The sequence below is a fragment of the Mesorhizobium sp. M0227 genome (assembly GCF_040321855.1).
Taxonomy (GTDB): Bacteria; Pseudomonadota; Alphaproteobacteria; order Rhizobiales; family Rhizobiaceae; genus Mesorhizobium.
Genome location: NZ_JAMYSJ010000034.1, coordinates 1 through 56456 on the forward strand (window position 1 = coordinate 1; position 56456 = coordinate 56456).

Annotated in this window: 53 protein-coding genes, 3 pseudogenes and 1 riboswitch (1 of these 57 running past the window's edge); of the genes and pseudogenes, 22 read left to right on the forward strand and 34 right to left on the reverse strand. The window is 60.3% G+C overall.

Annotated elements, in window-relative coordinates:
* Nucleotides 1-322: 322 nt before the first annotated feature.
* A complete protein-coding gene (locus NKJ00_RS28570) occupies nucleotides 323-655 on the reverse strand; it encodes a recombinase family protein (protein WP_352538832.1) in 333 nt (110 codons plus the stop codon).
* Between the two features lie 409 nt (nucleotides 656-1064).
* On the opposite strand from NKJ00_RS28570, the gene NKJ00_RS28575 reads away from it, so the two are divergent.
* Both NKJ00_RS28575 and NKJ00_RS28580 read left to right on the forward strand, forming a co-directional pair.
* Entirely contained in the window at nucleotides 1065-1367 is a 303-nt protein-coding gene (locus NKJ00_RS28575) for a hypothetical protein (protein ID WP_352538831.1), read from the forward strand.
* Nucleotides 1364-1840, forward strand: coding sequence for a type II toxin-antitoxin system VapC family toxin (locus NKJ00_RS28580; protein WP_352538830.1), 477 nt, complete (start codon nucleotides 1364-1366; stop codon nucleotides 1838-1840). Before NKJ00_RS28575 ends, NKJ00_RS28580 begins: the two co-directional genes overlap by 4 nt.
* Before the next feature lie 841 nt (nucleotides 1841-2681).
* Here NKJ00_RS28580 and NKJ00_RS28585 read toward each other — a convergent pair.
* On the reverse strand, nucleotides 2682-3176 hold the full coding sequence (locus NKJ00_RS28585; protein WP_352558848.1) for a MaoC family dehydratase: 495 nt from the start codon (nucleotides 3174-3176) through the stop codon (nucleotides 2682-2684).
* Nucleotides 3177-3226: 50 nt separating this feature from the next.
* On the opposite strand from NKJ00_RS28585, the gene NKJ00_RS28590 reads away from it, so the two are divergent.
* Nucleotides 3227-3436, forward strand: coding sequence for a hypothetical protein (locus tag NKJ00_RS28590; protein ID WP_352538827.1), 210 nt, complete (start codon nucleotides 3227-3229; stop codon nucleotides 3434-3436).
* Between the two features lie 218 nt (nucleotides 3437-3654).
* Here the strand turns inward: NKJ00_RS28590 and NKJ00_RS28595 are convergent, their stop codons facing one another.
* The 4 genes and pseudogenes from NKJ00_RS28595 to NKJ00_RS28610 all read right to left on the reverse strand — a co-directional run bounded on the left by NKJ00_RS28595 (nucleotide 3655) and on the right by NKJ00_RS28610 (nucleotide 6043).
* A complete protein-coding gene (locus NKJ00_RS28595) occupies nucleotides 3655-4116 on the reverse strand; it encodes a bifunctional hydroxymethylpyrimidine kinase/phosphomethylpyrimidine kinase (RefSeq protein ID WP_352632158.1) in 462 nt (153 codons plus the stop codon).
* Nucleotides 4117-4249: 133 nt separating this feature from the next.
* Nucleotides 4250-4528, reverse strand: a complete 279-nt coding sequence (locus tag NKJ00_RS28600) for a beta/alpha barrel domain-containing protein (RefSeq protein ID WP_352607525.1) — start codon at nucleotides 4526-4528, stop codon at nucleotides 4250-4252.
* 75 nt (nucleotides 4529-4603) lie between these two features.
* Nucleotides 4604-4867 (reverse strand): annotated as a pseudogene (locus tag NKJ00_RS28605) (thiazole synthase); the annotation flags it as partial.
* 18 nt (nucleotides 4868-4885) lie between these two features.
* Entirely contained in the window at nucleotides 4886-6043 is a 1158-nt protein-coding gene (locus NKJ00_RS28610; RefSeq protein ID WP_352632125.1) for a porin, read from the reverse strand.
* A 1002-nt stretch (nucleotides 6044-7045) separates the two neighbouring features.
* Here NKJ00_RS28610 and hemN point away from each other — a divergent pair.
* Nucleotides 7046-8407: an oxygen-independent coproporphyrinogen III oxidase gene (gene hemN, locus NKJ00_RS28615; protein ID WP_352632127.1), complete on the forward strand. Its 1362-nt coding sequence runs from the start codon at nucleotides 7046-7048 to the stop codon at nucleotides 8405-8407.
* 176 nt (nucleotides 8408-8583) lie between these two features.
* On the opposite strand, the gene NKJ00_RS28620 is transcribed toward hemN, so the two are convergent.
* The 4 genes from NKJ00_RS28620 to NKJ00_RS28635 form a co-directional block, all read right to left on the reverse strand.
* Nucleotides 8584-8775, reverse strand: a complete 192-nt coding sequence (locus tag NKJ00_RS28620) for a hypothetical protein (RefSeq protein WP_023727257.1) — start codon at nucleotides 8773-8775, stop codon at nucleotides 8584-8586.
* Nucleotides 8776-9003: 228 nt separating this feature from the next.
* Nucleotides 9004-10056: an NAD(P)/FAD-dependent oxidoreductase gene (locus NKJ00_RS28625; RefSeq protein ID WP_352538823.1), complete on the reverse strand. Its 1053-nt coding sequence runs from the start codon at nucleotides 10054-10056 to the stop codon at nucleotides 9004-9006.
* 256 nt (nucleotides 10057-10312) lie between these two features.
* Nucleotides 10313-11968 (reverse strand): MFS transporter, encoded by a 1656-nt coding sequence (locus NKJ00_RS28630; RefSeq protein WP_352558844.1) that lies wholly within the window; start codon nucleotides 11966-11968, stop codon nucleotides 10313-10315.
* Between the two features lie 210 nt (nucleotides 11969-12178).
* On the reverse strand, nucleotides 12179-12631 hold the full coding sequence (locus tag NKJ00_RS28635; RefSeq protein WP_352538821.1) for a hypothetical protein: 453 nt from the start codon (nucleotides 12629-12631) through the stop codon (nucleotides 12179-12181).
* A gap of 550 nt (nucleotides 12632-13181) precedes the next feature.
* On the opposite strand from NKJ00_RS28635, the gene NKJ00_RS28640 reads away from it, so the two are divergent.
* From NKJ00_RS28640 to NKJ00_RS28650, 3 genes are all read left to right on the forward strand, one after another.
* Nucleotides 13182-13469 carry a hypothetical protein gene (locus NKJ00_RS28640; protein WP_081726247.1) on the forward strand — a complete coding sequence of 96 codons (288 nt, stop codon included), beginning with the start codon at nucleotides 13182-13184 and terminating at the stop codon, nucleotides 13467-13469.
* 1056 nt (nucleotides 13470-14525) lie between these two features.
* Nucleotides 14526-14726: a ParB N-terminal domain-containing protein gene (locus NKJ00_RS28645; protein WP_352538820.1), complete on the forward strand. Its 201-nt coding sequence runs from the start codon at nucleotides 14526-14528 to the stop codon at nucleotides 14724-14726.
* A gap of 240 nt (nucleotides 14727-14966) precedes the next feature.
* On the forward strand, nucleotides 14967-15482 hold the full coding sequence (locus NKJ00_RS28650; protein WP_352538819.1) for an ImmA/IrrE family metallo-endopeptidase: 516 nt from the start codon (nucleotides 14967-14969) through the stop codon (nucleotides 15480-15482).
* Between the two features lie 139 nt (nucleotides 15483-15621).
* On the opposite strand, the gene tnpC is transcribed toward NKJ00_RS28650, so the two are convergent.
* The 7 genes from tnpC to NKJ00_RS28685 form a co-directional block, all read right to left on the reverse strand.
* On the reverse strand, nucleotides 15622-17154 hold the full coding sequence (tnpC, locus tag NKJ00_RS28655; RefSeq protein WP_352570186.1) for an IS66 family transposase: 1533 nt from the start codon (nucleotides 17152-17154) through the stop codon (nucleotides 15622-15624).
* A 69-nt stretch (nucleotides 17155-17223) separates the two neighbouring features.
* Entirely contained in the window at nucleotides 17224-17580 is a 357-nt protein-coding gene (gene tnpB, locus NKJ00_RS28660; RefSeq protein ID WP_023709031.1) for an IS66 family insertion sequence element accessory protein TnpB, read from the reverse strand.
* Complete coding sequence (gene tnpA, locus NKJ00_RS28665) at nucleotides 17577-17957, reverse strand: IS66-like element accessory protein TnpA (protein WP_352570184.1); 381 nt, start codon at nucleotides 17955-17957, stop codon at nucleotides 17577-17579. The genes tnpB and tnpA overlap by 4 nt, the downstream gene beginning before the upstream one ends.
* Before the next feature lie 257 nt (nucleotides 17958-18214).
* Nucleotides 18215-19171 (reverse strand): ImmA/IrrE family metallo-endopeptidase, encoded by a 957-nt coding sequence (locus tag NKJ00_RS28670; protein ID WP_352538818.1) that lies wholly within the window; start codon nucleotides 19169-19171, stop codon nucleotides 18215-18217.
* Nucleotides 19168-19698, reverse strand: coding sequence for a helix-turn-helix domain-containing protein (locus NKJ00_RS28675; RefSeq protein WP_023830723.1), 531 nt, complete (start codon nucleotides 19696-19698; stop codon nucleotides 19168-19170). Before NKJ00_RS28675 ends, NKJ00_RS28670 begins: the two co-directional genes overlap by 4 nt.
* Before the next feature lie 15 nt (nucleotides 19699-19713).
* The gene (locus NKJ00_RS28680) at nucleotides 19714-20361 is read right to left on the reverse strand and encodes a hypothetical protein (protein WP_023697175.1); all 648 of its coding nucleotides are present in this window, start codon (nucleotides 20359-20361) and stop codon (nucleotides 19714-19716) included.
* Nucleotides 20358-20564, reverse strand: a complete 207-nt coding sequence (locus NKJ00_RS28685) for a ribbon-helix-helix protein, CopG family (protein ID WP_010913797.1) — start codon at nucleotides 20562-20564, stop codon at nucleotides 20358-20360. The genes NKJ00_RS28680 and NKJ00_RS28685 overlap by 4 nt, the downstream gene beginning before the upstream one ends.
* Before the next feature lie 150 nt (nucleotides 20565-20714).
* Between NKJ00_RS28685 and NKJ00_RS28690 the strand changes: the two genes are divergently transcribed.
* The 3 genes from NKJ00_RS28690 to NKJ00_RS28700 are packed head-to-tail and all read left to right on the forward strand — an operon-like array spanning nucleotide 20715 to nucleotide 22932.
* On the forward strand, nucleotides 20715-21359 hold the full coding sequence (locus tag NKJ00_RS28690; protein ID WP_352632133.1) for a multiubiquitin domain-containing protein: 645 nt from the start codon (nucleotides 20715-20717) through the stop codon (nucleotides 21357-21359).
* Nucleotides 21344-22531, forward strand: coding sequence for a ThiF family adenylyltransferase (locus NKJ00_RS28695; protein WP_023697173.1), 1188 nt, complete (start codon nucleotides 21344-21346; stop codon nucleotides 22529-22531). Before NKJ00_RS28690 ends, NKJ00_RS28695 begins: the two co-directional genes overlap by 16 nt.
* Nucleotides 22531-22932: a ubiquitination-like system serine protease family protein gene (locus NKJ00_RS28700; RefSeq protein ID WP_032898265.1), complete on the forward strand. Its 402-nt coding sequence runs from the start codon at nucleotides 22531-22533 to the stop codon at nucleotides 22930-22932. The genes NKJ00_RS28695 and NKJ00_RS28700 overlap by 1 nt, the downstream gene beginning before the upstream one ends.
* A 650-nt stretch (nucleotides 22933-23582) precedes the next feature.
* On the opposite strand, the gene NKJ00_RS28705 is transcribed toward NKJ00_RS28700, so the two are convergent.
* Nucleotides 23583-24002 (reverse strand): hypothetical protein, encoded by a 420-nt coding sequence (locus tag NKJ00_RS28705; RefSeq protein WP_245272726.1) that lies wholly within the window; start codon nucleotides 24000-24002, stop codon nucleotides 23583-23585.
* A 203-nt stretch (nucleotides 24003-24205) separates the two neighbouring features.
* Here NKJ00_RS28705 and NKJ00_RS28710 point away from each other — a divergent pair, with 203 nt between their 5' ends.
* On the forward strand, nucleotides 24206-24379 hold the full coding sequence (locus tag NKJ00_RS28710) for a hypothetical protein (protein WP_023778378.1): 174 nt from the start codon (nucleotides 24206-24208) through the stop codon (nucleotides 24377-24379).
* Nucleotides 24380-24400: 21 nt separating this feature from the next.
* Here NKJ00_RS28710 and NKJ00_RS28715 read toward each other — a convergent pair whose 3' ends face one another.
* The 8 genes from NKJ00_RS28715 to hemA form a co-directional block, all read right to left on the reverse strand.
* Nucleotides 24401-25162 carry a hydroxymethylpyrimidine/phosphomethylpyrimidine kinase gene (locus NKJ00_RS28715; protein ID WP_352538849.1) on the reverse strand — a complete coding sequence of 254 codons (762 nt, stop codon included), beginning with the start codon at nucleotides 25160-25162 and terminating at the stop codon, nucleotides 24401-24403.
* On the reverse strand, nucleotides 25153-25758 hold the full coding sequence (locus NKJ00_RS28720; RefSeq protein ID WP_352632136.1) for a thiamine phosphate synthase: 606 nt from the start codon (nucleotides 25756-25758) through the stop codon (nucleotides 25153-25155). The genes NKJ00_RS28715 and NKJ00_RS28720 overlap by 10 nt, the downstream gene beginning before the upstream one ends.
* Complete coding sequence (locus NKJ00_RS28725; protein ID WP_352632138.1) at nucleotides 25755-26528, reverse strand: thiazole synthase; 774 nt, start codon at nucleotides 26526-26528, stop codon at nucleotides 25755-25757. The genes NKJ00_RS28720 and NKJ00_RS28725 overlap by 4 nt, the downstream gene beginning before the upstream one ends.
* Nucleotides 26529-26531: 3 nt before the next feature.
* Nucleotides 26532-26729, reverse strand: coding sequence for a sulfur carrier protein ThiS (thiS, locus tag NKJ00_RS28730; RefSeq protein ID WP_023768632.1), 198 nt, complete (start codon nucleotides 26727-26729; stop codon nucleotides 26532-26534).
* Nucleotides 26698-27699, reverse strand: coding sequence for a glycine oxidase ThiO (thiO, locus tag NKJ00_RS28735; RefSeq protein WP_023768631.1), 1002 nt, complete (start codon nucleotides 27697-27699; stop codon nucleotides 26698-26700). Before thiO ends, thiS begins: the two co-directional genes overlap by 32 nt.
* Nucleotides 27696-29531: a phosphomethylpyrimidine synthase ThiC gene (thiC, locus tag NKJ00_RS28740; protein ID WP_023768630.1), complete on the reverse strand. Its 1836-nt coding sequence runs from the start codon at nucleotides 29529-29531 to the stop codon at nucleotides 27696-27698. Before thiC ends, thiO begins: the two co-directional genes overlap by 4 nt.
* Nucleotides 29532-29634: 103 nt before the next feature.
* Nucleotides 29635-29751, reverse strand: a riboswitch (TPP riboswitch).
* A gap of 223 nt (nucleotides 29752-29974) precedes the next feature.
* Entirely contained in the window at nucleotides 29975-31279 is a 1305-nt protein-coding gene (locus NKJ00_RS28745; RefSeq protein ID WP_352632141.1) for an ATP-grasp domain-containing protein, read from the reverse strand.
* A gap of 569 nt (nucleotides 31280-31848) precedes the next feature.
* Nucleotides 31849-33060, reverse strand: coding sequence for a 5-aminolevulinate synthase (hemA, locus tag NKJ00_RS28750; RefSeq protein WP_352632143.1), 1212 nt, complete (start codon nucleotides 33058-33060; stop codon nucleotides 31849-31851).
* Between the two features lie 851 nt (nucleotides 33061-33911).
* On the opposite strand from hemA, the gene NKJ00_RS28755 reads away from it, so the two are divergent.
* Nucleotides 33912-34580 (forward strand): GntR family transcriptional regulator, encoded by a 669-nt coding sequence (locus NKJ00_RS28755; protein WP_352632145.1) that lies wholly within the window; start codon nucleotides 33912-33914, stop codon nucleotides 34578-34580.
* A gap of 11 nt (nucleotides 34581-34591) precedes the next feature.
* Here NKJ00_RS28755 and NKJ00_RS28760 read toward each other — a convergent pair whose 3' ends face one another.
* A complete protein-coding gene (locus NKJ00_RS28760; RefSeq protein WP_286461381.1) occupies nucleotides 34592-35344 on the reverse strand; it encodes an SDR family NAD(P)-dependent oxidoreductase in 753 nt (250 codons plus the stop codon).
* A 365-nt stretch (nucleotides 35345-35709) separates the two neighbouring features.
* On the opposite strand from NKJ00_RS28760, the pseudogene NKJ00_RS28765 reads away from it, so the two are divergent.
* The 7 genes and pseudogenes from NKJ00_RS28765 to NKJ00_RS28795 all read left to right on the forward strand — a co-directional run.
* Nucleotides 35710-36215, forward strand: a pseudogene (locus NKJ00_RS28765) (ISNCY family transposase); the annotation flags it as partial.
* Nucleotides 36216-36689: 474 nt separating this feature from the next.
* Entirely contained in the window at nucleotides 36690-37760 is a 1071-nt protein-coding gene (torT, locus tag NKJ00_RS28770) for a TMAO reductase system periplasmic protein TorT (RefSeq protein ID WP_023768625.1), read from the forward strand.
* A 92-nt stretch (nucleotides 37761-37852) separates the two neighbouring features.
* Complete coding sequence (locus tag NKJ00_RS28775; protein WP_023707090.1) at nucleotides 37853-39337, forward strand: sugar ABC transporter ATP-binding protein; 1485 nt, start codon at nucleotides 37853-37855, stop codon at nucleotides 39335-39337.
* Entirely contained in the window at nucleotides 39334-40308 is a 975-nt protein-coding gene (locus NKJ00_RS28780; protein WP_352632147.1) for an ABC transporter permease, read from the forward strand. The genes NKJ00_RS28775 and NKJ00_RS28780 overlap by 4 nt, the downstream gene beginning before the upstream one ends.
* Nucleotides 40301-41290, forward strand: coding sequence for an ABC transporter permease (locus NKJ00_RS28785; RefSeq protein WP_031204409.1), 990 nt, complete (start codon nucleotides 40301-40303; stop codon nucleotides 41288-41290). Before NKJ00_RS28780 ends, NKJ00_RS28785 begins: the two co-directional genes overlap by 8 nt.
* Nucleotides 41291-41306: 16 nt before the next feature.
* Complete coding sequence (locus NKJ00_RS28790; protein ID WP_352632149.1) at nucleotides 41307-43367, forward strand: hydantoinase/oxoprolinase family protein; 2061 nt, start codon at nucleotides 41307-41309, stop codon at nucleotides 43365-43367.
* Nucleotides 43368-43399: 32 nt separating this feature from the next.
* Nucleotides 43400-45193 (forward strand): hydantoinase B/oxoprolinase family protein, encoded by a 1794-nt coding sequence (locus NKJ00_RS28795; RefSeq protein ID WP_023737067.1) that lies wholly within the window; start codon nucleotides 43400-43402, stop codon nucleotides 45191-45193.
* Between the two features lie 44 nt (nucleotides 45194-45237).
* Here the strand turns inward: NKJ00_RS28795 and NKJ00_RS28800 are convergent, their stop codons facing one another.
* From NKJ00_RS28800 to NKJ00_RS28815, 4 genes are all read right to left on the reverse strand, one after another.
* Nucleotides 45238-45921: a GntR family transcriptional regulator gene (locus tag NKJ00_RS28800; RefSeq protein WP_023737066.1), complete on the reverse strand. Its 684-nt coding sequence runs from the start codon at nucleotides 45919-45921 to the stop codon at nucleotides 45238-45240.
* An 88-nt stretch (nucleotides 45922-46009) separates the two neighbouring features.
* Nucleotides 46010-47323, reverse strand: coding sequence for an aspartate aminotransferase family protein (locus NKJ00_RS28805; RefSeq protein WP_352632151.1), 1314 nt, complete (start codon nucleotides 47321-47323; stop codon nucleotides 46010-46012).
* A gap of 33 nt (nucleotides 47324-47356) precedes the next feature.
* Nucleotides 47357-48337, reverse strand: a complete 981-nt coding sequence (locus tag NKJ00_RS28810) for a transketolase family protein (protein ID WP_352538806.1) — start codon at nucleotides 48335-48337, stop codon at nucleotides 47357-47359.
* Entirely contained in the window at nucleotides 48334-49215 is an 882-nt protein-coding gene (locus NKJ00_RS28815) for a transketolase (RefSeq protein ID WP_023768618.1), read from the reverse strand. The genes NKJ00_RS28810 and NKJ00_RS28815 overlap by 4 nt, the downstream gene beginning before the upstream one ends.
* A gap of 98 nt (nucleotides 49216-49313) precedes the next feature.
* Here NKJ00_RS28815 and NKJ00_RS28820 point away from each other — a divergent pair, with 98 nt between their 5' ends.
* Nucleotides 49314-50693, forward strand: coding sequence for an aminotransferase (locus NKJ00_RS28820; protein ID WP_352606435.1), 1380 nt, complete (start codon nucleotides 49314-49316; stop codon nucleotides 50691-50693).
* 122 nt (nucleotides 50694-50815) lie between these two features.
* On the forward strand, nucleotides 50816-52309 hold the full coding sequence (locus tag NKJ00_RS28825) for an NAD-dependent succinate-semialdehyde dehydrogenase (RefSeq protein ID WP_023768617.1): 1494 nt from the start codon (nucleotides 50816-50818) through the stop codon (nucleotides 52307-52309).
* A gap of 77 nt (nucleotides 52310-52386) precedes the next feature.
* On the opposite strand, the gene NKJ00_RS28830 is transcribed toward NKJ00_RS28825, so the two are convergent.
* Together NKJ00_RS28830 and NKJ00_RS28835 are read right to left on the reverse strand one after the other, a co-directional pair.
* Nucleotides 52387-52806, reverse strand: a complete 420-nt coding sequence (locus NKJ00_RS28830; RefSeq protein WP_352632154.1) for a Fic family protein — start codon at nucleotides 52804-52806, stop codon at nucleotides 52387-52389.
* A 23-nt stretch (nucleotides 52807-52829) separates the two neighbouring features.
* On the reverse strand, nucleotides 52830-53528 hold the full coding sequence (locus NKJ00_RS28835; protein WP_352632156.1) for a Fic family protein: 699 nt from the start codon (nucleotides 53526-53528) through the stop codon (nucleotides 52830-52832).
* A gap of 1047 nt (nucleotides 53529-54575) precedes the next feature.
* Between NKJ00_RS28835 and NKJ00_RS28840 the strand changes: the two are divergent.
* Nucleotides 54576-55318, forward strand: a pseudogene (locus NKJ00_RS28840) (oxygen-independent coproporphyrinogen III oxidase); the annotation flags it as partial.
* Nucleotides 55319-56132: 814 nt separating this feature from the next.
* Here the strand turns inward: NKJ00_RS28840 and NKJ00_RS28845 are convergent.
* Nucleotides 56133-56456 carry the final stretch of a two-component system VirA-like sensor kinase gene (locus NKJ00_RS28845; RefSeq protein ID WP_031204404.1) on the reverse strand. 2211 nt of this gene lie beyond the right edge of the window, so the window shows 324 of its 2535 coding nt (coding positions 2212-2535); its start codon lies off the right edge, out of view — the gene reads right to left on this strand; it ends in the stop codon at nucleotides 56133-56135.

Below are 56456 nucleotides of genomic sequence, written 5' to 3' on the forward strand. Positions count from 1 at the left end.
TTAGGTCCGCATGCGCACAAAGGCCCAGGATTCGAAGGCGGTCAGGATGCGCTGCCATGCGTAGGCGACTAACCAGTGTCATCATGGCTCAGGACCAAGTCCTGCCGAATTTCTCATTTCGCGTTCTCCACAGAAGTTGCAGATTTCGAAGGATGTCCAACGAGCGGGCAAATCTCGGTGGCCGTGACGACCGTCGATATCCTGTGTCGAACAAACAAATGTGCGCTCTTCTTGCCTTTAGCCGAAATTGCAGGCAGGTCGGCGAGTCGAAGACAAGCGGGGCCACGGTTTGGAACCACTGACCTCAGACGTTGCAATAAGCCTACCATTCACAGCGAGCCGGAGTTGCTAAGAGTCTATGAATTTCCTTGAAGGATCTGTTGCAACGTTTGCCCAGCCGGGCCTGCTCCCGGTTTGCAGCGGTCATGGTCAGGCGATCCATCGCCTCTGCGAGCACGATCAGGAATTTGCCCTGCATCGCATCGCTGATCAGCTCCTGAAGGCCGGGACGCAACAGCGACGCGCCGCAGATCGCGCGGTGGGTATTGCTGTGGACGACTGTCCAGCCTTGCTTTTTCAGCACGCAAGCAGCAGAGCCGCAACTGATCCTCGATCGAGGCGTCTCGGTGATTGTCAGTTGAGTAGCGAGCGCCAAGCGCGACCTTCATGAGGCGGCCCCTTACTCCGGACGCGGTCTCGCGTTTGGCTATCCGTTTCGGCTTGAACGAAATCCCGTGCGGCCTGTGGCGCCAGCAGCCGGACCAGATTGACGAAGCGTCGATCGGGCTTCGGCGACGCAGGCACAGCCCTTCGCGGCCGCGCCTGCGACCACACGAAGCTATTCGGCTGTTGCACGTTTCGGTCGCGCTATGATCGCGTTCCTGTCCTGACGCGAAATACTCCGTTTCGCGACAATGATGCCAATCACAGTGCTTCGACAAGATGGAAATTGTTTTTGATCAATAACGCGCCTCGCGCAGGAGCCAGTGCTGGCCGATGACGGGGCACCTTGTGCTCCGAAGAAGCCAAGGCTATATATCCGGATAGAGAACCGGAGGCACGCGATGGGCAACACTGCACAGAAGAGAGCCATCGAGAATTATCGCTCTCGCCTGGCTGAGCGCGGCATCGCGCGGTTCGAGATCCAGGCGTTCGACGCAGACCGCGATCTACTGCGAACTCTTGCCCGAAAATTAACGGAGAGCGGGCCGGATGCCCGACAGCTTCGTCGGACCATACAGCAAGCCGTGGCGGGTGAGCCACCGAAAGCGGGCAGCATTCTCGCCTCGTTGCGTCGCTCGCCTCTGGTTGGCTCCAATCTCGACCTCAGCCGGCCGCGCGAAGAGGGGCGCAAGATCGACCTGTGACGCGCTACCTTCTTGATACCAATATCATCAGCAACGTCATAAAGCCGGAGCCTTCGGGCTCGTTGCTGGCCTGGATGGGCGCGCAGAAGGACGAAGACCTCTTCATTGCTTCGCTTACTGTCGCCGAAATTCGCAGAGGCATCCTAGAGAAGCCGAAGGGGAAAAAGCGCAGCAGCCTCGAAACTTGGTTCGAGGGCTCCGAAGGCCCGCAAGCGCTGTTCGCTGGCCGCGTGCTATCGTTCGACGAGAAAGCTGGCCTCGTGTGGGCGCGGCTGATGGCCAACGGCAAAGCCAGAGGCCGTTCGCGGAGCGCCCTAGACACAATCATTGCCGCTGTAGCCGAAGCCAACGAGTGTGTCGTAGTGACCGACAATGAAAAGGACTTCGAGGACGTTCAGATCATCAACCCGCTCCGTAGCTCTGGAAGCCAAGCGGGTGATGATAGCTCCAACAGTCCGGCCGATTCAATTTGAGGATTTCAACGGCACAAAGTCCGAACGTCTCGAGTTCCGCTTTAATGCCATCCCGGTTCATCTAGAGCAATTCCAGGAAAAGTGTGAAACGGTTTTCCGTCCGGAATTGCGTTGAAACAAAGAGTTAGAGCGGTTCACCGTTTCCGTGAAACGATGAACCGCTCTAGTCAGCTCGATCTACCAACAGCTCGCACGCACGAGCGGCGCGGACAAGGCGCGATCGCAGGGACTGCGCGATACGCGCGTCGAGCTCGTCCATCTTACACTCGCTCTCGTCTTCGAACGCCTCTCGCCAAACGCCACTGTAGTCGATCCCGCGTGCGGCTCGGGGGCCTTCTCATCGAGGCTTTCTCGGGACTGGTCTGGCGCGTTACCAATGGCAAGTTCGCCCGCCGGGAACTCGTCGGTCTGTACTCCCAGCTCTGGGCGTCCACATCAACTGCGGAGCTCTTGGCATCGCCGTGTTCTGCCTTTAGCTGGCAGCTCTCGAGCTCGACGAGCAGCCGATCAGCGACATCCGCGACCTCAAGTTCGACCCGGTTGACTCGATAACACCCTATTGGCAGATTCAGTCGGGGAGGATCTGCCCACTCCGATCACAAGCCGATCTTTCGACGCCGTGGTCGGGAATTCTCCATGGACCTTCATGAAGAAGGAATGCAGCGCCGAAAGCCGAAGCGCTTCCGATACATCGACGCCCCTTCCGAGACGGAGCCCCGATTAGGCATTCCTGCCACTCTATCTAGCCGACCCCCGTGGCCGCGTTGCCGATCGGTGCGCACTGGTCGCCTACATCGCCCCGGCACGTGAAGATCGTCTCCGCTGACGCTCGTTGAGCAATTCAGGCCGCCTCCGGCTGGGGTTTTATCAGCGTCAGCGTCAACCAGCGCGCGGTCAGCGCCGGCTTTTTCGAGCCCTCGATCTCAATCGTCACGCCCAGCGCCGTCTGCACCCAGCCCGACGGCCTGACCTTGACGTCGGCCAGTACGAAACGGGTGCGGATGCGCGATCCGGTTTTCACCGGCGCCAGGAAGCGCAGCGATTCGAAGCCATAGTTGACACCCATCTTGCAGTTTTCGAGCGGCCGCATGGTCTCGAAAGTCATCGCCGACAAAAGCGAAAGCGACAGGAAGCCATGTGCGATGGTGCCGCCGAACGGCGTCTCGCGCTTGGCGCGCTCCGGATCGCAGTGGATGAACTGGTGGTCATCGGTGGACTCGGCGAACTGGTCGATCATCCGCTGCGAGACCACCCGCCACGGCGACACGCCGACTTCCTTGCCGACGCTGGCCAGAAGTTCGTCGAGACTGATCGGTTCCACGCTAATGTCCTCCATTTCAACCGTCCGAAGCGCGAGCGGCTTCATTCCGTGAACAGTGTCACCCCATGCTGCACCGACTGCCGGCCATCCATCGGCAGGATGGCTTCGGTGAGATGACTGCCGTCACGGCTGCACGAATAGAACGTTCCGCCGGCAATCTCATTCGGCGCACCGATGCGGCCGATCCGAACATGGCCGCAGACGGGCTGGCTTCTACCTCGGTCACGGTGCGCGTCCTGCAGGCCACTGAAAACAGCTCGTCTTGCTACCGGTGATCATTCCGCCGGCGCCGCTATGCGGTATTGTCGCAGATTGATAAAATCAATTGTCTGGATAGGAACCATCCGTGTCTCGAATTTGGAGGAGTCCAGCAGACGGCGTGGCTTGTGGTCCTTGTTGAAGCGCGCCGACCTCATTGGCCGCTAGCTCTGAGCCGGCAAGAAGCGCCAGTTCAATGACATTGGGTGTCGACACGGCAAAGCGGCATCAGATGCTAATTTATTATGCGGAATAGCGCTTGCTTCAAGAAGCGCTCGGCCTGACGTGGAAGCAGCACTGGATCTGGATTGTCGGTATGCGCGGATATTCGCGCAGCACAGCGGCAACCGCAGCGACGATCGATCTCAGCCGTTGCGAGCATGCCGATGTTGGTGGCGGCCACTCTGTTAGGCTGAAGCGTAGCGCGCATCTGATCCGCCACCAGACCGGGTTGCGTAACTTGGATTTCCAAGGCGTCTTCATGGGTTTGCACCGTCAGCGCGCTGACAGCAAGGCAGGTGCGCACGCCAAGGCAGCGATCGTCTCGATCTCGCGGGCAATTCCAGCCCCACCGCGGGAATCTGACCCGGCAACGACGAGCAGATGCGGTTCTCGCCCCAGCGCCATTGCTCTGTCTTTCGATCCATTCTCGCGTGCGCGCTTCTGGGGCGTCGTTCAGCGCAAAGTCGGTGACCACGGCTGCGCTTTCCGCGCCAGCCTCGAAAAACGCCTTCGAGCCGGTCAGGTTGAGGCCGCCGATGGAGACCAATGGGATCGGCGCGACCTGGTGCTTCCACTCGCTGATCCGCTCGAGCCCTTGCGACGCCCATTCATCTTCTTGAGGCTAGTTGGATAGACTGGGCCGAGCGCCACATACTCCGGCTCGGCCACTGGCGCAGTTCGGTGTGATCGTGGATCGAAAGGCCGAGCTTCAATCCGGCGTATTTCATCGTCAGCATCGGCGGCAGCCAAATCCTTTTGACCAAGATGGACGAGTCGCAGCCTTCCTCGATTGCCGTGCGCCAATAGTCGTTGACGCTCACTTGGCAACCATGGACCGCGCAGGCGTCGTTCGCGCAGCGGATTTCCGTCAGTCCTTTCTCGTCCATATCCTTTATCCGGAGCTGCACCAGACTCACGCCGAGCGGCACCAGCCGGTCAATCCCGCCGGCACGTCCACGACTTCATGAGAAGACGGCCCTGCCGATCGTCGGTGGGTAGCGCGGTTCGAGCATTCCCGAGCTGAAAGCTTCACGACCGGCATCGACCGCTTTGCCGAACGCACGCGCCATGCCGACCGGATCGGCCGCCCTCGGGACCGCCGTGTTCAGGAGCACGGCGTCAAACCTGAGCTCCATGACGGTCGCCGCGTACGACGGCCGTCCGAGCCGTGGATCCACAATCAACGGAATGTAGGGGAAATGTCCGCGCATCAACTGGACCTCGGAGCTCAACGCTTCATCGCATTAGAATGAGCGTTCGAAACGCAGGATACCGCCGACACTGCTCTTCTTGTTGGCATTGGTCCAGTTCACTTCGGAAGCTTTCACCTTTCCGACGGCGGAGCCTCCGTAGCGGTCATAGTCGAGTTCAGCCGTAACTGTGAAATCTGGAAGAAGCGCGTAGGCGACGTTCCCAGCGACACCATAGTTCTTGAGCTGATCACCCGAGAGCTGAAGGTTCAACGAAGTTGTCTCGTTGAGCTCGTAAGCGGCGCCAGCCCAGAAAGCCCAGTTCCCGCCCCAAATCTTATAGAAGCCGCGACCATGAGCGTCGATCGCGTTCATGGGGTCGTCGTTGAGCTTGCCATTGGAACCGTAGCCGAACATTCCGAACAGCAACAGTTCGTTGGTGACATTGATGTCGACACGGACCTTGGCGGCCACCGATTCGTAGTTGCTATCATAACCAGCAACGCCGGTGATCGCTCCCCAGCCATGTGTGTATTTCAAGCCGCCGACTATGTGCGGAGCGTAGTTGTCGATTGTGCCGACCACGCCTGAGCCTTCTTCGAGCGAAACCACGGCCGAAAAGCCGTTCCCGGCGTCGAAGTAGTACTGGACCACATTGGTATCCAAAGCGCCGTACGGAACCGGCGTCTGGTTGAGTACGTCACCCGCGCCGCCAATAAACATGTCGAAGGCCGACCAGTCCTTACCAACTCGGAGGCCACCAAGCTGAATCCAGGCGAAAGTCAAGATGCTGTCTCCGTTGAAGGCATAGGACCGAGAACTGTCCGAAACCGAAGTGTGGCGGTTACCGAAATTCACGCGGGTTTCGGTGTAGGTCTTCAACGTGCCGAGTTCGGTCTCCTGGCCGGTCCAAGCTTTCAGTGTGAAGCGCGTGTTGTTTTGCCATGTACCCTGATCCTCACCAGTCCTCACATCTGAGGTTCTTGCGTGGTAAAACAATCCGACATCGCCCAAGCCCACGTAGTAGCTAAGATAGCCGCCGATGCGCAGGCAGGTCTCGGTGCCTGAAATATAGACGTAGCTGGAGCCGTAGACGTCGCAGATCTTGAGGTACTCAGTGGGATCAGGCTCGGGGACGATGATCACGGCGCGAGCGTCGGAAGCGGCGATCAGTGCCGCAGTTGAGCCGAGGACGAGGCTCCCAATGGTCATTGTTGATCTCCGTCTAAACAGTAAAAGGAATCGAGACCGATAAATGATTTTTGCTAAGCAAACGATTGATAGCGCATCAAGCTGAATTCTAGGAGTGTTGCTGCACCTGTCGTGCTAATACTCAGGAGAATTTAGAATGTGACTGAGACTTGTTGTCACATATATTAAGCAGTTATCACTCCCGGACGGTCATACAACATTTTTATACAATCACCCCTTTTCACCTCCGCGGTGGGCCTTACAAAGGGTACTACTGCAAATAACGTACCATCCTGACGACCCAGCTGCGGCTTGAAGCTCAAATGTGCGGGCGGACCTTGGTTCCCGCTTCCGTTCTTTTTGCCTTGCGGATCCACCCAAGCAGGAACGGCAAATCTTTCGGCTACGGCTCGTCTGTTCGCTTCGCGACAGTTTGGCTTAATGGCGACGGCATTGTTTGCTGTGAGCCCCGCCGTTGAGGCATCATGCGGCGGCCACCGCCCGGTACGACGCCGTCACTTTGGCGAGCTGATGGTCGATAACCACGCGCCGCAGCCTTGCACCACTGAATCAGTAGGCGCTAGCCTTGGCAGTGCGGCGGACCTGACGGTCGCGTCGAGCAGGTTCTCGTCCTGAAAGCGGCGCGCCACAGCTAATGCTTCTTGCCAGCAATTCACACAACGAGCTCATCGAGATGGCAGAGATCACTATGGGGCGGCGCTAGCTGGCGAGCAAAGTCTGGTCCCAACACCGTATTGTCTCGTCGGATGCGGCATCTGCGCTCAGAAGAATCTCCCACGCGCAGATGAAGGGAAGGTACGGTGGAACAAAACGGTGCGCGTGAGGGTTGCGGCGGGAACACCACGCTGACCGAGTGCGCTCAGACCATCGCTGTCCAGCCAAGACTGAACGGCGCCCATTGCTAAAAAATTTCGAGCCCAAAGCGGAACGGACTGACATAGCGCAAAGACGCAGGCGAGCGCAGCGGTAAGGTTGGATGTTATCAGCATGGGACGGTGACCGTTGCAGACCACGAAATTTCGAGAGGCCCGGCTGCCTTGGTACACTATCTATCCGGCTGTGTCGGAGTTCTCTGGGGCGGTCGGCGCCGAGGCTTATGAGGAATGGCTCAGGAACCTGCCGGCTGATGATCCGGTGTCACTCTATCTGCACGTTCCGTTCTGCCGATCAGCCTGCTGGTATTGCGGCTTCCCAACCACCATCACCCGCCGTGATGCGCCCATCCTCAACTATCTGGCGGCGCTGCGTGACGAGATCCGTCTGGTTTCGGTGCGAGTGCCGAAGACGTTGCCCGTGAGCGACATACATTTCGGCGGCGGAACGCCGTCTCTCATCGGACCAGCCGAGTTCCTCGCTTTGATGGAGTTCCTGCGATGCCGCTTCGCCATCTCGAAAACAGCTACGGTCGCCATCGAGATCGATCCACGCACGCTCACGCCCGAGATGGCGGAAGGCTTGGGAGCGGCCGGCGTGAACCGCGCGAGCCTGGGCGTACAGAGCTTCGATCCCATTGTTCAAAAAGCGATCAACCGGATCCAGAGCGAGGCCCAGACGTCGGCTGCCGTGGAAATGCTGCGCCGGCATGGAGTAAGCCGCATCAACTTCGACCTCATCTACGGCCTGCCGCGTCAAACGGTGGAGTCGTGCGTCGAAACAGTGAGGGCGGCGGTCGCCATGCGCCCCGACCGGCTTGCCTTGTTCGGCTACTCGCACATCCCATCCCAAATAAAGAATCAGCGCCTCATCGAGGCGGAATTTCTTCCCGACAGCGCTGCCCGCGCTGAACAGTATGCGGCTGTCACCGTGACGCTGATTGCCGCCGGCTACCGACAGATCGGGCTCGACCATTTCGCCTTGCCGGACGACGAGCTCGCGCTGGCACAGGAAACAGGTCGCCTGCGACGTAACTCGTTGGGCTACTCGGCCGATACCTGCAGAACCCTGATCGGTTTCGGCGCGTCGGCTATCGGCCGCACCGGCCAGGGATACGTTCAAAACGAAGTTACACGGGATTCCTACATCCGGCACATCGCAGCTGGCCGACTGGCGACATCGAAGGGCCATCGCCTCACAGACGACGACCGCGTGCGAGCCGCAATTATCGAGCGATTAATGTGCGATTTCGAGGCTGACGTGCCGGCAATCTGTGTCGCCCACGGATCTGATCCGATCCATCTTCGCGATTCGGCTGAGCGCTTGGCCATGCTGGCCAAGGACGGGATAGTGGACTTCGAAAACGGCTTTGTCCGCGTACGGCGGGAGCATCGCTTTGGGATTCGCGCTGTCGCTGCCGCATTCGATGTGTTTAGGGATGGCGTTACGTATATCCCGCAGCAGCTTAATGCGATGCAAAGCACAACATAGTCCGGCATCAATGTCTCCGCTTGGAACCGCCGGCCTACTTGCCACGCCGGCCGGGCGCTGGTCTGGCAAGTGGGCTTTCCGTTTGCCAATGCGTTCGTTCCCGGCCCTCACGGGGCGGCGAGTCCCTGCCGTGAGCGCCTCACCCGCGAGGCTACATGGCGGCCGTGGAGACTACCTCAGCAGCGGCGCCCGATCGGAAACCTTAGCACCTCAGCGCTTTGGCGTGGCTGCTTGAACTCTTCGACGGCAACCGCCTCAATTAGCAGGTCCAAGGCTTCGCGGCCCCTTTGACTCATCGGGTCATCCCCACAAAGGTAGTCATACGCTCGATCTAAATGCACTCGGGCGGCGGAAAAATCGCTTGTCATATCATAGAACCCTCTCTACCCGCCCGCATTGCCGTCTACGAGGTGAAGGTAGTGCAATCGTCAATATATACAGATAAATTTGAATTAAATCGGAGATGATCATGGAGGCCGAGTTCCCTGACCTGATGCCGCCATCGAGCCCGCCGACGACCACTCGCTGGCGCTCGGTCGCTTCATAAATGCCGAGCACCCCGTCCCGCGACCACCTCTGACCTCCCTCCTTCGATGCTAGACGCGTGGAAGACATGGCTGCGCCGCCGCTGCGAGAAAGGCGTGTCCCGTTGCGCGGCGGCTGCATAGTGGGCAGCCAGCGCCGGGAGCTAATCGGCAAAGCCGCGTGTGGCGATTTTGCATAGCGGGCGCAGGCGAATCGCCACGCCCGTCCAGCATGTCCGATGCCGCGTAGGCCGCCAGGATCCCTGAGCGGAGTGCATGCACGATCCCGCGTGATGACAGTGGATCGGCACAGAACAGGCAGTCGCCCGCCGCGACCCAGCGGTCACCGGCGGCGGGATCGATCGTTGCGGTTCCCGCCGCCTTGATCATGCTGGCGGTCTCGATCGCGTTGGGCGGCACGAGCGGCGCGACGGACTGCGTTGCGGCTAAAGCGCGGTACCAATGTCCGGCTTTGCGCAGTTCGCTGCCCAGATCCGGATCGGTGAGGCACGCGCAAGTCGGCGCTGTACCACCAGCCTTCGGGACGCGCCTCGACGACCATGCTGCAATCGCCCGGTGCGCGGTCGAAAAAGCGTGTGTAGGCGGCAAGATGTCCGTGCATGGTGAGCTTGGCGCCGAAACATCGGGCCAGCCTCCAACTGGACCGGTCGCCCAAACCACGGCGCGGGCAACGATAGCTTCATCGGCCAGCTTGAGCAGCCAGCCTTGATCGTCGCGCACTGCCGAACCCACGGCCGAGCCAAACCGCGTGTCCACACCTGCCGCCTTGGCCGCCTGCACCATCAGCCGGTCGAATCGCGTCCGGTCGAGCTGCCAGCCGGCACCTTGAGCGGAAAACATGCCGTGCCGCTCGCTGGGAACTTCATTGGCCCACACCGAAACAAGCGCACGATTTTCAACGAAGCCGGCCTCGGCGAACGGCGTCCAGACACCAAGCTGACGCAGCAGCCCATTCGCTACTGCCGGCAGCACCTCTCCCGGCTTTGGCCGATCATGCCTTCCTGCTTCCAGCAACAGCACGCTCCGCGCGGGTGCATCGTTGCCAACGCCAGTCCGGATGTGGTCGCCGCCGAACGTGATCGTCTCAGCGAGCTGGCGGGACAAAATGCCAACCTCAAGATAGCGTTGGCCCGGATCAGCGAGGCGGACTGAGGAAGACTTTAAATTCAAAAGGTGACACGCGGCAATAGTCGCGTGCCGCTGTAGCCCCAGGCTCCGCTTCACCGTCGGGACCGATCGGTCGCACTCTCAGCCTGGGGTTCTTCTCTGCCACCCATCATCGAATTTTGGTGGATTGTCCGTCTCCCGCACCGGTTTGAGCGCGATAGACAAGAATCGCGTTTTCTGTGCCGGCCGGGCTTCAATGACGGGGATGGCGAAAAGCTGAGTGCTCGGGCTTGCGGGCCGAGCTTGTCGGCCGCTCGATGGAAAGGGTCATTTGAGGTGGGGTCTCGGCCGCGTGCAGCTGAAAGACACGCTCGTCCAGTTCCTTGTCCACTTCCGTCAGACGATGATTGAGGCGAAGGTAGTCCGTCCAGGTCGGCGTGCGGAACGTTTCTGTCCAATGCATAGGCTTCTGCAGGTTCCGCTGGAGCGTCCAGTTCCGAGCACCGACGCGGCTGTGTACATGGCGCCGCTGCCGCATGAGGTCGAGGAAGGCCTCGAGATTTCTCTCGGCTATCAGATATTCGATCTTGACCACGATCGGGCCGCTCCTCGGCTTCAAGTTGAGAGAGACAGCTGGGGCATCGAATTCCTCCAAGGGATCGGGCTCGGAGTCGCGGTGCTCTCGAAGAGGAAAGAGAACGCCGGCTGCAGCGACGATCAACAGGGCTCCAGCGGAGCCCTCCAGCGCCCAGGTCAACGAATGGTTTTCGGCCACCGTGCCCCACACCCAGCTGCCGAGCGCGATGCCGCCGTCTATCAAAGCATAGTAGATCGAGATGGTGCGCCCCACGACCCAGCGCGGGCTCGCCAGCTGCACGCTCACACCAACCCCGGACCAGGCGGTCACCCAGCCCGCGCCGCCCAAGGCGAGTGCAATTGCCGCAACGGCAATCGAAGATGTCAGTGCCAGGGAGAGAGAACACGCCGCACAGGCGACGCAGGAGAGCCTCATCAGCCTTTCTTGCGACAAGCTCCGTCTGAACAGGCTGTTGGAGAGGCCGGCGAAAACGGCACCGGTCCCGAAGCCAGCCATGAGCGCGCCATAGGCAAGCGGGCCTCCTCCCAGCTGGTCGCGGACAACCACCGGCAGCAGCGCGAGTATGGCGATGCTCGCCAGGCCAAAGAGGGTTCCGCGCGCGATCGCGGCCTTGATTTCCGATGACATCGCCGTGAAGCGCAGCCCGTCATAGATCGCCGTCCTCATCGACTCGCGTGGAAGAGGGGAAGAACGAACCTTCCACTTGCAGCGCCAAATAGTGGCCAAGGGTACGAAATAGGTGAGCGTGGTCACCGCGAATGCCGCCATAAGGCCAAACGAGGCAACTACAATGCCGCCGAGCGCCGGGCCCACAGTCCGGACGGTATTGAATCCAACAGAAAGCAGGGTGACGGCAGCGGGAACATCTCGTCGATCCACAATATCGCCAACCGACGCTTGCCAGGCCGGATCATTGAGAGCACCGCCGCTTGCGATCAAGAAGCTGAAGCCGAGGATCATCCACGGACTGACAAAGCCCAGCGCCAGCGATGCGGTCAGCATCGCGGAGGCAGTCACCATAAGGCACCGACCGGCGAACATGACCCGGCGCCGGCTGAAATTGTCAGCGAGAGCCCCGGCGAAGACAGACAAGACGAAGGCGGGCAGGTTCGATGAAGCCTGAACCAACGCAACCATCAGATCGGAAGTCGAGATCGTTGCCATCAGCCAGCTGATGGCGACAGTCTGCATCAACCAGCCGAGGCTTGAAACCTGCGTGGCGAGCCAGATCGAGCGAAAGGTGGGCTGCAGAAGTGGCCCAAAGGTCGTTGGTGCAGCCAAATCTTCGTTTGATCCAGCCACCCTACTCATTTTGCGAACCTTTTCTTTCCGTTATTGTCGCTTCCCATGTAATCTAGGCTGAACCGTGGCGGCTTAAGAATAGATGGCCCATTTGCCTACGACGAATGTGGCCACAGTTCCTCCTGACCAGTTGTCAGGCGGCCGGGACGCAGACATGGGCCGGCTCACTCGCCTTCAACGACATCTTGGTGAGCCGGGATTCACATGTCATTTGAGGCATCATGCTCGATCGACGCGCTGCCGAGCGATTTTTCGCGAAACGTTACCCTGTTCTTTTGTTGGAAACTCACTCATCAGCGGCGTTCGATGCTGAGTGTGGCTTCCGAAAAGTGAGGACGCTTGCAGATCTTTGACAGGATCAGTTCCCTGATAGATGCAGACGATTGCCAGGCCGCGATCGAAGACGCGCGCGCCCTGCTCCTTCAGTTCGGACAAAAGTCTGATGCGCTCACACATGCGATCGACGAGTTTCTGCTCGACCTGATGACATTGGCTTTCATCGTCGAATGTTACGGACGCGGCTTTGAACTTTTGGCGCGAACGCTTGCCCGTAGAAGGCTGGCGAAGGTCAGACTGTTGTCGGGAGGGGTCGGCCGGGCAGAACGGGTTCCAAAGCCTGATGGCTGAACCGGCGATCGAGCCGCGTTCCATTAACGACGTGGCGACCGCCAAAAAAAGGGCATCGGAAAACCGAGGCCCTTTAGGTGTAAAGTCAAAACCTTCAGAGGGGAACAGCTGATACCATGGAATGGGAGGAAACCATCGCGTGCATCAGCTGTAAGCTTAATGGCTAAAAGTTGTGCAATGCGCAAACACATTTTGTGCAATGCAGCTATGCAGTAACGCAAAGCCTCAAGTTGCAAGATCGATTTTGGAAATGTTTGCTGCTCGTACGGTGATGGGCGAGATCCTTAAGCGTATGTACGGCGGCATGATGGACGCTTGCAAGCAGCCAGACAAGATTATCGCGAAGCTAAAATAAGAGGTTCGATCCAATCGGCGATGCTCAATACCCGCGCCATTCTGGTTCAGCCGGGCGTTACATCGCCTCGCCAAGTTGAGGATGTATTGGTCGCGAGCAGCCGTGCGCCAATTTGGAACCCACGACCATATGCAACGATTGGGGACTGTCCGAAGAAGGCCGAGAACGGTTGAAAGTGCGCTAGATGGAGATATTCTGAATTGGAACGGGGGCCTGGTTCATCGCCAAAGCGAGACATGGATGAAAAGCAGATCGCGCCCAACGCCTGATCCAACCATTGCAACGGAAGTCCCCTGGTCGGAAAGCCTAACCGCATATGATGACAAGCATTTCGAGCTCTATTTGAAGCTCATGGACGCTTGCGCCGACAGTGCCAGCGAAGAGGAGATGGCGCTGGATGTACTGGGTATCGATCCGGTCAAAGAGCCAATCCGCGCCCGTAAGGCCCTTCGCAGTCACCTCAAACGGGTGCTCTGGTTTATGCATGAGGGCCATAAGGAACTGCTTCCAAGCCGGCCGCCTCAATAACTGCGGCGCCGAACAAGGTTGCCCGAGAGATCAGGTGGCGCCCTCGGGGGATGCGAGGACACTTGAAAGCCGCAATCGGGTTATCATCTCCATACTGCGTGATCTCTCGGTGTACTACGGTCCCGACTTTACGGATGTCACCCCCGTCGGCCTGGGGCACCCCTTCAAGGTGACATTCACGTCGGCCCCGGATTTGTCTGGCACCTACGAGAACGTTGCAGGGAGCGGCTCGGTAAGCGGCTTTGAACGACCCGGTCAACTCGTAATGACCTACTCCGGAGCAGATGGGATGTCCCATGGAGTTGCCATTCTCCAAGACATTCAGACCCACCTTTCTTCCAACAACGTCGAGCATGATTACGTGGGAGCCGTTTTGGTCCACGCTTGCTATAAGGCGGACACCCAGCAGTGCGATGCCGCCAAATCACGCAATATAAATTCTGCAGGGCGATTTTGTCGAAAAACAGGGAACCCGACAAGGATCCTTCCCTCAAGGGTTACTCGACGAACCATGTTCGGCTTTTCAGAACGATCTGAAGCTGAAACTTAGCCCGGCGGCACAGCTTTAGGCACGAAGGCGCTCACCAGGGTCGCAGCTCAAAGAGAACGGCGCCCTTCGCCGGGGGGCCGTCCGTTCCGCATCCCGCCTGACGGCGGCGCGTTGCTGATGCTCCTACGGCCGCCCTGTTGAGCCGGTCTCAGGGCCACGGTCTTTCTCCTGCACCGATCTGACTTGGTCCCGCTGGCGGGCATTTAGGTGCTTCCGTTTTGTACGCTCTTCTTTCTTGGGCCGCTTCGCGGCACGGCTGCGCCGACATGGATGTGCCTAGCGGCACCTCTCCTATGTAGCGGGAAGAGAGGCGCGCGGCCCTCTCTCCCCAGCAAGCCGCCGCGGGCGGGTTCCCCCATCTTCCTCCGCTTCGCTAGGTGCAGACCGGGGAGACCCCTCCGCCCCCGGGACTTGCCCCCCCTCGCTCCCCGCTACTCGCCGCGAGGCAGGGGTTCAGGGGACCTGAACCCATCAGGTCAATCCCTGAAATCAACACGAGCAAGTCCATGAATACCGCAGTTATCACTATCCCGCCCGCAGGTAGGGCCGAACTGGCCGCCAGCATCGAGGCCCATGGCCTCATCCATAACCTTTTGACCCGCAAGGCCCCGAAGGGAGCCAAGTTCGAAGTCGTCGCCGGAGGGCGGCGACTGGGGGCGTTGCGGTTGCTGCTGGACGAGGGCCGCACCTACAGGGCGTGGCTGTGACCAAGGATTATCCGGTCAACCGCTGGCTTGAAGACATTACGGCAGTTGCCGGCCATTATGCGTTTCTCCCTGAAGTCGACCTGCCAGATTTACTCAACGGCTTAGGCTACCGAAGCCTGGGGATGAGGATCTGGAGGGCATTGCCCAAACAGCGCGAGAGCACTGGGGAATCGGATTGCGACCGACCCCAACGTAGTTGCTCTGCTGGAGCAGATCGGCGTCGTCGTGGCGAGCGAACCAATGGAAACCACACAGTTGGATGGGCTAAGCAGGTGGGGATCTGATCGTCGCCCACACGTACTTCTAGCGCAGTCATTCGCGCGAAGACAATTTGATGCCGCGCACGAGTTGGCCCACCTCTTGCTGCACCGTGCAGTGTCCGAGGATGAGCTTGTCGAGAACTTCAAGCTGATCCAAGACCAAGCTCATCGGTTCGCTTCAGCGTTGCTTCTGCCGGCGAGTCAGTTCTCGGCTGAGGTCACTAGTGCCTCGCTTTGGGAGCTGAGAAGGTTCGCTGGCGCGTGTCCATCAAGGCTCAGATCATGCGTCTCCAACGCCTCTGCATTGTCGATGCCGAGGGAGCGACCCGCCTTTATCGTAGCTACAGCGCCAAGGGCTACTCAGGATCCGAGCCCTACGATGACGTTTGGCCGCTGCAGCAACCTACGTTACTGGCTGATGTATTTCGGACCGTGGTGGATGACGGGGGCTGTCCAAGGAAGAGCTTCGGCACGATCTGCCGTTGTTCGCTCATGATGTTGAGAGCTTGGCTGCACTTCCTCCGGGCTGGCTCTCGCAAGAGCCTGCTCGCGTCGTGAAGCTGAAGCTCGTGGCGCCGACCCGCGGTGAGGGGCCGTCCGGCCAGCTCGGCGAGGTCATACCGTAAGCGCTGTTCTCAGGCCACGGCCTTGAGCTCAGGCGCCCGGATGTAGGCCCAGGGCAGCAAGTCGTCGATCTGGCTGTTCGGATGGCCGTTGACGATCCTGGTGAGGACGTTGGCGAGATAGCCGAGCGGCTCGACACCGTTGAGTTTGCAGGTTTCGATGAGCGATGCGATGACTGCCCAGTGTTCGGCACCGCCGTCCGAGCCCGCGAAGAGCGCGTTCTTGCGGTTGAGCGCGATTGGACGGATTGAGCGCTCGACGGTGTTGCTGTCGATCTCGATGCGGCCGTCGTCAAGGAAGCGCGAGAGGCCTTGCCAGCGCGAGAGCGTGTAGCGGATCGCCTCGGCGAGCTTTGTCTTCTGGCTAATCAGGCCGAGCTTCTCGCGCAGCCAGGGTTCGAGATCGGCGACAATAGCGCGGCTATTTTCCTGACGCATCGCACGGCGTTCATCGGCCGATCGGCCGCGGATATCGTCCTCTATTCTGTAGAGCTCGGCGATCCGTCTCAGCGCCTCGCTGGCGATCGGCGCGGGACCCGCTGCCGCCAGTTCATAGAAGCGTCGGCGCACGTGTGCCCAGCAGAAGGCGAGCGTCACGTCGCTTTTGTCGGCCAGCACGCGATAGCCGCCATAGCCATCGACCTGCAGGATTCCAGTGAAGCCTGCGAGATGAGCGATCGGACGCTCGGCCTTCCGGTCGGGTGCGTAGACATAGGCAACGCCCGGCGGGTCGGCTCCCTGCCATGGCCGATCGTCACGCGCATAGGCCCAGAGCTGCCCGGTCTTGGTCTTGCCTCGGCCGGGATCGAGCACCGGCGCGGTCGTCTCGTCGGCGAAGAGTTTTGGCGAGGACTTCAATTTGCCAAGCAGCCGCTCATGCACCGGACGCAGGTGCCAGGCGGCGCGGCCGACCCAGTCGGCGAGCGTGGAGCGATCGAGATTGGTGCCTTGCCGGGCATAGATCTGCGCCTGACGATAGAGCGGCAGGTGATCGGCGTATTTGGAGACCAGGACTTGGGCGACCGTCGCTTCGGTCGGAAGACCACCCTCGATCAGCCGGGCCGGCGCGGCAGCCTGAACGACCACATCCTCACAGGCGCGGCAGGCATATTTGGGCCGCCGCACCACGATCACGCGCAGCTGCGCCGGAACGATGTCGAGCCGCTCGCTCACGTCCTCGCCGATCCGGTGCAGGCCATTGCGACAGCACGGGCAGGCATGGTCCTCGATGTCGACGACCATCTCCGTGCGCGGCAGGTGGGGTGACAACGCACCGCGGTTCGCCCGGCGCTTCGTGGCCTTTGCTTGGCGCTCGGCGAGAGCAGATTGTTCCTTCGCTTCCTCGCCGGCGGCCTCGATCTGCTCGGCCTCTTCGAGCCCCAGCAGCAATTGATCCTCGGGGAGCGTTTCAGCACGACGGCCGAAGCGGTGGCGCTGCAATTCCTTGATGATCTGGATCAGCCGGGCGTTCTCGACGTCGCGCGCCAGCACCATCGCCTTCAGCGCGTCCGGATCGTCGGGAAGCTGGTCAGCAGTCATCGCCATGACAGGATCAGACCATATTCGCCGACAGCCCGCGACAGCGGAATCCAGGCTGATTCACTTCGTCGCGGGTCAGCCGGCCTGGGCTGGAACGCGGGTCCGGCGCGCCTCATGGACGCGCCGCCAGTCAAGCCCTTCGAGTAGCGCCGAGAGCTGCGCGGCCGTCAGCCGCATCATGCCGTCATGCACTTTCGGCCAGCGGAACTCCCCATCCTCCAAACGCTTGGCATAGAGGCAGACGCCGGTGCCGTCCCAGAAGATCAGCTTGATCCGGTCTGTCCGCTTCGCCCGGAAGACGTACACGGCCCCGCTGAACGGATCGGCTCCCATCGTCTCTCGCACCAGCGCAGCCAATCCCTCCGCACCCTTGCGGAAGTCTACCGGCTTCGTCGCCACCATGACCTTGACCGCACCCGTCGGCCCGATCACGACGTCGCCTTCAGCGCGCGGATCACTGCGGCCACCGTCTTGGCATCGGCGCCCCGGCCGACGCGCATCGCAACGCCGTCGATCTCAAGCTCGATCACTCCGGCGTCTCGAGTGGCTTGCCGTTTCTGCTGCTTCGGTGAACGGCTGGCTACAGGCTCCGCCGCCGCCACAACCGCCGGCACGAAGGCAGGAGAATTTTGCTGCACCGAAGCGGCCTGTTTGCGCGCTTCGCGGCGCCAGGCGAAGACCTGCTGCGGCCTGAGGCCATACCGGCGGGCGACCTCGGAAACGACTGCGTTCGGCTCCAGCGTCTCCGCGATGATCCGCGCCTTGTCATCCACCGACCAATGACGCCGACCGCCGGCACCGTTGATCACCTCGAAACGCCGAGGCTGCCGATCCGGGTCAAGCGTAAGGTCAAGTCCAGACACAAGCCGATCTCCGATCCCAATGCAGAACCGGCAACCTCACAGATCACGACCACTCCCGAAAGGTGGTCCCACAACAGCGCTTACGTCATACCAATGTCGCGCCGACAATAAGCGACGTCCGCCAAGAAATATGCCGCAAGCGAAACAGCGGTGGTGTGCTTACATATGGGCAAGCTGCCGTTGAGATAACCGTCTGCCTGTGCCTAGGCTGCCCTATAGCCGACAGGGAAAATGCGCTGGTGTTTCTTCTTGTAGATGCAGTAAGTGAGCAGATCGTAGGTGTTTGAGAAGCTGTGCAACCAGAATACATGGGGTTCGCCGTTCGCATCATAAAAGATGCTTTCGCCTTCGCCTACTGGACCCCGTTTGCGGTTCGTTGCGTGATCGCAGATCGCGGAATAGGCAACTGTGGTGGTGATTCCGGGAAAGTGCTCAGCTAAAGCTATCGATCTTGGAAAATATGCCACATTGTCATTCCCCGCCTTCTCGCAAATATCTCTGTGATACGGATGCCGACTGACAACGCCGAAGGCAGGAAACTCCGGGTCGCGTTCACAAACCATTTGCCAAAGTGTTGTTGTAAGTGTGTTCCCATAGCGCTTGCGAAGCTGCTCGATACTCTTCCATTCCAATGAGCAGTCCAGCGCTTCCGGTCGAAACCTTCCTCCGAGAAACAAGAGATGGCGTCCGCCATAGTTAGCTTCTGCTTCCATTGCCTGATGGAATGTTGGGTTCAGCGTGGACTCGTTGTCGCCCAGAAGCAGGGAGCGATGCCACGGTAGAAGGTCATGTGTAATTTCATGTGCGATGAGGAAGCGTCGCTTTAGCTCGGCTACCTCGTCATCGATGAAGATTCTTTTGTCGCCTTCCTTCAACATTAGGATACCACGAAGGCCATATTGCTGGACTACATCGACCATGCGCTTAGCCGTGCTGGTGATCTCGTTCCCAGCCATTCGCGCCCTGTGGGCGATCTCATCTAATAGGCTCAAGTTCGCCTTGCTATAATAGGTAAGGTCAAGCTTTTGCAGCGCGCGCACCTGCTCGAGCCTTAATGGGGGCTCTGGATTGCCGAGATCACGTAGCAAACGTGATATGTGCTCATGGATATCTCGGCGCTCAAAGTTCCCGATTATCGGCTCAATCGCAGACATGGTCATCCATTCTTCTTATCGATTGACGCCAGTACCTTAACGAAATCGTTGAGGTCGCGCCTTTCAGCCTGGCTTAGTTTCGATAGGTCGTCTGAACTCGCAGCAAAACGATGCACCGCTTCGGTGAGATTGTCATTCTGCGCGGACGCCGCCGCAGTCAGCAGTCCTACAGCACGTGCTGAAACCCCAATAAACTCGGCTAGCTGATGAACGGTACGCGGGCCTGGAACATAGTTGGGATCCTTCTCCACCTGCTCCAATTCCGCCGCATCAACACGAATTTTGGCAGCCAACTGCGCAATGCTTAAACCGTCCTTGCGTCGAAGCTGATGCACCAACTTAAACAACACAGCAGATTTCTGTTCGGGGGCAGCCGAATTAGGCTGCCCCGCAGTTGCTTGATGACGAGACTTCTCCTGCATAAGACGCTCAAGCGGAGCTGCGTCGCGGAGCGGGAGCCCCACGTCGCAATCGACATCCGGATCATGTTCGATATGGCTGCGCAGCCAATCGGCAGTGAAATGTAATTTCATGGTCGACTCCTCTTGTTAGTGTTGCACGGATAGGAAAGTCGCAGCATCCCTGCTGGAAAGCTCGAAGTATCTAAGTCCTTTATGTACTCCTTCGCTATCCGTTCCGAAATCCGTCATTCCGATCGCATCCCGGTAGAAAACTTCTGCGCCACGAAGTGAATGCAGACCAATTCGGCCACCAAATTCCTCTTCTAGGCTCAAGCTGACGGCCGTACCGATGAGCACACGGCCCGCGCCCTTGTAAGTCGGGTCAGCAACCAACTTTGGTCGGTTCCATGGAGCCGTCGCCAAAAACTCCACGTAGATCAGCGGCGCTCGCTGATGCTCGGGGTGGCGACTGAAGCAATCCTGACCGCCTTTGCGCGTCATCATGATGGCTTGGGTACTGCCACCACATTCAAGCACGAAGAAATCGAACAGGAAGGGGTCGTTCAGCGCAACCAGCGCCTTCTTGCCCCATTCCCAATGGGCGTCTTCAGCATTGACCTCTGCTAACGTCTGAAGGGAAGCCTTAGCCTCCCTCCGACGCAACTCAAAAAGAGGTCGCCAGCGTCCTTCGATATGCGCGAGATTCGTGCTGTCCAAGCCATGATACAGGTGTGCATCTTCGTACAGGCCTGTGGCACGATTTTTGAGAAAGACTCGATCGATCAGCCCTTTCATAGAACCATAAGCTCTACTTTTTCTGATTTATCCGCGCTTTCGACGAACACCTTTTCGCCCCGCGCCAGTCGATCATCGACTGATTTGTAGAGCCGCAGCGCTTGGCGAACGAGTGCGGTTTTAGACAACCCTTTTTCTTCACACATGGTTTCAAGGACGCTCATTTCTGCGTCCGACAAATTAAGCGTCATCGTACGCTTCACAGGCGCTTCTCCCTAACCAGCACTCTCCATGTAGCTATAAAGTCCATACCTGTCAATCAAAAAACAATCATTAATTAGCCAATTAATAGCTAGACATTGGCTAAAAACTCCATATATGATTTGTGCAGAATGAGAAACAAGGAGGGTTCAATGCCTGACGTAACGAACTTTACATATAAGCTGGATGGTCGCGTGATCGCCACCAATGACGCCATAATCTCAGGTCGCGAGGTCCGCACCATCGGCGGGCTCAATCCAGCTAGCGGTTATATTCTCATCCAGATTGCGGACGGGTCGACGCGTTCGATCGGGCTTGAGGAGCCGACCGACCTGCGACAGATGCCGCAGCCTGAGTTCCTTTCATTCGAAGGTAATCGGACCTTCTCCCTCACCGTCAACGAGCGCGGCTGGGAATGGGGGGCGGCCAAACTCTCCGCAGCTGACATCTACCGTTACGCCAGCATCGATGAGGAACTCGAGCTAATCCTGGACAGCGCCGGCGACGCGGTCATTCCCGCTGATGGCGAGGTGACTCTGGGCGGACAGGGAGTCGAGCGCATCCGCAGCCGCGAAGCGAAGACGGTGGTCATCAAAGTCAACGGGCGACCGCGTACGGTGCCCAAGAAAAAGCTCAGCTATCGTGAGGTTGCACTTCTCGCCTACCCTGACGCCGACTTCGAGAAATTCAAGTACACGATAACTTACCTGAAAGGTGTACACGGCGCGGAAGGTGATCTGGTGGAGGGCGAAAAGATCGAAGTCAAGAATGGGATTCTTCAATGTCCGCCGATCTGATAAGTCGTGATCCACATCTGAAGCAACTGCTGGACGAGGGGTTTGAGCTTGAGATGCGCGACCTCGTCCTCCTCGTTCACAGCGTGCCCTATGTGAAGCGGGACATGTCGCTTGGTCGAGGCACACTTGTCTGCACTCTGTCGCTGGATACGGAAGGCCTGACCTCGACTCCACTGACGGACCACACCATGTGGTTCGCCGGCGAGACGCCTTGCCATCGCGATGGCACGCCAATGACAAATATCATCCATAATAGTCAGGAAGCGACTGTGGGGTCGGACATCAAGGTCCACCATTATTTCTCGTCGAAGCCAGAAGGCACCGGCCAGTATGCCAACATTTACGACAAGGTTGTCACCTATGAGTCTCACCTCGGTGCTGCTGCGCGGTCTCACGACAAGACCGCCAACGCGCGTACAGGCGTCACGTTGGCCAGTGCGGAGGACGATAGTCCCTTCGCGATTCCCGATTCTGCGTCAGTCCGCTACGGAATCCTCGCCGCCAACCGCAAACTCAGGGGCAGCATCGCGATCATCGGCCTCGGCGGAACCGGTGCCTATCTGCTCGACCTCGCCGCCAAGACCCGTGTTGCCGAGATCCACATCTACGATGACGACCAGCTTCTCAACCACAATCTTTTCCGTTCGCCTGGTGCTCCCGAACTGGTGCTAGCGAAGAATTTCCCCCGCAAGGTAGATTATTACGCTGCGCTCTACGCGCGCATGCACAAGGGCGTGAAGCCGCACACCACTCGAGTGACGGCTGACAACATTGACGAATTTTCAGCCTATGACTTCGTATTTGTCTGCGTTGATAAGGGATCGTCGCGGCGCGTGATTGCCGAAGGGCTGGTTCGCCTGGGCATTGCATTCGTCGACACTGGCATAGGTATAGGGCTGGACGACAACACGCTCGACGGTTGCGCAAGGGCAACGTTTATTGCCCCTGGCATGCCGTGGGCGGAAGTGGCTACCCATCTGTCGTTCGGTGACGACGACGAAGAGGCCGATGTGTACGGAACCGAAATCCAGATCGCCGAACTCAATTCTTTGAACGCGATTATGGCGGTCATGCGCTGGAAACGCTGGCTGACCTTCTATCGTGATGAGCGCAACGAAAGGAACGCGACATACATGATCGAGGGCAACAATATCACAAACCGGGTGACATGATGGCTCGGGTGGATTGTCTTACAACGGTCTTCGTCGAAGACATTCCGGAACAACTGGAAGACGGTGTCCTTTACGTGTCGCGCGAATGCCACGTCGCGCTGCATAATTGCGCGTGTGGGTGCGGCGAGGAGGTTTCAACACCGCTCGTTCCGACTGAATATGACCTCATTATGGAAGACGAGGGAGCCTCGATATGGCCGTCGATCGGCAATCACGACTTCCCTTGTGGCTCGCACTACATCATTAAAAGCGGCCGCATCCAATGGGCCGGCAAGATGTCTCGCGCGCAGATCGAAGCGGGCCGCGTCCATGACCGTCTGCTCAAGCGCGGCGCCCAGCCGAAGGGGCTCAGGGCCATCGTCGCATGGTTCAAGCGCCTGTGGATCAAGTTCATTGGCTAATCAACGTTTGCCATGGGGTCGGCCGCAATTTGCGGTCGGGCTGGCGCCGACACGGCTGTCCTCCGATTGGCTCCAAGTAGGTCTAGGAAGCCGGTAGTCGTTGATGTTGCAAATCTGAATGAAGGGCAGGTTTCAGGGAAACGGTTACCTGGCGGCGTTGTCCAAATGAGGCGCGAAGCCCGATCTTTCATCCAGGAGCACCCGGACAACGCCGAAACTCGCTCGTCAGGGCCGGAGATCGCTTCGTTTTCTGTGAAGTCGGTCGATTAGGGATTCATTTTGGTCGGTACCCATCCAATTCTGAATGAACCGAATTTGGCGGTCTGACCGGCCGAACAGATAGGTGTCTGCTGACCCAACGACGTGTTCGTTTATTGGCCTAATGCCAAACCCAGACGCTGCCGCGCGCGGGATCATGTCTGTACCGCAATGCGGGCAAGAGCCCCCGAAACCCGCTTGCGGGCGGAATCTTCGCCCATCGACCAATGCGTTACGCATGGCACCTTTCCCGGCAATGCAGATATGTGGCAGAATTTATGGCCGGGAGCGGGAGCGAAGATATATGCGAGGGTAAAACCTTGGCATGCTTATCGTTGGGCGCGATCACTGAGAATGGCCTTTCAAACCAATCAGGAACCTGTTGCTGCCACCTACGGCATTGCCGGGACGTCGCGCCAGAACGCGACAATCGCGTCTGAGAACGTCTGGAACTGGTCATCGCTCACCTTGAGGTGCGTGTGGTTCAGCAGTTTCTCTGACCACGGCGGCCGAGTGCCTTTGAGCGGATCGTCTAGATACTCGGAGCAGGTTTTCTTCAGGTCATCCAGCGATTTTCCGGCGCCGTGCTTGTAGACGTTGACCACCAACCGGCACGCATCGAGCGTCTTGAAGTAGTCCGTGCTTCGGACTTTCCAGCCGAAACTTTCCAGGAGGTCTGCAATCTTGGCGAAATCCGCTGACCAGACCTTCGCAGCTGCCGTATCCCCTCGATGCCAGTTTCGTAATTCGCGGACCAGCCAGTCCCGCAGCTGTTTGTCCCACTCGTGGAACATCCCTGCGGTGACACTCAACCGGGTTTGGTCGCGTATGCCGCTCAGGAGCTGGTAGAACTCAATGCCGGCGTCGCGAGCAGCCTCGTAGAAATCCCCGGAATCGTCTCAAACCGGCCTTTGCTTTGCTCCAGCACTGCGGGGCCAGATCCGGCGGCCCCCGCCGCGCTGAAATGCCTCGCTCCTGCGGCCTCACACTCGCCAGGAGGCACAAGTGCATCCCCATGCGTGACTGGCAGTGCGCTTCGCCGCAGGAAGAGTCCCGTTACTTTCCCGGCCTGGCAGGGCAGCTTGTCTCGGCGCCGCTGAATTCCGATCTGCAAAGCGGCCTCATCCCGTCACGCGCTGTGAAAAAAGGGCAGGAGGGCTACGGCTTCCATTTCAGCGTCAGCCGCTGAACGCTTGAGCCGGCTCTACGGCTATTCGGCTGGGGTTTTCCGAAGCTTTTCTAACACAAAGAGCTTGCCCTGGCGCACGGCGTACTCGATTGATTGCGCCTTCGCCAGATGTGCCGCAATCGAGCTGGCCAGCATGCAGCCCGTCCCGCGCATCGATGCGGCAAGACGCGGCGTGTCAAAGCGGACTGGTTCGTGATCGGGGCGCAACAGAATATCGGTTGATTGCGGTCCCGATGCATGGCCGCCCTTGATCAGCAGAGCCCGCGCGCCGGCTGCCAGCAATTCTTGGCCTTGCCACACTACGCCGTCCTCATCCACTGCCCGCTCCGAGCCAACAAGGAGTGCCAGCTCGAAGAGATTGGGGGTGACCAGACGGCAAAATGGCATCAGATCGCATTTCAGGGCGGCGATGGCGCCGGCTTCCAGGAGCGCCCGGCCTGACGTCGAGGCCAGCACCGGGTCGAGCACTGCCGGCACCTGCGGATTTTCGCGCAGCACTCCGGCAACCGCAATGACGATCTCCACCGTGGCGAGCATCCCGATCTTGATGGCCGCCACTTTGTTGGCCTGCAACCCCGCACGCATCTGACCGGCCACCAGACCGGGTTGCATAGAGTGGATTTCCATGACCGCATGGTGCGTCTGCACTGTTAGCGCGGTGACAGCAAGGCAGGTGCGCACGCCAATGGAAGAGATCGTCTCGATATCGCGTGCAATTCCAGCCCCACCGCTGGAGTCTGATCCGCCGACCACGAGCACATGCGGTTCTCGCCTCAGCGCCATGGCTTTGTCTTTTCGATCCATTCTCGCGTGCGCGCTTCGGGATCGGCATTAAACGTGATGTCGGTGACCACCGCCGCGGTGTCCGCACCGGCCTCGAAGACACCGTCGAGCCGGTCGGGGTTGAGGCCGCCGATGGCGACCAATGGGATCGGCGCCACCCTATGCTTCCACTCGCTGATCCGCTCGAGCCCTTGCGGCGCCCATTTCATCTGCTTCAGGATGGTGGGATAGATGGGGCCGAGCGCGATATAGTCGGGCTCGGCAGCGATGGCCGTTTCCAGTTCGAGATGATCGTGCGTGGAAAGCCCGAGCTTCAATCCGGCGTACTTAATCGCCAGCAGGTCGGCCGCAGCCAAATCCTCCTGGCCGAGATGGACGAAGTCGCAGCCTTCCTCGATTGCCGCGCGCCAATAGTCGTTGACGATCAGTTGGCAACCATGGACCGCGCAGACGCCGTTCGCGCGGCGGATTTCCGTCCGCAGCGTGGCCTCGTCCCTATCCTTGATGCGCAACTGAACCATCTTAACGCCAAGCGGCACCAGCCGTTCGATCCAGGCGGCGCTGTCGAGGATCAGGTAGAAGGGATCGAGCTTCATGAAAAAACTGCCCTGCCAATTGTCGGCGTCGACGGCACGGCGACGTCGCGCGGTTCGAGCATTCCCGAGCTGAAAGCTTCACGACCGGCCTCGACCGCCTTGCCGAACGCACGCGCCATGCCGACCGGATCGGCCGCCTTGGCAACCGCGGTGTTCAGGAGAACGGCATCAAAGCCGAGTTCCATGACAGTCGCCGCGTGTGACGGCCGCCCGAGCCCTGCATCCACAATCAGAGGTACCTCAGGGAAATGTGCGCGCATCGAGCGCAGCGCCGGAATGTTGACCGGCCCGAGGGCGGAACCGATCGGTGCACACCAGGGCATCAAGACCTTGCAGCCCGCCTCCAGCAGCCGCTCGGCGACGACAAGGTCATCTGTGGTATAGGGGAATACAGCAAAACCGTCCTCGCACAGGATGCGGGCGGCTTCGACCAGACCGAAAACATCCGGCTGCAGCGTGTCATGGTTGCCGATCACTTCGAGCTTGACCCAGTTCGTACCGAAGACTTCGCGCGCCATCTTCGCGGTCGTGACAGCTTCCTTGACGGAGTGGCAGCCAGCAGTGTTGGGCAGGATTCTGACGCCGAGCGATCGGATCAACGACCAGAATTTTTCGCCGGCCCTGCCGCCTGCCATCTCTCGGCGCAACGAGACGGTCACCACCGCCGTGCCCGAAGCCCTGACTGCATCGGCAAGGATGGCCGGCGAAGGATATTGAGCCGTGCCAAGAAGCAGGCGCGACGGAAGCTCGGCTCCATAAAGCTCGATCATGGCCTAGCCGCCCTGCATGGGCGAGAGGATTTCAATCCGGTCGCCGTCGTTCAACTGGAATTCCGCCCGGTTGGATTTGTGCACGAGGTCATTGTTGACGGCCGTCGCCAGCCAATCGCCCTCATAGTCAAGCGCGGCAAGCAGCGCCTCCAGCGTTGTGGCGGCAACCTCATGCGCTTCGCCGTTGACCATCAGTTTCATGAGCAAGCTCCTTCGTTCTGTCGTGACTGAAAACCAGGTCGGCAGTCTGGCGCGCCATGGCGGGAGCCAGGAGAAAACCGTGACGATAGAGCCCGTTGATCGCGATGATTTCACCGTTCGTTTCGACGCGCGGCAAATTGTCGGGAAAGGCTGGGCGGACGCCGACACCGGTTTCAACGATCTCGGCCTCGCCAAAGGCCGGGTGGAGGGCATAGGCGGTACCCAGCAGCTCCATCATGGAACGCGCCGTCACCGGTCCGGCGCTCTGGCTTTCAATCATCGTCGCTCCGATCATGAAACGGTGATCGGTGCGCGGCACGGCATAAAGCGGAAAGCGTAGATGAAGCAAACGGACCGGCCGCGACAGCGAGACATCAGGCGTGCGAAGAATCAGCATTTCGCCGCGAACACCGCGCAGCCTGTCATCGGCCGCTGCCATTCCCATACAGTCTATCTGACGGGCGAAACCCGAAACAGGCCGGGCGTCGCAGCCGAAGTGGAATTTGACACCCATGGTCGCAAGCTTGTCATGAAGTGCCGCCATCGCCGGGCGTGGGTCGAGGTGAGCCTCGTCGGGGAAGAGCAATCCGCGGCGGAAGCGGCCGGCTAAGTCGGGCTCCAGCAAGGCAATTTCATCTTCCTCGACGCGCCGATAGCCCGTCGTGCGGCTGGCGAACCGGTCGAGCTCGCCCGCATCGCGCGGCGCGGCCAAGACCAGCGTTCCCCGTCGTGCTACCAAGCCGGGCGTTGCGGCGTCCCACCAGTCGGCGGCGTCGCGTCCGAGATCCAGCACCGGCTGCTCGGCGCTTTCACGCTCGCACCACGGCGCCAACATGCCACCGGCGAACCACGACGCATTGCCGCCAAGGGCAGGCCTTGTCTCGGCAACGGTAACCACCGCGCCGCGTGCGGCGAACTCGAAGGCGACGGTGAGGCCGGCAACGCCGGCCCCTTTGACCAAGACCTTCATGATGGCTCACGTGGCTGAGGTATGAGCGGCGCGCCGGTCTCGTCCGCCGGCAGGTAGAGATCGCCGCCCTCGCGGTATTTCGCCGCCATCGCCGCCATGCCCTCTTTCTGCGCCTCGGCACGGATGTCGTGAGAGATACGCATCGAGCAGAATTTCGGTCCGCACATCGAGCAGAAATGCGCCACCTTGTGCGCTTCCTTGGGCAAAGTCTGGTCGTGGAAGGACCGCGCCGTTTCCGGATCGAGCGACAGGTTGAACTGGTCCTCCCAGCGGAACTCGAAGCGCGCGCGGGAAAGCGCATCATCCCTGACTTTCGCTGCCGGATGGCCCTTCGCCAGGTCGGCGGCGTGGGCGGCGATCTTGTAGGTGATCACGCCGATCTTGACGTCGTTGCGATCGGGAAGGCCGAGATGCTCCTTCGGCGTGACGTAACAGAGCATGGCGGTGCCGAACCAGCCGATCATGGCGGCCCCAATGCCTGAGGTGATGTGGTCGTAGCCCGGCGCGATGTCGGTTGTCAGCGGTCCAAGCGTATAGAAGGGCGCTTCGCCGCAGACAGCGAGCTGCTTGTCCATGTTCGCCTTGATCTTGTGCATCGGCACGTGGCCGGGGCCCTCGATCATCACCTGGCAATCCTTCGCCCAGGCGATCTGCGTCAGCTCGCCGAGCGTCTCCAACTCGGCGAACTGCGCCGCGTCGTTGGCATCGGCGATCGAGCCGGGACGAAGGCCGTCGCCGAGCGAGAAGGACACGTCATAGGCTCTGGCGATGTCGCAGATCTCCGCGAAGTGCTCGTAGAGGAAGCTTTCCCGGTGATGGTGCAGGCACCATTTTGCCATGATCGACCCGCCGCGCGAGACGATGCCGGTGACCCGGTCGACGGTCAGCGGGATGTAATGCAGCCGCACGCCGGCGTGGATGGTGAAATAGTCGACGCCCTGCTCGGCCTGTTCGATCAGCGTGTCGCGGTACACCTCCCAGGTCAGATCCTCGGCAATGCCGCCAACCTTCTCGAGCGCCTGGTAGAGTGGCACCGTGCCGATCGGCACCGGTGCGTTGCGCACGATCCAGTCCCGGATGTTGTGAATGTTGCGGCCGGTCGACAGGTCCATCACCGTATCGGCGCCCCAGCGAATCGCCCAGACCATCTTTTCGACCTCTTCGGCCATCGACGATGTGACGGCGGAGTTGCCGATGTTGGCGTTGATCTTGACCAGAAAATTGCGACCGATGATCATCGGCTCGCTCTCGGGATGGTTGATGTTGGCGGGAATGATCGCCCGTCCGCGCGCCACCTCGTCGCGGACGAATTCGGGTGTGACGAAATCGGGCAGCATCGCGCCGAAAGCCTCGCCGTCGCGCTCAAGCTTGCCGTGCAGGATCTCGCGACCAAGGTTCTCGCGGATGGCGACGAACTCCATTTCGGGTGTGATGATGCCGGCGCGTGCATAGGCAAGCTGCGTCACCGCCTTGCCTGCTTTGGCCCTGAGCGGTCGGTGGCGGATGGGAAATTCTGGCGTCAGGCGTTCGCCCGTCGCGAAACCGTTGTCCTCCGGCCGGACGTGGCGGCCGTCACAGTCCTCGACATCGCCGCGCGCCAAGATCCATTCGTGGCGAAGCCGGGCCAGGCCTTTTTGGATGCTGGTTTCGACAGCCGGATCGGTATAGGAGCCCGACGGGTCGTAGACGGTGACGGGCGGTTCGCTGGCTGTCGGATGGACGGAGATTTCGCGCATCGGCACCCTGATCTGCGGGTGGATGGCACCGGGCTTGTGGATCTTACGCGAAGCAGGCAGCGGTCCCGTCGACACGGCGGGGGTGAGGGCATTCATCTTGAGGCTCCTTTGCTCATGCATTGGAGACCCAGTTCTGTGCCGGAAGGATGAAAAGACGCTTCTGTCTACCTGCCGAAACAGGACCTCGGGCGTGAACTCCCGCAGAGCGCTTGCACCGTCCCTACGCCAGTATGAACTGGATCAGGTTCAACGGGTCACTGCGCCGCGAAAGCCAGCAGTATCTCAGCCCCTTGCCGGGACTCCCCTGGTGAATGCCTCAAGTTGAACGGGCCGGGGTTGTCTTGTCAAGCGCGTGTTCGTCCTGCGGCGGCGGTGGGCGGCAATCAAATTGGGCCCAAATTGGGCCGACGGCCTCGCCACGGGTCGCGGAGAAGTTCCGCGGGAGGTAGGGCAGGTGTGGCCAAAGCTGCATTTGCCTCGTCAAACTTGATGTGACATTGACGTAGACGGAACTGCTGCGTTTCAAGGATCTTAAGCCGTCAATGCCTGATCGGAACAGAACTGGTGGACCGCCCGAACGCCCCACAAACATCGTGCTCTCGATCACCTCCTATTGTCGCCGGAAAAGGGGTGATCGACCAATCGATCAAGGCGACCGCTCGCTGAAGGGCGCCCTCGGTTTCAGCACGGCTGGGTGAAGTGGCAATGACATGTCCAATCCAGTCTCGGAAATCCCCCTTCCTGACGATCGGTGTCTTGGGTTCAACATTCAATTTGACCTCGGCCACACCTGATATAGCAGCTGCCTGAGTGTCGCCACCAATCCAGTCCAGGGTGCCATCTTGATCAGGAAGCAGGAATCGCGCGGCCGCAGTATGCGAATGCTTTTTGCGCAGATCCCATTCCTCGCCAATGACAAGCTTGATGTGCTCGGTGACGAGGTCGACACCGTAAGCTAACTGGACCAGTTGAGGGTCGGGCGCGCCACTAAGACGCGGATTGACTTCAATGACAACTGGACCGCGTTTCGTGCACCGGAGTTCAATGTTAGTTGGCCCCCAGCCAAGGCCGAGAGCCCGCAAACAGCTCAGCGAAACATCGGCGATGCGCTCACGCTCCTGATCGGTTAGCAGGGCCGGATATGTCACCTCACGTATGACGAAATGGGGGAGGGGACCAAAGTCATTGGCGCAAATCGCAACGACCTCATTCCCCATAACATTAATGCTATATAACGGGCCCTGTGCGAATTCTTCGACGAGTATTTTCGGTGTAGACCGCCATATGTGCTTTCCGCCCAATAGATAGGTCGTATGTTCGGCTACGTCTTCGAGGCTGCGGCACAATCGGACACCGATGCTGCCGCTGCCTACTGCCGGCTTAAGAATCACGGGCAGGCCGATCTCTGCAGCCGAGCTTTCTACCTCCGCCGCATTCGTTGCTAACCGATAAGCCGGTATTGGAACGCCGGCCTGCGCGAGGAGTTGGCGTTGCTTGAATTTGTCGCAGCTTCGTTCAATCGATTCAGGGTTCGGCCCCGGTAGATCGAAATGCCGGCAAAGCTTGCCAACTGTCGCATAGATCGATTCATGGTCCCCGGCAAAGCCAGTAATGCCAGCAATGTCGTGGGTAGCACGCAGCCGCGAACATTCGCGGACCAACGCTTCGAGATTGCCAGTGTCGACACGGATTGCCTCAACGTTTTCCGCCGAAAGATAGTCGTACCGAGGTGGATCAGCCGTCAGAGTAATTGGATGAAGACCAAGACACTGAGCCGCTTGGACGTATAGCTGACCAGTACCCCTATGGCCTTCGACCAATATGAGCGCTCTTCTTCTTACCATTGCTGTTAATCCCGATGTTGCGTGCTGGCGGCGGTCCGAGGGTACCGGCGTCACTTTTATGGCCGTGCCGGACCTCCGACTCGCGGTGCCGTACCATTGTCAACGACTGACGGTTGTAAAAATCTTGTAAATTGATTTGAAGGATCTGTTGCAGCGTTGTTGATTAGGGCGGCGTCGGAGGCTTGCTCCGTTCAAACTGGTTAGCTGGGGTTGGTGTGTGATCCCGTGGGCCTGGGCGTGACCTACCCCTCGGGTAGGGCACGCCAAGCCACATCAAACTCGCAGCACAAGAACATGCGCTCTGGTCATACCGGCTCATGGTGAGCCCTGAATCTGGAACCGGCCCGATGTGTAAGCAGCGAGTCGTCAAACGGCCCCATTCAATCATGGAGTCACATCATTTAAGATCGCGAAAGCTGTCATTGCGGGTTACGGAACTGCTTTCCGATGACATTCGAAGATGCGATCGGGCGTCAGAACCGGATCGCGGACCGCCGCTTCCACCTCGGCGAGCCCGGCTGATATAATCAGGTCTGAGGCTGCGCGCCCTGTCGTTCCCAGCATTTACATTAGGCAGCCTTGCCAAGATTGTCCCGCTGCAGAACCTGCCTGAGCGCATCGACGAACGTCCGAATATCTGTCGTACTATGGGCAGGCGTAACCGTCACCCTGAACCGCTCGGTTCCCACCGGAACACTCGGCGCCAGAATTGGCTGAACGTATATTCCATGCTGATCTAGAAGCTGGCGGGACGCTTCCTTGCAACGGAATGGATCACCAATAAGCACAGGAATGATGTGGCTTCGGGTCGGCATGACGGGGATGCCCGCCTCTTTCAGCAATCCGACTAAAAGTTTCGTTTTCAGGTGCAGATCAATTCGTTCTGAATCTGAATCGCGAAGATGGCGCAGCGCTGCCAGCGCACCAGCCGCAAGCGCTGGCGCAAGCGCCGTGGTGAAAATGAAACCGATCGAGAAGCTTCGTATGCTGTCAACAATGGAGGCAGGTCCGGTCACATAACCCCCCATCGAGCCGAACGCCTTACCTAGCGTTCCTTCGATGATGGTTGGACGATCCATGATGCCAAGTTCCGCGGCAATGCCGGCGCCTTTCGGACCGTACATTCCAGATGCATGAACTTCATCCAGAAACGTCATTGCGCCAAATTCGTCCGCCATGTCACAGATATCTTTGATCGGTGAAATGTCACCGTCCATTGAATATACCGATTCAAAAACAATGATCTTGGGTCTTGCAGGATTTACACTGCGCAGAAGCTCCCGCAAATGCGCAACGTCGTTATGCCGGAAGACGCGCTTTTCGGCCCGGCTGTTGCGGCATCCACTAATAAGTGAAGCGTGGTTGTGCTCGTCAGAAAAAATAATTGTGTCCGGCATCAAAGATGCCAATGTACTCAATGATGAATCGTTTGAGCTGAAGCCGGAAACAAAAATCAACCCTGCTTCCTTATTGTGGAAACCTGCAAGCTCCCGCTCGAGCAACACGTGATAATGGTTGGTGCCACCAATGTTGCGGGATCCTCCCGATCCTGCGCCGTTGGCATCGATGGCGCGCTTCATTGCCGATAGCACTTTGGGGTGCTGCCCCATACCGAGATAATCATTAGTGCACCAAATGGTTATCTCTTTTCGGCCGTCGGGCCTATTGAGCCAGGCCTTTGGGAAGTTGCCAGACTGACGCTCCAGATCGGCAAATTCACGATACCCGCCACGGCCTTTGAGTTGCTCGATTCTTCCGGCGAAATACTGCACATAATCCAAATCAATCTCCTGTTGGGAAGCCGTTCTTCGGCGCGCTCAGTGCTGCTTCACAGCGCACCTGCGCCGGCCCATCGCGTCGCATCCCTCGACAAGCACCAGCAAGATTGGATTTCGACTACGCGCTTGATCTTGCGGGGGTTTCGGGCGCTCCAGCTAATTCGGGTAACGCGCCCCAAAGTGCAAGTGAAGAGAATGTTAAATCTATTTGTTACTAAAATGTCTGAAATTGCATGAGTGTCGCAAGCGATTTCATAATTCTGGCCAGTCGTCGTTCGATTCCTGTCGCGGCCTTGTCAGAGCTGCGCTCGGCGGGCTTTCGGGCCCGAGAGCCGCAATGCGCGAGGGCCGCGTCTTGTCGCGCAACAGCCCTTGAAGCCCTTCGGCGGCGAAACGCTCTGCAAACGCCATACGCAGCTTTTGGACTTGCTGGCCTGCCGGATCATCTTGACGGTGCCGACGTCATCGTCGGTCCAGCCGGTTCGGAGTCGCCTCAGAATCGGAAATTTCTGCCCATCAGACTGGAAATTGACATGTAAGCTTCCCGGCTCCTTCAGATGTCATCATCTCTCGCACACCAACTCATGCCACGCAGATGAGATCGCGCCTTTTTCTGTCGTCACATTCCATTGTCAGAATCGGAAAAGAAGGGTCTCCTTGTTTTTTATAAAAACAAAATTTCACAAAAAATTATAAAAACGGACATGTTTGCTGCAGACAATTAACGTGCACGTACTTGTTTGCCGCTGAGTAACAAAATATAGGCAGCAATTATAGGTTATAAACGTAGTGAAACGCGTCAATCGACATTTCCGTAGAGCTGCAGCAGAGACGAGGGGAGTCCCATGGGCCCTATGAAGATGCAGCCCGAGGAGATGGGCAGCCTGTCCGCGCGGATTTACAGCAAGGTGCGGGATGGCTTGATCATCGGCAATTTCGCGCCGGGCGATCGTCTCCTTATGCAGGATCTTGCCGAGCAGCTCGGAACCAGCATTACGCCGGTGCGCGAAGCCTGTCTGCGGCTCGTCAGCGAGCAGGCGCTCGAGTTGCGCTCCGGCAGGTTCGCCGCGGTGCCAGACCTCAGCCGCGCCCGCTACATTCAGATCAAGCTGATCCGCGTGGCACTTGAAGGGCTTGCGGCAGAACACGCTGCCGACCATTTTGCCCCCGCCGATCTCGAACAGCTTGAGACCTTCCGCGCCTCATTTGTAGAGAGCCATAAGGCCGGTAATATCAAGGAAGCGCGATCCTCCAATCGCGCATTCCACTTCGGCGTCTACCGCCTGTCGCGTATGCCGATGCTGATCGAACAGATCGAAAGCATGTGGGCCTCGATGGGTCCAATCCTTAACGTTTACGAGCGGGAAATTCCGCGCGGGTACACCGGCGCGGAAGAACATGACCATCTCATCGAGGCCTTGAGGGCTGGCGACAGGAAGAGGGCCCGCGAGGCGATCGAGAACGACATCCAGCGAGGCTCACATGGTTTTCTGCGCTATTTCGACGAGCGCGGCTCCGGCTGAGCTGAATTGCCCTAAGCACCATCGATCTGCGCGACGCGCGGTGTGCGCAGGCCGGCTGTTTCCCCGCCGTCTACAGTCACCACCGTGCCGTTGACATAGCTCGATTGATTCGAAAGTAACCAAGCGACCACATCAGCGATCTCTTCAGGGGCACCGAAGCGGTTGGCAGGGATCCGCAGTTCGAGCTGCTTCTTGCGCAGTGCATCGCTTATGATGTTGCCCATCATGCGTGTTTCGATCTGGCCGGGGCAGACAGCGTTGAAGCGGATCTCCTCGCCGAACTCCAGCGCGAGGGCCTGCGTCAGCCCGATGACCGCGGCCTTTGAGGCGCAGTAGGCAGCGAGCCCTTCTTCGCCCGTCTTTCCGGCGATGCTGGCCATGTTGACGACTGAACCCCTCCCGAGCCGCAAGCCGTCCAGCGCATGACGGATGAAGAAAAAGACGCTGCGTGCATTAACCGCAAGGACCTCATCCCAATCGTCCTGGGTGGCGGTGGCGAAGGCAATGCGCTTCGACATGCCGGCATTGTTCACGAGCCCCGCGAGCCGGCCGTTGCCAAGTTCAAGCGCACGGTCGACGACACGGCGGCAATCGTCTTCACGGATGATGTCACCGGCAACGAACGTGACACCGTGATTGGCGCGTTCGAGCGCCGCGCCCGCTTCTGCATCTCGGCCGGTCGCCACCACTCTGGAACCGGCAGACGCAAGTTTCTCCACGCAGGCCCGCCCAATCCCGTGCGTGGCGCCTGTTACGATGATCATTCCAATTCACTCCATTACGTATTTGGCAACCGCACAGTTTGGGGGGCTCGCTTTTGGGCCAATCCCCGCCCATCAAATGATGACGAACAACGTTGTCGTCACCTAGGATCAGTGGATCAAGTTGTGACGCAGGTTAAAGCCGGTGGACTGGCCCAAGCGCCGGGCCGTCGGCCCAACGGCTAGATTGGCGATACTGCGCATGTGGCCATGTCTTTCCTCGCGTGATGGGGTGTTCCCTAGAAGCGGAGCGATATGCGGGTGTGACGACCGATAAGGCGGACCGGCTATTCCGATAGGGACATCCATACTGTCGCATGACCGACTCGTCATCCCCGCAAGGCCAGTAATGCCAGAAGTGCTGCACAATACGCCAGGAACGCACACCGACCAATCAGTGTTTCGACTGTTCGCCGCACACGGGATCGGCCTCTCAGCTGGCAAAACCATGTCGCAATGGCTGGACGTGCATCGCGATTTGCGAGCCTGGTGACGCGGGACTTGCGCCGGCACGCTATCAAGGGAACCGGCCGCGACGGCCTGCCGGCGGAGGCTGTGCTGCCCTGCCCCTGCTCAAGCAGCACCACCCACTAAGCATCGGGAACCCGCGTTCCATTTAGAAGCCTCCACGTTGCGGGCCTATGCCCGGCTGCCGGGAGAATGAAGTCGCAAGACAACACCCGCAATCCGTGCGCCGACCTCTAGGAAGAACTCAGGCTGGCAAGCGCCAGACGAGAGAAGTTGGAAAGCGGCACGGTCGTGCGCGGGGAACCGTCATTTCAACAATCATCCGACCGCAGCGTGTTATGGCACGCTGCGGTGCGGTTCAGCGCGGCTGTTGCAGCACGCGAATGCACTGGGCACATCTCCTCCCTAAAGACCTATGACGATTTGGTCGATAGCGAAGTGTGGCTGCTGACCAATGGCTCTGTATTCGAAGGCCACGCTGATCGCTTTGACTTATTCGCCGGCGCTTGATGTCAGGCAACTCGATCGACAAGCCGCATACCGGTCGGTCGCGAGGAAGCCCACATCGCCGCGGCCAGTTGCATGGTTGCTGTCTCCGACTCGTCTTTCGTCAAATGGATTGTGATCCCGGTCGAGGCAGCGAAACCGCGATTGAAGACACCTTCCCGGCTGAGCACCGGCTAATGAAAACCCTGTTGACTTATAACTTATAAGTAGTACGGTAGGACTGTGAAAATGAACAACGGCGCGGATGGCCCTGAAGGCGAACTCGCCTAGACGGTACTACGATCCGCCAGCAAGCCTCTGCTCCCAAGGCAGACCGCGGAGCCGGCGAAATCGCCGGCTCCGGACCCGGGAACACACGAAAATGGGGAATCACATGACCAAGAATCACGCTTTCCGATCCATCCTCGCGGCGGCTTTCGTCACCGGCGTGGCCGTCCTGCCCAACGCCGCCCAGGCCAAGGATTGGTGGCCCTTCAAGATCAACGCGGCCAAAGGCGGCGATCTGAAAAAAGTCGAGGCACTCGACTATGTGCCGCTGGAAAAGGCCGAGAAGCCTTGGAACCTGTGCGTCTTGTTTCCGCACCTCAAGGACAGCTACTGGGTCTCGGTCGACTACGGTATCGTTGAGGAAGCAAAGCGCCTGGGTGTCAAAGTGACGGTCCTGCAGGCTGGCGGCTATGACGCGCTGCCCAAGCAGCTGTCGCAATATGACGATTGCGTCGCATCCGGTGCCCAGGGCATCCTCGTCGCCGCCATCTCGGAAGCCGGCCTGGCGGCCAAGCTGAAGGAGGGCGACGCCAAGGGTCTTGTCCAGATCGCCGTCGCCAATCCCATCCTGGAAACTCCGATCACCGCGCGCATCACGCCCGATACCTACCAGAAGGGTTTTCAGGAGGGTGAGTACCTCAAGAAGTATCTCGGCGACAAAAAGACGACCGCAATCGGCCTGCCGGGTCCGCAGGGATCGGGTTGGGCGGAGAGCTATATGGCGGGCTTTCGCGACAGCATCAAAACCGGCAACATCAAGCTCGCGGCCGAGCTCTATGGTGAGCCCGGCGTTCCGCAAAGCCTGCGCCTCGTCGAGGACGCCCTGCAGACCTATCCGGATCTCAATGTCATCTGGGGCGGGGCTGCTGCGGCGGAAGCGGCCGTCAGCGCCGTCGCCGACGCTGGCCGCGACGATGTCGTGATCATGTCGTCTTACGAGAACCAGACGATGCTGAAGCTGGTCAAGGAAGGCAAGGTGCTTGGCTTTGCCGCCGAGTATCCGGTGATGATGGGCCGCATCAGCGTCGACCTCGCGGTGCGCGCCTTGGAAAAGAAGGACTATGAGAAGGTTCTGCTGGTCGCGCCGGGTATCGTGACCAAGGACAACGTCGACAAAATCGACCCGACGCAGATTTTCGCGCCCGATGGGTGGAAGCCTGAATTTTCGGTACAATAGTCGCATCTTCGATGGGCGGTAGACCTCGGCCTTGGCCTGCCGCCCGTTTTGCTTCGAGTTCGGTGGTGTCAGCGATGCTTGAACTTACGGGTATGACGAAGCGTTTCGGGGGGGTGGTGGCGCTTGACGGCGTCGATTTCACGCTGCTGAGCGGTGAGGTCCATGCCCTTCTCGGCGAAAACGGCGCCGGAAAGTCGACGCTCATCAATCTGATAGCGGGAACCTACGGCTGGACCGAAGGCTCTTGCCGTATCGACGGCCAAACCGTTTCCGCGCTGACCCCACAGAAATCCCGCGATGCCGGGGTGGCGGCTGTGTTCCAGGAATTCAGTCTTGTCCCCGACCTCACGGTCGAGGAGAACCTGTTTCTTGGACGCGAGATCAAGGGAAGGCTTTTCCTAAATCGGCGCGCGATGCGTGCCCGCGCGGAAGAACGCTTCCGCGACGTTGGCTTTCACGTCGAGCTGGACAGCAAGATCGAAACGCTGACCCGGGCGCAAAAGCAGATGGTCGAGATTGCCAAGGGCATGCTTTCGGATGCCAAGATACTCATCCTCGACGAACCGACCGCGTCGCTTACCGACGGTGAAGCGGAAAAACTGTTCGCCGCAATCGCGGGCCTCAAGGCGCGGGGCGTCGGCATCATCTATGTGTCGCATCGCATGGCCGAGATCCGTCGGCTCGCGGACCGTGTCACGGTCTTGCGAGGAGGGCGCAAGATCGACACAGTGGCCATCGCCGCGGCATCGGACGCGACCCTGATCGAGATGATGGTCGGCCAGCCGGTCGAACGACTTTATCCATCAATTAGCCAGCGCCCCGCCGAAATCGTGCTGGCGACCAGGGGGATCAGTGTCTCCGGCACCCTATCCGATGCCTCCATCGTGGTCAGAGCTGGCGAAATCGTCGGCCTGGCGGGCCTGGTTGGCTGCGGTCGTAGCGAACTTTGCCGAGCCGTATTCGGCCTGGAGCGTGTGACGTCCGGTGAGATCGAACTCCATGGCGAGGTGGTCAGAGCGCCAGTGCCGCACAGCATGTTGCGTGCTGGACTTTGTTACTACCCGGCCGATCGCGGCGCCGAGGGACTGGCGCTTGGCCGGCCAGGCCGCGAGAATGTGACCATGGCCGCGCTCGACGACCCGAGACTGTCCCAGGCCGGACTGCTCAAGTTCTGGCGCGAGCGCCGGGCGATAGCCGCGCCGTTGAAGACACTGGGTCTACGACCGATGGCGCCGGAACGCGCGGCGTCGTCGTTTTCGGGAGGAAACCAGCAGAAACTCGTGCTGGCGCGCGGTCTGATGCGTCCTGTCTCGGTCCATATTTTCGATGAACCGACGGTCGGCATCGACGTGGGCGCTAAAAGCGAGGTCTACAGGCTTATGAAAAGCCTGGTCGAGAATGGCGCGGCTATTCTGCTGTCATCGTCCGAACTGCCAGAGCTCGTTCACCTGGCCAACCGCGTCTATGTCATGCGCGAAGGGCGCATAGTGGCCGAACTCAAAGCCGACGGCATCACCGAGGCCACTGTGCTGCGTCACTATTTCGACGCCGAAACCGGCGCCACGGAGGCAGCATGAGCCCTGACACGCTGCGGCGCCGTTTTGTGGAAACCGGCGGGATCGTCATCCTGCTTCTGGTCGCGGTTGCGGCCGCGGCCGCGATCATCGAACCGCGTTTTCTGAACCGCCTGAACATCCTCAACGTCCTGCGCAATTTCTCCTTCCTGGCGGTTCCGGCGATCGGCCAGATGATCGTCATGACCACCGGCGGTTTTGATCTGTCGGTCGGTGCCACCATGGCCTTGGCGTCCGTGGTCACGGCCGCGGCGATGGCCGCGATGCCCGACGCGCATGGGCTCCAGCTGCTGATGCCGGTAGCGCTGGCCTTGGCCAGCGGCGCCTGTGTTGGCCTGGTAAACGGCACGCTGGTGGCGCGCCTTTCCCTATCACCTTTCATGGTGACATTGGCATCGTTGTCGATCGTCGCGGGACTTACGCTCTATTACACGCAGGGTATCCCGATCTATGGCGTTTCCGACGCCTTCGTCTATGCCATCGGGCGAGGGCAGGTGCTTGGCCTGCCGCCGGTCTTGCTGCTGGCGATCGTGGTGATCGCCATCGCCATCATTCTGCAGCGTCGGACCGCGCTAGGGCGCCACTTCTACGCCGTCGGCGGCAACGTCGGCGCCGCCCGACTGTCGGGAGTGCGCACACACCATGTGTTGATTACCGCGTATGTGCTCTCCGGTCTCCTGGCCGCACTCACCGGCGTGCTGATCACCGCCCGTATCGGTTCCGGCCAGTCGACGATCGGCGGGACGCTCGGACTGGAGACGATCGCAGCGGCGGTGATCGGCGGCGTTTCATTGCGCGGCGGCTCAGGCCGCGCCGAGAACGTCGCCATGGCGGCGCTGTGCCTGGCGATCATCGCCAATGCGATGAACCTCACGCAGATCGACAGCAAATTCCAGACGCTGGTGCTGGGTTCGGTGCTCATCGGCGCACTGGCTTTCGACCGAATTGTTCAGGGGAGGCGGGCCAATGTCTGATCGTCCAGACATGGCGGCTCCAGTTGTTCTTGACCGCGCTCGCCCGGACATCCGCCAGTTCGCGTCGCAGGCCAAGCTGCCGGGGCTCGTATTCCTGGCCCTGCTGGGTCTCGGTCTGCTCGACCCGCGCATTGTTTCAAGCGGCAATCTCTGGAACATCGCGATCCAGACGAGTTATCTCGCACTGTTTGCCATGGCGCAGACCATGGTGCTGCTGACGCGCGGCTTCGACCTGTCGCTTGGCTTTACCGTCTCGCTCGTCAGCGTCATATCGGCGATGGTGATGACCGGAAGCGGCGATATGCCCATCCTGTGGGGGATCGCCGCTGGCCTTGGCGTCGGGCTGCTGATCGGCGGGCTGAACGGCGTCCTCATCGCCGGTATCGGCATCAATCCACTGGTGACGACGCTTGGCATGGCCAACATTGTCATGGCACTGGCGTCAACCGTCAGCGGCGGCTTTCCCGTGCCGGGCGTTCCCGAAGCCTTTACGGACGCCTTGGCGGAGGGACGGCTGATCGGCATTCCGGTGCCCATCCTGTTCGCCGCGCTGTGTTTCGCACTGCTGTTCCTGGTCCTGCGCTTCACCGTGTTCGGGCGCGGCCTGTATCTCATCGGCGCCAACCCTCGCGCGGCGAAGGCGGCGGGCGTTCGCACCGGACGCGTCGTTGCGATCGACTACGTGGTCTGCTCGCTGCTGGCCGCGATTGGCGCCATGCTGCTCACCGCGCGGACCGGATCGGGCGAGCCCAATCTCGGCGGCAACCTGACCCTGGAATCGATAGCGGCGGCGGTGGTCGGTGGCGTGCGCCTCACCGGCGGAGAGGGAGGCGTCACCGCGGCTCTGCTCGGTGCCCTGTTCATCACGGTCATTTCCAACGCCATGAACCTCATGCAGGTCGACGGCTATCTGCAGCAGGTTCTTTTGGGCCTCATCATTCTGGCCAGCCTGATACTGGGCCGCGATTACAAGAAACGCTAACAGCTTCGGACCTTAAATGGCTTATCAAGTCTGCATCGACATCGGCGGAACCTTCACCGATTGCCTGATTTCCGAGCCCGGTGGGAAAATCTCGATCTTCAAATCGCCCACCACGCCCGGCGAATTCGAGAAGGGATTCATCAACGTGCTGCACGTGGCGGCGGCCGGATACGGGCTCGATCCCGCGACGTTCATGACCAAGATCGACTTGATCGTACACGGCTCGACCGTCTCGACCAACGCGCTGGTCGAGCGCAAGACCGTCAAGGTCGGATTGATCCTCAACGAAGGACATCAGGACATCCTCGTCCTGCGCGAGGGGCCGCGCAAGGGCGCCTTCCAGTGGCGGCTCGACTATCCCGAGCCCTATGTCCCGCGCCACCTGACGAAGACGGCGCGGGGCCGCGTCGATGCGCGCGGGCGGGAGCTCACGCCTCTGTCGAGATCCGATGTCGAGGCGGCGATAGCCGACTTCCGGCGCTATGGGGTCGAAGCGATAGCGGTCGGTCTGCTTTGGTCGGTCGTCAATCCCATCCATGAAACAACGGTGCGCGATATCATCGCGCAGGCATGGCCGGAGATCCCGGTCACGCTTAGCCATGAAGTCAATCCGATGTCGCGCGAGTACAAGCGCATCATCGCGGCCGCTATCGACGCGTCGATCAATCCGATCGTGCGCACCTACATCGAGGACTTGCGGCAAGCACTTTCGCAGGCGGGTTTCCAGGGCGAGCTGCTGCTGGCCAACTGCGTCGGTGGAATGATGCCTCCCGCCGAGATGCTGCGGCGGCCAATCTACAGCGTCATGTCGGGGCCGACGCTGGCGCCGATGGCCGCGCTGGCGCTGAGCGACGAAGCCAATGTCATCGTCGGTGACATGGGCGGCACCACCTTCGACGTCTCGGCTTTGCGTGACCACCAGATCATCGTCACCCCGGACAGCATGATCCACGACGACTCGCTGGGGATCGCGAAAGTCGATGTGAGATCGGTTGGCGCCGGCGGCGGGTCGATTGCCTGGGTCGACGATGGTGGCCTGCTTCGTGTCGGGCCGCAAAGCGCTGGCGCGCGGCCGGGGCCGGCATGCTACGGAGCGGGCGGCACCGCGCCGACGGTCACCGACGCCAATGTCGTGCTCGGCATCATTGACCCGGATTATTTTCTCGGCGGCCGGATCAAGATCAGCCGCGATCTGGCCGAGAAAGCGGTCGCGAGCATCGCGACGCGGCTCGGCATCCCGCTGCTCGACGCGGCTTACGCCATCCAGACCACCAGCAACCACAACATGGTCGGGGCCATCGAGGAAATCACCATTCGCGAGGGCATAAACCCACGCGACAGTTTCTTTGTCTGCGGCGGCGGCGCGACCGCCATCCACATCGCCGAGATGGCCGACATATTGGGCTTGAAACGCTACATGATCCCGCGCTTCATGGCCGGGCTGAGCGCGTTCGGCGGGTTGATCTCGGATATCACGCGCGAGGAAAGCGCTGTTTTTCTGACCTCGACCCGGCGCTTCGACGCCGCGGGCGTCTCCGACATCCTGGCGCGGTTGAAGGTGTCGGGCGAGGCATTCCTCGAACAGGCCGGCGTTGAGCCAGATCTCCGGCGTTTCGAGTTCTCCTTTCTTGGTCGCTACGAATACCAGTCCTGGGAGATCGAGGTCCATTTCGAGGCCGACGAGGCGCGCCTCGACCCGGCAAAACTGCCAGGTCTCGTCGAAGCGTTCCATCAGATGCACGAACGCATCTATTCGATCAGATCCGACCGCGACGTTGTCGAATTCACCAACTGGAAGCTGCGCGCGGTGGGCAAGCGGGCTAATCAGGATGCCTGGAAGGATTTCAGGCTGGCCGACCAGGCGACGGCGCCGGTCGCCAAGACCCATCGGTCAGCTTATTTGCATGAAACCCGGCGGACGAGCTCTCTGCCTGTTTACGACATGGACCAGCTGGGCGCGGGGGCGGCGCTTGATGGGCCATGCCTGGTGGAGGCGACGACGTTCACCGCCTTCCTCAAGGACGGACATCGCGGGCGCGTCGACCCGCAAGGCAACATTGTCGTGACAGTCGATTGAGACTCAAACCTTCCCGAACAAGGCATCGTAAAATGAATTCACCTGTCATTCGCCTGGAGACGCCAACGCGCCGCGTCGATCCGTTCCTGATGTCGGTTCTCAAAAGCCGGTTCGAGGCGGTGGTGCGGGAAATGACGCTGGTCGTGATGCGGGCCAGCCGCTCAGCGGTGATCAAGAACGCCCGCGACCTGAGCTGTGCGATCCTGACCTATGATCACCGCCTGGTTTCCACCGAGGACGCGCTGCCGATCCACGTCATGTCGATGGATCTGGCGACCCGTCCGATAACGGAGTTGTTCGACGATATCGCCGACGGCGACATCTTCCTCAACAACTGCCCATACACGGGCGGCACCCATCATGCCGACCTGATCATGGCGATGCCGATCTTTTTCGACGGCAAGCCGCTGTTCTGGGCCGTGGCGCTTTCCCATCACGCCGATACTGGCGCGCCGACACCTTCGACATATCTGCCATTTGCCAAGAACGTTTATGAGGAAGGGATCCACTTTCCCTGCGTGCGTGTGGTCGAACAGCACCGGGAGAAGCAGGACATCCTGCGCATCGGCATGATGCGCAACCGTGTTCCAGACATCTGGCTGGGCGACGTGCGAGCCCAGATCGGCGCCTGCAGGACCGGTCGACGCCGTCTCTTGGAACTGCTTGAAAAATACGGCCGCGACACGCTGCTGGATTTCGTCGAGGACTGGTTCGACTACGGTGCGCGTCGCGCCATGGCCGAGATCGCCAAATTGCCGAAGGGCAAGTTCTCCTACGAGGTCCGCCATGACCCGGTCCCCGGCGTGGCGGAGGAGGGCATCCCGGTCCGGATCACCATCGATGTCGACCCTGAAGCCGGCGAGATCACGGTCGACGTGCGTGACAACATGGATAACGTCCCTGGCGGTCTCAACCTGTCGGAAAACACCTGCACGGGCTCGTGCCGCATTGGCGTCTTCAACAATCTCGACGACGGCATCCCGCACAACGAGGGCGCCAAGAGCCGGATCAAGGTGTTGATGCGGGAGGGAAGCGTGGTTGGCAAACCCCGCTACCCCGTAGGCACCTCGGTGGCGACCACCAATGTCAACGACCGGTTGATCATCGCCGGCAATTGCGTGTTCTCGACGATGGGAGAACCCTATGGCCAGGCCGAGAGCGGCTCGCACCTGCCGGCGGGGATCGGGGTGATTTCGGGCAAGGATCCGTTCAAGGACGGGCAGCCCTACGTCAACCAGGTCTTCATTGGCTACGCCGGCGGCGGCGCGCGTCACGGCTATGACGGCTGGTTGACATATTGCGGGCCGGCGAATGGCGGCCTGATCGCGCTGGATTCCGTGGAGGTGGACGAATCCATGTATCCCATCATCATTGAATCGCGCGGCGTGGTGGCGGGTACCCAAGGCATTGGCGAGTTCGAGGGCGCTCCCGCGGTGGGCGGTGTCTTCTATCCCGTCGACCACGAGATGACACTGGTCTACTCGGCCGATGGCACAACCTTTCCGCCGCGTGGCGTGCTGGGCGGCGGTGACGCCAAAGCAAGTCGCAGTGCCAAGCGCGGCACGGATGGCAAGCTGGTGGAATTGCCGGCCTTCCATGAGGAGGCGTGCCGCGCCGGCGAGCGCATCGAGTTCGTTGCCTGTGGCGGCGGCGGCTACGGCGACCCGACCAAGCGCGATGTCCGCCGTGTCGCGGCCAGCGTTGGCCGCGGCTGGCTAACAAGCGAAGCGGCTCGCAAGTCCTACAAGGTTGCCCTGGTGCTGGACGCCGAGCAGGGCGTCTGGGTTGTCGACCAGGATGCCACCGCGCGCCTTCGGGCGGCCTGAGCCAGCGCGAAGAGAGGTCGCCAGCAAATGACCGGCGGCTTCGATCACGCCCGCTTGGCGGCCGCGTCCTGCTCGTCGAAATACCGCAACAGGTTCATGCCACCGCGCACGATGTCGCGTTCGATCGCCTTACGCGCCACCTTCTTGTTGCGGGTCCGGAACGCTTCGATCAGCGTCTCGTGCTCCTCCGCGCCGATGTAATCGTTCTCGGCCTGCAGATAATACACGTTAAGGATAGGGCCCATCGAGACCCACAGGCTTTCGATCTGGGCGATCAGCATATCCATCTTGGACAGGCGGTAGACCCCGAAGTGGAATTCACGATTGGCGCGACGGGCGCGGTCAGCATCGCCGGACGTTTCGCCGGCCACGAAATCGCGATGGATCTCGACCAGTTTTGCAATGTCCTTCTCCGAAACATGCTCAACGGCGAGTTCGGCCGCTAGTCCCTCGAGCGCGATGCGAATGAGCCGGACCTGCCAGTAACGCGACCGGGTCAGCTCTGGAACGGTGATGAACCGCCCTGACCGCAGTTCCAGCGCCTGCTCGCTGACGAGCCTGAAACAGGCCTCGCGCACAGGCGTGACGCTGGTGCCCAGCCGTTGCGCCAGATCCTGCATCAACAGTCTTTCGCCGGGCCGGAAATTGCCGGCGATCAGGGCTTCGCGCAGCGAGATATAAGTTCTCGCCGACAGACTGCCTTGCTCGATTGGCTGCATCGTGCTCATGGTCCACCGCTGCAATCTTGGCCGCACCGAATCGACAACGGATAGTGCGAGACGCTCTTATATCCTATAAGTCCGTTGCGAAACATGGCTAGGAGCTGGCGGGTTTCCCAGCGGAGAGCTTGCGCAGGATTGTCTCGATGATATCCAGCGATTTCTCGACTGTCGCCCGGTCATGGCTCCCTGACAGGTAGAGACGCTTGAGCGGAAGCGGCTGGCCGATCAGCCGGTTCGCCACCATCTCTCTGCGGAACGCAAGATCGAAAACATCGTCGTTGCCCAGCAAGTCCTGGTAGTCGCGGTAAGGACCGCTGAGGAAATAGATCAGCCAGACCGAGCCAAACCCGGCGCTCTGCGCGGGCAGGCCGAGGCGATCGATAATGCCATCCAGCTGCGTGCGCATGAAAGCGCCGAGGGCAAACAGGCGGTCGTAGAAGCCTGGTTTCGACAGCTCCTCGATCGTCGCCTGCATGGCGGCGAGCGTCGACGGCGTGCCGTTGAAAGTACCGCCCATGAACACGGATCCTTCCCCGGTCCGGCCGACGAGCGCCATGAGATCGCGACGACCGGCCACCACGCCAACGGGATAGCCTGAGGAGGCCGCCTTGCCGAAGGTCGCCAGGTCAGGCGTGACGTCGGCGATCGACTGATAGCCGCCGAGCGCGTGGCGAAAGCCGGTGATGACCTCGTCGAAGATCAGCACGACACCATGATCGCTGGTCAGGCGACGCAGCTCGCGCAGGAAAACATCCGTCGCGATCACCGACCCCATATTGTGAGCGATTGGCTCGATGATGATCGCCGCGACATCGCCGGGATTGGCCTTGAGATAATCCTCGACGGCGCCGGCATCGTTGTAAGGCAGCACGATGGTGTGACGGGCGGCATCCTCGAGGATGCCAGCACTGATGGGATCGTACTTGCCGATCGCCTGCGCGTGCGACTGTACGTTCATGGCGACATAGTCGTGCCAGCCATGATAGCCGCCTTGGAACTTGATGATGCGCTTGCGACCGGTGGCGGCACGGGCAAGGCGCAGGGCGTGATAGGTCGCCTCCGATCCGGAATTGCAGAAGGCGACGAGATCCGCGCAAGGGATGCAGTCGACCAGCGCCTCCGCCACCTCGATCTCTAGCCGCATCGTTCCCGCGCCGACAAGGTCGATGTCCTGGGAGACCGCAGCGATGCGTTCACGCACCGCCGGATGACAGTGGCCAAGCACATTGGCGCCGAAGCCGCAGTGGAAGTCGGTGTACTGGTGTCCATCGACGTCGTAGAGAAACGCACCCTGCGCCCGGGCAAATACATGCGGCGCGCCGAGCCTGCGGCTCGGGCTGAGCAATCCGCCCGGCATCACCGCACCGGCGCGCTCGATGAGTCGGGAGGTGTTATTCTGATCGGTCATCGGAATGTCCGTGCATGGCTATGGTCCGCCGGCTCAGCCGAGGGCTTCAAGAACGGTGGCCTCGATTCCCGCCGCGTCCAGCCGGTAGTGCTTGTAGAGATGCGTTGGCGGCGCAATCAGGCTGTATTCGTCGCGGATGCCATGGCGTATCAACCGTGCCGGGCTGCCCGCCTCCGCCAGGATTTCCGCCACGGCGCCGCCCAGACCGCCCAGGATATTGTGTTCCTCGATGGTTAGAATGAAGCGGGAGTGAGCCGCGGCCGAGAGCACTGCCTTCGTATCCATTGGCTTCACCGTATGCATGTCGATCAGTCCGACGGACTTGCCCGCCGCGCGCAGCGCCCGGTAAGCCTCCCTTGAGGGATGGACCATCGAGCCACAGGCGATGATGGTCAGTTCCGATCCTTCGCCGTGAACGATCGCCTTGCCGAACTGGAACTCGACGCCGTCGTCTTCATAGACCAGCGGTTCCTGGCCGCGGCCAATGCGGAAGTAGATTGGCTGGGCATGATTGACAGACGCCTTGACGGCGGCCGCCAGTTGCGGGCCGTCAGCCGGCGCGACGACCGTGAGGTCGGCGATGCTTCGCATGATGGCAAGATCTTCCGTCGCATGGTGGGAGGTGCCGTAGAAGCCGAGTGAAATACCGGCATGATGACCGATCAGCCGCACCGGCAGCGCCGAATAGGCGACGTCGGTTCTGATCTGTTCGCAGCACAGCAGCGCCAGGAAAGAAGCGAATGTAGCGACGAACGGCATGGCGCCGGTGCTGGCCATGCCGGCAGCAGCCGAAACCATGTTCTGCTCGGAAATGCCAAATTGCGTGAAGCGTTCGGGAAAGCGTTGCGCGAACCGCACCAGCCCGTTGGAATATTGAAGGTCGGCCGTACCGGCCACGACCGGATAACCGTCTTCGACCAGCTCAATGAGCGCGTTGGCCAGGTAACTCAGGCCAGGCGCGCGCGCGTTGATCTGGCGGTACTGCCAGGAGTTGGTATCGATCGGGCCGTTCATTGTGTTTTGCCTCCACGCTTGATCTCTTCGGCGGCCAAGGCCTCGTCCGATGGCGCGAGATAGCCCAGATGCCAGCCGGGTTCGGTTTCCATGTAACCAACGCCCTTGCCTTTGGAGGTCTTGGCAATGATGCAGACGGGCCGGGTGCGGTCTGCCTCGGCCTTCAACTGTCGCAGCAGCGTCGCGAGAGCGACGACGTCGTGCCCATCGACCTCGTGCACCTGCCAGCCGAACGCCGCCCATTTGTCGGCCAACGGCTCGATGCCGATGATGTCGTCGACCTGCCCGTCGAGCTGGTATCCGTTGCGGTCGACGATGGCGATCAGATTGCCGGCCTTATGGTGGGCGGCGGAGAGCGCCGCTTCCCAGACCTGGCCCTCCTGCATCTCGCCGTCACCGAGCAGGACATAGACATCGAAGCGCCGGTTGGCCGCACGGCCGCCAAGCACCATGCCGAGGCCGCCGGACAGGGCATGGCCGATCGAGCCGGAGCTGAAATCGACGCCGGGCACCTTGCGCATGTCGGGATGATCGCCAAGCGGATTGCCGAGCCGGGTATAGCCATCGAGGACGTCCTTGGAGAAGAAGCCCCAGTCGACCAGCAGCGGATAAAGCCCGACCGCGGCGTGCCCTTTGCCCATAAGGAAGCGGTCGCGGTCCGGCCATTGCGGCTCGCCGCGCCTCAGCCGCATCGCATCGTAGTAGAGCGTGGCGAATATTTCCGCGCAGGAGAACACCGACGAATAGTGGCCCACCTTGGCGATCTGGATGAGGCGCAGCGTCTCGAGCCGGACGAACTCTGCCCTGTCGCGCAACAGGGCGATCCGCTCCGCGTCGGGTGGCAGGGTGTTGTTTGAAGGAGTGGGTGCGTTGGCCATTGGACGTCACTCTCGGGATCATTTTTTCTCGACAACTTATAAGTTATAAGATATTCCTCGCCGAAGCAACCGCCTATCTGGTCGCAAGGAGAATTTTGATGAACAACGAATCGCGCGTGCTGGACATGGCCAGGCACTTTCATTCCCAAACGGATCCACGCCTGCATGAGGATCATGGTCCGTTGACGATCGTGGCCGGCGAAGGCGCGACCGTCACGGATGACGCGGGCAACCGCTATATCGAGGGCATGGGCGGACTCTGGTGCGCCTCGCTTGGCTTCAGCGACAGCCGGCTGGCTGTCGCTGCTGACCGCCAGATGCGCAAGCTCGCCGTCTACCACACCTTCAACCACCGCTCGAACGAGCCCACCGTCGAACTCGTCGAGCAGCTTACCGCGTTGGCGCCGTTCGACCACGCGCGCGTCTTTCTGGTCGGCTCCGGTTCGGAAGCCAATGATACGATGATCAAGCTCGCCTGGTATTACCAGGCCGCGCGGGGACGTCCGGAGAAACGCAAGATCATCAGCAGGTTTGGCGCCTTCCACGGCAGTACGATCATGGGCGCGGCGCTGAGTGGGCTGCCGCACATGCACAAGTCCTTCAACCTGCCGCCGCTTCCCGTCATATTCGCCGCGCGGCCGTTCCACTATCTCGACGGTCTGCCGGGCGAGGCGGAGCATGACTACGCCACGCGCCTGGCCCAGGAACTCGAGGCCCTGATCCTGGCGGAGGGGCCAGAGACGATTGCCGCGATGATCGCAGAGCCAGTCATGGGCGCCGGCGGCGTGCTGGTACCGCCGGAGAATTATTTTCCAAAGGTTCAGGCGGTGCTGCGCAAATACGACATCCTGATGCTGTCCGACGAGGTGGTCTGCGGTTTCGGACGCACCGGAAATTGGTTCGGCAGCCAGACTTTTGGCATGGAACCGGACATGCTGTCGGTCGCCAAGGGGCTTTCATCCGGTCATCTGCCCATTGGCGGCGTCATTATCTCCGACAAGGTCTACCAGTGCGTCGCCGACGAGGCCCACAAGGTCGGCGTGTTCGGCCACGGTTTCACCTATTCCGGCCATCCGGTGACAGCCGCCGTCGCCGCCGAGGCGATCAGGATCTACCGCGAGATCGATCTCGTGAGCCAGGCGCGCCGTCTCGGCGATTATCTGCATGCAGCGCTCGCGGACGCGCTCAACGACCATACACTGGTCGGCGAGGTCCGCGGCCGCGGTTTTATAGCGGGGATCCAGATCGTCGAGGATCGCGCCACCCGTCGCGCCTTTGCGCCGGAGCTGCGAATTGGCACCGATGTCGAGCGGCGGTGCCGCGAGCACGGAGTCATGATCCGCAACATGGGCGACGTGCTGGCAATCTGCCCGCCCTACGTCATCGCCCCTAAAGAGATCGATTACATGGTTGATGGCATTCGCGCGGCTCTTGATGAGACCGCGGCGGCCCATGCGCGGACTGACCAGTCGGCATGAACCCGCCCGGCGTGCGGCGAGACGTCGCTGGAGGGGCCGGCCGCGCGAAAGGCGCTTGGGCAAGCGCGAGCCGCAGCCAGCATACAGGATCCTGATTGTCTTATCCGAACGGAGGCCAGACCATGCTTCAGAAAACCAGCCATTTCATGCGCCAGGCCAATCTCATCAACGGCGAATGGGTGCAGGCCGACAGCGGCCAGACGGTCGACGTCAACAACCCGGCCACCGGTCTCAAGATCGGCACCGTGCCGAAGTCGGGCAAAGCCGAGACCCGCCGCGCCATCGAAGCCGCCGCGGAAGCTTTCAAGACCTGGCGCAAGACGACCGCGCTCGAGCGCTCGAAGCTGCTGCGCAAGCTGCACGACGCGATGATGGACAATCAGGACGTGCTGGCCGAACTGCTGACCATCGAGCAGGGCAAGTCGCTGTTCGAATCGAAGGGCGAGATTGGCTCTGCCGCGGCCTACATATTGTGGTTCGCCGAGGAAGGCCGCCGCACCTATGGCGACGTGGTGCCGTCGCCGTGGGCGGATCGCCGTATCCTGGTGACCAAGGAACCGGTCGGCGTCATCGCCGCCATCACGCCGTGGAATTTCCCGTCCTCGATGCTGGCCCGCAAGCTCGGCCCGGCGCTCGCCGCCGGCTGCACCGCAGTGGTCAAGCCGGCCTCGCAGACGCCATATTCGGGCCTCGCCTGGGGTGCGCTCGCAGAGGAGGTCGGCTTCCCCAAGGGCGTCGTCAACATCCTGACCGGTTCGGCAAGCGAGATCGGCGACGAGATCTGCGCCAATCCGCTGGTGTCGAAGATCACCTTCACCGGATCGACGGAAGTCGGCAAGCTTCTCATCCAGAAGTCGTCGGTCACCGTCAAGAAAGTGTCGATGGAACTCGGTGGCAACGCGCCGTTCATTGTCTTCGATGACACCGACCTCGAGCGTGCGGTCGCCGGTGCGATCACCGCCAAGTATCGCAATTCCGGCCAGACCTGCGTCTGCACCAACCGCTTCCTTGTCCAGGCTGGTGTCTATGACAAGTTCGTCGAGAAGCTCGCTGCCGCCAGCAATGGGCTGAAGGTCGGCTCCGGCCTCGAGGACGGCGTGCAGCAGGGGCCGCTGATCGACGAGAAGGCGGTCGAGAAGGTCGAAGAACTGATCGCCGACGCCACATCCAAGGGCGGCAAGATCGTTGCCGGCGGCAAGCGCCATGCGCTCGGCGGCTCGTTCTTCCAGCCGACCGTCATCGCCAACGCGACACCCAATATGCGCTTCATGAAGGAAGAGATCTTTGGGCCGGTCGCCCCGGTGTTCAAGTTCGAGACCGAAGAGGAAGCGATAGCGCTCGCCAACGACACCGAATTCGGCCTCGCCTGCTATTTCTACACCGGCGATCTCGGCCGCGCCTTCCGCGTCATGGAAGGGCTGAAATACGGCATGGTCGGCGTCAATGAAGGCCTCATCACCACGCCGGAGGCACCCTTCGGCGGCGTCAAGGAATCCGGCCTCGGCAAGGAAGGCGGACATCAGGGCATCGAGGATTACCTCGACACCAAATATGTCTGCATCGGCGGCCTCGGCTCTAGTGCGCCGGCTTTTCCCGCGTCTCAGAACGCGGAATGACGAACCCGCGGGTGATCCGGTGAAAATCTTTCCGGTTCCGAGGAGAAGTGACCTAAGATCGTGAGCGCCCTATGCTCTTACGTTTCCGGAAAAAGCTTCGGAAACAGCGCGTCCAGAGCGTCCGCCGGAAAGCGTAGGGACACTGGGCCCTTTGGCGTTTCCGACGCCAATAGTCCGAGCGCGATTACGTCATTGAACACTCGACGCGCCGTACGTTCGGGTAGTCCGCTAATACGGGATGCCTCGCCGCGGTCAAACTCACCGCGCGTGAGCGCTTCCTCCACGAGGCGGCCGGCTTCGGGCTTCAGACCACTGCGCTCCACATGCCGATACAGCCGCTTGGCCAACGTGTCGAGATCGAACAGTCCGGTCATGAAGCTCACCTGATCGATACACGCCTGCAGGAACCATAAGGTAAAATCGCCGAGTGCGCGTTCGGAGAGGTTGCCACGTCCGTCGAGATCACCCTCGCGGGGCATATCGGCATGATCCATCATGCTCTTGTAATCCGTTCGGCTTTTCACGCCACGTGCCAAGCCTCGTGAGATCGACCACAGCCCGTGCGCGGCGACCCCGGCCTGAGGGCCATGGCGTGGCTCATCAATCGGCTGACGCGTCCGTTGCCGTCCGGAAACGGGTGAATGTAGTTGAAGCGGTGATGCGCGGCAGGAATGGTCAGGATGCGTCCGGCCTTGCCCAGCTTATCGAAGCGATAACGCATGGCAAAGTATTGCATGAAATCGTTGACGCGATCGCTCGAAGGCGGTTCATGCCGGCCGATGGCGACGTCATGCTCTGGCTTCGATCGCCACTCACCTGGCGCCATGACGAACTCACGGCCGGAACCCTTGATGGTCAGCATGGGCGATTCCGCATCGCGGTAGAATTCCGCATGCAGCCATCGAAGAAAACCTACCGATGCCGGTTCCGGCAACTGCCCATCGCCAGCCAGGCGGTCGATCTCGGCTTGCACGCGAACGTGCGCGGCCGCCTCGAGCTGCAGATTGCGGCGGTTCTCGTCTCGATCGAAATTCCGACCAGCGCCCGTTCGATGTCGCGCGGGCGCGTATCGTGGCCTTCGATCAGGTTGCTGTAGTAGGTGTTCATGATGCGCACGAGATGGGGCGAGGTTGGCTGCGGTACGCGAGTGCAGGCTTTTGCCCAAAACAGCCGACGTCGCCAGGCTTGGACACAAATCGATGCTGCCGATGATGATCATGGCCGATGTTCGGCAGGCCTATCGTACTGACAACTACGCACAAACCGTAATTGGGGGAGCCATCTGGCCGATGCTTTGGCCGATCTATGACGATCGGCCGGACTCAGACAGGTTCGAGGTGGAAAACAGGCAGCTTTAAACATGGTTCTGCCTCGGCCAGCGCAAGATTCGCCTGGAGCTTCGCTTATGCTGTGTGAGCTTGTTCTCTCGCGCCCGAATTCCCCATGGATGGCCCAAAAGCAGGCGATCCATTTGTCATTTTTAAGTGCGTCGGACTGCCAGTTGATCGCGTTCTGACCCGACTGGGAGTTCAAGTTTGACCTGAAACTGACCGGGTGCTGGATGGCAGGCTTCATCCCCACCGGTCTGATATGAAACAACGTTCGGCCCCGAGGCTAGGCTGCAATCTCGGATGGCTTGTATGCGCCGTTTTTTTAGAGCGTGTTGCGGGCTTGGTCTGCTCAACCTCGGAGCTCTACGCTTCACGGCGTTAGGATGAGCGTTCGAGGCGCAGGATTACTGCCGACACTGCTCTTCTTGTTCGCATTGGGCAGTTCCCGTTGGAAGCTTCCATCTTGCCGACTGCTGAGTTTGGAGTCGCCGTAGCTGTGAAATCGAAAAGAAGCCCATAGGCAACGTTTGCCGCGACGCTACTGAGAGCTGGTCACCGGGAGAGCCGAAGGTAGAACGAAGTTGTCTCGTTGAGCTTGTATGTGGCGCCAGCATAGAAGGCCCAGTTCCCACCCCAAGGCTTATACAAACCGCCACCGTTAGCGCCGATCGCGTTCATGGCCTCGTCCTTTTGGCAGAGATCACCACGGTCGCTAGCTGGCGAGCAAAGTCCGTCCCAGCGCTGCATTATCTCGTCGGATCCGGCAAGCTGGCAGAATTTCCCAGGCGGAGCTGACGGGGAGGGATGGTGGGAATAAAACGGTGCGCGTGAGGTCTCGGCGGGAACAGCCAAGACATCTAAGCGGAACGGACTGGCATAACGCAAAGACACAGGCGAGCTCAGCGGCAAGGTGGTTTGTTATCACCATGGGACGCCTGCCGCGTCAAACGGTGGTGTCGTGGGTCGAGACGGCGAGGGCAGCGGTCGCCATGCGCCCCGACCGGCTTGCCTTGTTCGGCTACTCGCATATCCCATCCCAAATAAAGAACCAGCGCCTCCCATCGAGGCGGAATTTCTTCCCGACAGCGCTGCCCGCGCTGAACAGTATGCGGCTGTCGCCGTGAGGCTGATTGCCGCCGGCTACCGACAGATCGGGCTCGACCATTTCGCCTTTCCGGACGACGAGCTCGCGCTGGCACAGGAAACAGGTCGCCTGCGACGTAACTCGTTGGGCTACTCGGCTGACACCTGCAGAACCCTGATCGGTTTCGGCGCGTCGGCTATCGGCCGCACCGGCCAGGGATACGTTCAAAACGAAGTTACACGGGATTCCTACATCCAGCACATCGCAGCTGGCCGACTGGCTACATCGAAGGGCCATCGCCTCACAGACGACGACCGCGTGCGAGCCGCAATTATCGAGCGATTAATGTGCGATTTCGAGGCTGACGTGCCGGCAATCTGTGTCGCCCACGGATCTGATCCGATCCGTCTTCGCGGTTCAGATGAGCGTTTGGCGATGCTGGCCAAGGACGGAATAGTGGACTTCGAAAACGGTTTTGTCCGCGTACGGCGGGAGCATCGCTTTGGGATTCGCGCTGTCGCTGCCGCATTCGATGCTTTTAGGGATGGCGTTACGTATCCCGCAGGTGAGGGCAAGCAGACACACGGAAGCTAACACAGGGGGTATCTTTTGCCGGAGAGAACGAGCTGCCATCGTGCGGTGCCCGGTTAGTAGTGAAGCGCCGTAAAATGTCGACATAGGCGTTGGTGAACTGGACCGAACGACGAGAACAGCCTATCCAGTGTGTTGTCGGCAGTTAGTTCGAAAGTCCTGCTACACCCGATCCGATGCCTCTCAACGCCGAGGCCGCACCTCCGTGCCGAAGCCGGCCTTCCCAATGGTGGGTCGAGCCGTCGCTTACCCCGTGCTTGCCTCACAGATCCGCGACCGAGAACCCAGCCTCATGCTCCCGCCCTGCCGGGGCCTAGGTCAATCTAGCATGAAAGGAACACGTCGGAACCTGGGATATCGCTTGCCCGGCCGGGCGGCGATAGCCTTGTCGGGGCAGCGAGGAGCCGTAGCCGATGATGAACGCACAGGAGAAGTCTGGCGTGAATGGGGCGATGATTGTCAAGCTTTGCTCTCGAGTCATTTCGTCAACCATCTTGCGTGACCGATTGGCGACCATCTCCTCGTCCCGACCTTATATTACCCGTTGCCTGTCGCCGCCAGCGCGCAGTGACTTGTCAAGGATGGAGGCCCGCAGACCCCATCGCGCGGCGACTTGTCCTTGACGGTCACGAGCACGGCGGCAGGTTTGCCGTGGTCGGGGAGCCCTTCCTTGGGCGGAGCCGACGACGGTGTTCGAGGGGAACTCGCCATGAGCCGGGTGCGCAGAGATCGTCCGACGCTCTTGTATTTGCTGGATCCCAGCCGGCTCCGCCTCCGACTGCCTCGGTAGCTCGGTATCCTGAGCGCGTCGGCGGCATCATGCCATTATCATCCTACGAATTGCATGCTCCATCGTCCTGGACGAGACCGGTTTGGCTAGCCAAAGGACGAAGGTCTGATTACCAGATGTGATCGGCATGGGGTCGCTTCCACCAACGACGATGATGGGCACCGTCATCAGGGTGGTACGTAGAGCTTCGGGCTGTCCTGGCCCGAGGAAAGTCGCTTTATCGAAAATTAGGAGGTCGGCTGCCTTCCCGCTCTCGATCCAGTCGCAAAGACTCTCGAAGGTCGCGAAGCCGACCGGCTTATAACCCAGCGCGGCGATCTTATCCTTGTAGATCTCCAACGCTGCTGGATC

What these genes read in the sequence shown, in the direction of transcription:
- NKJ00_RS28590 (WP_352538827.1), top strand. Translation starts at nt 3,227, where the DNA reads ATGCTGCACCGACTGCCGGCCATCCATCGGCAGGATGGCTTCGGTGAG.
- NKJ00_RS28700 (WP_032898265.1), top strand. Translation starts at nt 22,531, where the DNA reads ATGGCTCGGGTGGATTGTCTTACAACGGTCTTCGTCGAAGACATTCCG.
- torT (WP_023768625.1), top strand. Translation starts at nt 36,690, where the DNA reads ATGACCAAGAATCACGCTTTCCGATCCATCCTCGCGGCGGCTTTCGTC.
- NKJ00_RS28825 (WP_023768617.1), top strand. Translation starts at nt 50,816, where the DNA reads ATGCTTCAGAAAACCAGCCATTTCATGCGCCAGGCCAATCTCATCAAC.
- NKJ00_RS28830 (WP_352632154.1), bottom strand. Translation starts at nt 52,806, where the DNA reads ATGATGGATCATGCCGATATGCCCCGCGAGGGTGATCTCGACGGACGT.
- NKJ00_RS28785 (WP_031204409.1), top strand. Translation starts at nt 40,301, where the DNA reads ATGTCTGATCGTCCAGACATGGCGGCTCCAGTTGTTCTTGACCGCGCT.
- tnpC (WP_352570186.1), bottom strand. Translation starts at nt 17,154, where the DNA reads ATGGCGATGACTGCTGACCAGCTTCCCGACGATCCGGACGCGCTGAAG.
- NKJ00_RS28610 (WP_352632125.1), bottom strand. Translation starts at nt 6,043, where the DNA reads ATGACCATTGGGAGCCTCGTCCTCGGCTCAACTGCGGCACTGATCGCC.
- NKJ00_RS28815 (WP_023768618.1), bottom strand. Translation starts at nt 49,215, where the DNA reads ATGGCCAACGCACCCACTCCTTCAAACAACACCCTGCCACCCGACGCG.
- NKJ00_RS28575 (WP_352538831.1), top strand. Translation starts at nt 1,065, where the DNA reads ATGGGCAACACTGCACAGAAGAGAGCCATCGAGAATTATCGCTCTCGC.
- NKJ00_RS28650 (WP_352538819.1), top strand. Translation starts at nt 14,967, where the DNA reads ATGGAAACCACACAGTTGGATGGGCTAAGCAGGTGGGGATCTGATCGT.
- NKJ00_RS28675 (WP_023830723.1), bottom strand. Translation starts at nt 19,698, where the DNA reads ATGAAATTACATTTCACTGCCGATTGGCTGCGCAGCCATATCGAACAT.
- NKJ00_RS28810 (WP_352538806.1), bottom strand. Translation starts at nt 48,337, where the DNA reads ATGAACGGCCCGATCGATACCAACTCCTGGCAGTACCGCCAGATCAAC.
- NKJ00_RS28725 (WP_352632138.1), bottom strand. Translation starts at nt 26,528, where the DNA reads ATGATCGAGCTTTATGGAGCCGAGCTTCCGTCGCGCCTGCTTCTTGGC.
- NKJ00_RS28695 (WP_023697173.1), top strand. Translation starts at nt 21,344, where the DNA reads ATGTCCGCCGATCTGATAAGTCGTGATCCACATCTGAAGCAACTGCTG.
- NKJ00_RS28680 (WP_023697175.1), bottom strand. Translation starts at nt 20,361, where the DNA reads ATGAAAGGGCTGATCGATCGAGTCTTTCTCAAAAATCGTGCCACAGGC.
- NKJ00_RS28645 (WP_352538820.1), top strand. Translation starts at nt 14,526, where the DNA reads ATGAATACCGCAGTTATCACTATCCCGCCCGCAGGTAGGGCCGAACTG.
- NKJ00_RS28780 (WP_352632147.1), top strand. Translation starts at nt 39,334, where the DNA reads ATGAGCCCTGACACGCTGCGGCGCCGTTTTGTGGAAACCGGCGGGATC.
- NKJ00_RS28710 (WP_023778378.1), top strand. Translation starts at nt 24,206, where the DNA reads ATGCGTGACTGGCAGTGCGCTTCGCCGCAGGAAGAGTCCCGTTACTTT.
- NKJ00_RS28820 (WP_352606435.1), top strand. Translation starts at nt 49,314, where the DNA reads ATGAACAACGAATCGCGCGTGCTGGACATGGCCAGGCACTTTCATTCC.
- NKJ00_RS28835 (WP_352632156.1), bottom strand. Translation starts at nt 53,528, where the DNA reads ATGATCATCATCGGCAGCATCGATTTGTGTCCAAGCCTGGCGACGTCG.
- NKJ00_RS28640 (WP_081726247.1), top strand. Translation starts at nt 13,182, where the DNA reads ATGAAAAGCAGATCGCGCCCAACGCCTGATCCAACCATTGCAACGGAA.
- NKJ00_RS28795 (WP_023737067.1), top strand. Translation starts at nt 43,400, where the DNA reads ATGAATTCACCTGTCATTCGCCTGGAGACGCCAACGCGCCGCGTCGAT.
- NKJ00_RS28800 (WP_023737066.1), bottom strand. Translation starts at nt 45,921, where the DNA reads ATGAGCACGATGCAGCCAATCGAGCAAGGCAGTCTGTCGGCGAGAACT.
- NKJ00_RS28690 (WP_352632133.1), top strand. Translation starts at nt 20,715, where the DNA reads ATGCCTGACGTAACGAACTTTACATATAAGCTGGATGGTCGCGTGATC.
- NKJ00_RS28670 (WP_352538818.1), bottom strand. Translation starts at nt 19,171, where the DNA reads ATGACCATGTCTGCGATTGAGCCGATAATCGGGAACTTTGAGCGCCGA.
- NKJ00_RS28805 (WP_352632151.1), bottom strand. Translation starts at nt 47,323, where the DNA reads ATGACCGATCAGAATAACACCTCCCGACTCATCGAGCGCGCCGGTGCG.
- thiO (WP_023768631.1), bottom strand. Translation starts at nt 27,699, where the DNA reads ATGAAGGTCTTGGTCAAAGGGGCCGGCGTTGCCGGCCTCACCGTCGCC.
- NKJ00_RS28600 (WP_352607525.1), bottom strand. Translation starts at nt 4,528, where the DNA reads ATGGACGAGAAAGGACTGACGGAAATCCGCTGCGCGAACGACGCCTGC.
- NKJ00_RS28630 (WP_352558844.1), bottom strand. Translation starts at nt 11,968, where the DNA reads ATGAGTAGGGTGGCTGGATCAAACGAAGATTTGGCTGCACCAACGACC.
- NKJ00_RS28620 (WP_023727257.1), bottom strand. Translation starts at nt 8,775, where the DNA reads ATGACAAGCGATTTTTCCGCCGCCCGAGTGCATTTAGATCGAGCGTAT.
- NKJ00_RS28775 (WP_023707090.1), top strand. Translation starts at nt 37,853, where the DNA reads ATGACGAAGCGTTTCGGGGGGGTGGTGGCGCTTGACGGCGTCGATTTC.
- thiC (WP_023768630.1), bottom strand. Translation starts at nt 29,531, where the DNA reads ATGAATGCCCTCACCCCCGCCGTGTCGACGGGACCGCTGCCTGCTTCG.
- NKJ00_RS28790 (WP_352632149.1), top strand. Translation starts at nt 41,307, where the DNA reads ATGGCTTATCAAGTCTGCATCGACATCGGCGGAACCTTCACCGATTGC.
- thiS (WP_023768632.1), bottom strand. Translation starts at nt 26,729, where the DNA reads ATGAAACTGATGGTCAACGGCGAAGCGCATGAGGTTGCCGCCACAACG.
- NKJ00_RS28585 (WP_352558848.1), bottom strand. Translation starts at nt 3,176, where the DNA reads ATGGAGGACATTAGCGTGGAACCGATCAGTCTCGACGAACTTCTGGCC.
- NKJ00_RS28755 (WP_352632145.1), top strand. Translation starts at nt 33,912, where the DNA reads ATGAAGATGCAGCCCGAGGAGATGGGCAGCCTGTCCGCGCGGATTTAC.
- NKJ00_RS28745 (WP_352632141.1), bottom strand. Translation starts at nt 31,279, where the DNA reads ATGGTAAGAAGAAGAGCGCTCATATTGGTCGAAGGCCATAGGGGTACT.
- NKJ00_RS28760 (WP_286461381.1), bottom strand. Translation starts at nt 35,344, where the DNA reads ATGATCATCGTAACAGGCGCCACGCACGGGATTGGGCGGGCCTGCGTG.
- NKJ00_RS28715 (WP_352538849.1), bottom strand. Translation starts at nt 25,162, where the DNA reads ATGGCGCTGAGGCGAGAACCGCATGTGCTCGTGGTCGGCGGATCAGAC.
- NKJ00_RS28720 (WP_352632136.1), bottom strand. Translation starts at nt 25,758, where the DNA reads ATGAAGCTCGATCCCTTCTACCTGATCCTCGACAGCGCCGCCTGGATC.